The 43,460-nt window shown below is 70.5% G+C and carries 40 protein-coding genes; 22 read left to right on the forward strand and 18 right to left on the reverse strand.

Annotated features, from left to right (window positions below):
- Window positions 1–357 precede the first annotated feature (357 nt).
- Both O3X23_RS21820 and O3X23_RS21825 read right to left on the reverse strand, forming a co-directional pair.
- Window positions 358–1,761, reverse strand: a complete 1,404-nt coding sequence (locus tag O3X23_RS21820) for an SWIM zinc finger family protein (protein WP_269273160.1) — start codon at window positions 1,759–1,761, stop codon at window positions 358–360.
- Window positions 1,758–4,679 carry a DEAD/DEAH box helicase gene (locus O3X23_RS21825; protein ID WP_443047928.1) on the reverse strand — a complete coding sequence of 974 codons (2,922 nt, stop codon included), beginning with the start codon at window positions 4,677–4,679 and terminating at the stop codon, window positions 1,758–1,760. The genes O3X23_RS21820 and O3X23_RS21825 overlap by 4 nt, the downstream gene beginning before the upstream one ends.
- A 576-nt stretch (window positions 4,680–5,255) precedes the next feature.
- On the opposite strand from O3X23_RS21825, the gene O3X23_RS21830 reads away from it, so the two are divergent.
- On the forward strand, window positions 5,256–5,516 hold the full coding sequence (locus tag O3X23_RS21830) for a type II toxin-antitoxin system Phd/YefM family antitoxin (protein ID WP_164295354.1): 261 nt from the start codon (window positions 5,256–5,258) through the stop codon (window positions 5,514–5,516).
- Window positions 5,513–5,782 carry a Txe/YoeB family addiction module toxin gene (locus O3X23_RS21835; protein ID WP_269273162.1) on the forward strand — a complete coding sequence of 90 codons (270 nt, stop codon included), beginning with the start codon at window positions 5,513–5,515 and terminating at the stop codon, window positions 5,780–5,782. The genes O3X23_RS21830 and O3X23_RS21835 overlap by 4 nt, the downstream gene beginning before the upstream one ends.
- A gap of 377 nt (window positions 5,783–6,159) precedes the next feature.
- On the opposite strand, the gene ychF is transcribed toward O3X23_RS21835, so the two are convergent.
- Window positions 6,160–7,248 (reverse strand): redox-regulated ATPase YchF, encoded by a 1,089-nt coding sequence (gene ychF, locus O3X23_RS21840; protein ID WP_269273163.1) that lies wholly within the window; start codon window positions 7,246–7,248, stop codon window positions 6,160–6,162.
- Window positions 7,249–7,423: 175 nt separating this feature from the next.
- Between ychF and O3X23_RS21845 the strand changes: the two genes are divergently transcribed.
- On the forward strand, window positions 7,424–8,065 hold the full coding sequence (locus tag O3X23_RS21845) for a DUF6542 domain-containing protein (protein WP_269273164.1): 642 nt from the start codon (window positions 7,424–7,426) through the stop codon (window positions 8,063–8,065).
- Here the strand turns inward: O3X23_RS21845 and ppgK are convergent.
- Both ppgK and O3X23_RS21855 read right to left on the reverse strand, forming a co-directional pair.
- Entirely contained in the window at window positions 7,986–8,723 is a 738-nt protein-coding gene (gene ppgK / locus O3X23_RS21850) for a polyphosphate--glucose phosphotransferase (protein ID WP_269273165.1), read from the reverse strand. The two genes, O3X23_RS21845 and ppgK, sit on opposite strands and share 80 nt — an antisense overlap.
- A 30-nt stretch (window positions 8,724–8,753) precedes the next feature.
- Window positions 8,754–9,749 carry a 4-hydroxy-3-methylbut-2-enyl diphosphate reductase gene (locus O3X23_RS21855; protein WP_269273166.1) on the reverse strand — a complete coding sequence of 332 codons (996 nt, stop codon included), beginning with the start codon at window positions 9,747–9,749 and terminating at the stop codon, window positions 8,754–8,756.
- A gap of 137 nt (window positions 9,750–9,886) precedes the next feature.
- Between O3X23_RS21855 and O3X23_RS21860 the strand changes: the two genes are divergently transcribed.
- The 4 genes from O3X23_RS21860 (at window position 9,887) to O3X23_RS21875 (ending at window position 13,626) form a co-directional block, all read left to right on the forward strand.
- On the forward strand, window positions 9,887–11,269 hold the full coding sequence (locus tag O3X23_RS21860) for an APC family permease (protein ID WP_269273167.1): 1,383 nt from the start codon (window positions 9,887–9,889) through the stop codon (window positions 11,267–11,269).
- Window positions 11,270–11,388: 119 nt separating this feature from the next.
- On the forward strand, window positions 11,389–12,615 hold the full coding sequence (gene xseA, locus O3X23_RS21865; protein WP_269273168.1) for an exodeoxyribonuclease VII large subunit: 1,227 nt from the start codon (window positions 11,389–11,391) through the stop codon (window positions 12,613–12,615).
- 9 nt (window positions 12,616–12,624) lie between these two features.
- The gene (locus O3X23_RS21870; RefSeq protein WP_269273169.1) at window positions 12,625–12,846 is read left to right on the forward strand and encodes an exodeoxyribonuclease VII small subunit; all 222 of its coding nucleotides are present in this window, start codon (window positions 12,625–12,627) and stop codon (window positions 12,844–12,846) included.
- A 183-nt stretch (window positions 12,847–13,029) separates the two neighbouring features.
- The gene (locus tag O3X23_RS21875) at window positions 13,030–13,626 is read left to right on the forward strand and encodes a malonic semialdehyde reductase (RefSeq protein WP_269273170.1); all 597 of its coding nucleotides are present in this window, start codon (window positions 13,030–13,032) and stop codon (window positions 13,624–13,626) included.
- Window positions 13,627–13,773: 147 nt separating this feature from the next.
- On the opposite strand, the gene O3X23_RS21880 is transcribed toward O3X23_RS21875, so the two are convergent.
- Window positions 13,774–14,301, reverse strand: coding sequence for a DUF4245 domain-containing protein (locus O3X23_RS21880; RefSeq protein WP_269273171.1), 528 nt, complete (start codon window positions 14,299–14,301; stop codon window positions 13,774–13,776).
- Between the two features lie 220 nt (window positions 14,302–14,521).
- Here O3X23_RS21880 and glpX point away from each other — a divergent pair, with 220 nt between their 5' ends.
- A complete protein-coding gene (glpX, locus tag O3X23_RS21885) occupies window positions 14,522–15,553 on the forward strand; it encodes a class II fructose-bisphosphatase (RefSeq protein ID WP_269273172.1) in 1,032 nt (343 codons plus the stop codon).
- 117 nt (window positions 15,554–15,670) lie between these two features.
- On the opposite strand, the gene O3X23_RS21890 is transcribed toward glpX, so the two are convergent.
- Both O3X23_RS21890 and O3X23_RS21895 read right to left on the reverse strand, forming a co-directional pair.
- A complete protein-coding gene (locus O3X23_RS21890) occupies window positions 15,671–16,021 on the reverse strand; it encodes a WhiB family transcriptional regulator (RefSeq protein ID WP_138358599.1) in 351 nt (116 codons plus the stop codon).
- Between the two features lie 351 nt (window positions 16,022–16,372).
- A complete protein-coding gene (locus O3X23_RS21895) occupies window positions 16,373–16,996 on the reverse strand; it encodes a DUF1707 SHOCT-like domain-containing protein (RefSeq protein WP_269273279.1) in 624 nt (207 codons plus the stop codon).
- Between the two features lie 169 nt (window positions 16,997–17,165).
- On the opposite strand from O3X23_RS21895, the gene O3X23_RS21900 reads away from it, so the two are divergent.
- On the forward strand, window positions 17,166–18,824 hold the full coding sequence (locus O3X23_RS21900; RefSeq protein ID WP_269273173.1) for a fumarate hydratase: 1,659 nt from the start codon (window positions 17,166–17,168) through the stop codon (window positions 18,822–18,824).
- Window positions 18,825–18,902: 78 nt separating this feature from the next.
- Here the strand turns inward: O3X23_RS21900 and O3X23_RS21905 are convergent, their stop codons facing one another.
- From O3X23_RS21905 to O3X23_RS21915, 3 genes are all read right to left on the reverse strand, one after another.
- Window positions 18,903–19,631, reverse strand: coding sequence for a zinc ribbon domain-containing protein (locus tag O3X23_RS21905; RefSeq protein ID WP_269273174.1), 729 nt, complete (start codon window positions 19,629–19,631; stop codon window positions 18,903–18,905).
- A 163-nt stretch (window positions 19,632–19,794) separates the two neighbouring features.
- Entirely contained in the window at window positions 19,795–20,388 is a 594-nt protein-coding gene (locus tag O3X23_RS21910; RefSeq protein WP_269273175.1) for a recombinase family protein, read from the reverse strand.
- A gap of 226 nt (window positions 20,389–20,614) precedes the next feature.
- Window positions 20,615–22,135, reverse strand: coding sequence for a ricin-type beta-trefoil lectin domain protein (locus O3X23_RS21915; RefSeq protein WP_269273176.1), 1,521 nt, complete (start codon window positions 22,133–22,135; stop codon window positions 20,615–20,617).
- Between the two features lie 120 nt (window positions 22,136–22,255).
- On the opposite strand from O3X23_RS21915, the gene O3X23_RS21920 reads away from it, so the two are divergent.
- The 9 genes from O3X23_RS21920 (at window position 22,256) to O3X23_RS21960 (ending at window position 32,753) form a co-directional block, all read left to right on the forward strand.
- Window positions 22,256–23,722, forward strand: coding sequence for a class II fumarate hydratase (locus O3X23_RS21920; protein WP_269273177.1), 1,467 nt, complete (start codon window positions 22,256–22,258; stop codon window positions 23,720–23,722).
- A 23-nt stretch (window positions 23,723–23,745) separates the two neighbouring features.
- On the forward strand, window positions 23,746–24,423 hold the full coding sequence (fomD, locus tag O3X23_RS21925; protein WP_269273178.1) for a cytidylyl-2-hydroxypropylphosphonate hydrolase: 678 nt from the start codon (window positions 23,746–23,748) through the stop codon (window positions 24,421–24,423).
- Window positions 24,424–24,555: 132 nt separating this feature from the next.
- Window positions 24,556–25,224 carry a class I SAM-dependent DNA methyltransferase gene (locus tag O3X23_RS21930; RefSeq protein ID WP_269273179.1) on the forward strand — a complete coding sequence of 223 codons (669 nt, stop codon included), beginning with the start codon at window positions 24,556–24,558 and terminating at the stop codon, window positions 25,222–25,224.
- Window positions 25,225–25,284: 60 nt separating this feature from the next.
- The gene (locus tag O3X23_RS21935; RefSeq protein WP_443047929.1) at window positions 25,285–27,519 is read left to right on the forward strand and encodes a SpoIIE family protein phosphatase; all 2,235 of its coding nucleotides are present in this window, start codon (window positions 25,285–25,287) and stop codon (window positions 27,517–27,519) included.
- 327 nt (window positions 27,520–27,846) lie between these two features.
- On the forward strand, window positions 27,847–28,794 hold the full coding sequence (locus O3X23_RS21940; RefSeq protein WP_269273180.1) for an SPFH domain-containing protein: 948 nt from the start codon (window positions 27,847–27,849) through the stop codon (window positions 28,792–28,794).
- Window positions 28,740–29,033, forward strand: a complete 294-nt coding sequence (locus tag O3X23_RS21945) for a hypothetical protein (RefSeq protein WP_443047930.1) — start codon at window positions 28,740–28,742, stop codon at window positions 29,031–29,033. Before O3X23_RS21940 ends, O3X23_RS21945 begins: the two co-directional genes overlap by 55 nt.
- Before the next feature lie 80 nt (window positions 29,034–29,113).
- Complete coding sequence (locus O3X23_RS21950; RefSeq protein WP_269273182.1) at window positions 29,114–29,638, forward strand: PadR family transcriptional regulator; 525 nt, start codon at window positions 29,114–29,116, stop codon at window positions 29,636–29,638.
- Window positions 29,635–30,336 (forward strand): ABC transporter ATP-binding protein, encoded by a 702-nt coding sequence (locus O3X23_RS21955; protein ID WP_269273183.1) that lies wholly within the window; start codon window positions 29,635–29,637, stop codon window positions 30,334–30,336. Before O3X23_RS21950 ends, O3X23_RS21955 begins: the two co-directional genes overlap by 4 nt.
- Window positions 30,333–32,753: an FtsX-like permease family protein gene (locus O3X23_RS21960; RefSeq protein WP_269273184.1), complete on the forward strand. Its 2,421-nt coding sequence runs from the start codon at window positions 30,333–30,335 to the stop codon at window positions 32,751–32,753. The genes O3X23_RS21955 and O3X23_RS21960 overlap by 4 nt, the downstream gene beginning before the upstream one ends.
- Before the next feature lie 33 nt (window positions 32,754–32,786).
- Here the strand turns inward: O3X23_RS21960 and O3X23_RS21965 are convergent, their stop codons facing one another.
- Entirely contained in the window at window positions 32,787–33,749 is a 963-nt protein-coding gene (locus tag O3X23_RS21965; RefSeq protein WP_269273185.1) for a hydrogen peroxide-inducible genes activator, read from the reverse strand.
- Between the two features lie 147 nt (window positions 33,750–33,896).
- Between O3X23_RS21965 and O3X23_RS21970 the strand changes: the two genes are divergently transcribed.
- Window positions 33,897–34,451: a peroxiredoxin gene (locus tag O3X23_RS21970; protein ID WP_269273186.1), complete on the forward strand. Its 555-nt coding sequence runs from the start codon at window positions 33,897–33,899 to the stop codon at window positions 34,449–34,451.
- A 6-nt stretch (window positions 34,452–34,457) separates the two neighbouring features.
- Window positions 34,458–34,991, forward strand: a complete 534-nt coding sequence (locus tag O3X23_RS21975) for an alkyl hydroperoxide reductase (RefSeq protein WP_269273187.1) — start codon at window positions 34,458–34,460, stop codon at window positions 34,989–34,991.
- Window positions 34,992–35,062: 71 nt separating this feature from the next.
- Here the strand turns inward: O3X23_RS21975 and O3X23_RS21980 are convergent, their stop codons facing one another.
- From O3X23_RS21980 to O3X23_RS21995, 4 genes are all read right to left on the reverse strand, one after another.
- The gene (locus O3X23_RS21980) at window positions 35,063–36,460 is read right to left on the reverse strand and encodes an AI-2E family transporter (protein WP_443047931.1); all 1,398 of its coding nucleotides are present in this window, start codon (window positions 36,458–36,460) and stop codon (window positions 35,063–35,065) included.
- Window positions 36,461–36,649: 189 nt separating this feature from the next.
- Complete coding sequence (locus O3X23_RS21985) at window positions 36,650–37,339, reverse strand: transglycosylase SLT domain-containing protein (RefSeq protein WP_269273189.1); 690 nt, start codon at window positions 37,337–37,339, stop codon at window positions 36,650–36,652.
- A 426-nt stretch (window positions 37,340–37,765) separates the two neighbouring features.
- A complete protein-coding gene (locus O3X23_RS21990) occupies window positions 37,766–39,085 on the reverse strand; it encodes a PhoH family protein (protein ID WP_269273190.1) in 1,320 nt (439 codons plus the stop codon).
- A 433-nt stretch (window positions 39,086–39,518) separates the two neighbouring features.
- Window positions 39,519–40,280, reverse strand: a complete 762-nt coding sequence (locus tag O3X23_RS21995; RefSeq protein ID WP_269273191.1) for an isoprenyl transferase — start codon at window positions 40,278–40,280, stop codon at window positions 39,519–39,521.
- 126 nt (window positions 40,281–40,406) lie between these two features.
- Between O3X23_RS21995 and mgrA the strand changes: the two genes are divergently transcribed.
- Window positions 40,407–41,450, forward strand: coding sequence for an L-glyceraldehyde 3-phosphate reductase (gene mgrA / locus O3X23_RS22000; RefSeq protein WP_269273192.1), 1,044 nt, complete (start codon window positions 40,407–40,409; stop codon window positions 41,448–41,450).
- Window positions 41,451–41,511: 61 nt separating this feature from the next.
- On the opposite strand, the gene O3X23_RS22005 is transcribed toward mgrA, so the two are convergent.
- Window positions 41,512–42,219, reverse strand: a complete 708-nt coding sequence (locus tag O3X23_RS22005; RefSeq protein ID WP_269273193.1) for a prepilin peptidase — start codon at window positions 42,217–42,219, stop codon at window positions 41,512–41,514.
- 104 nt (window positions 42,220–42,323) lie between these two features.
- Between O3X23_RS22005 and O3X23_RS22010 the strand changes: the two genes are divergently transcribed.
- Window positions 42,324–42,767: a DUF192 domain-containing protein gene (locus O3X23_RS22010; protein WP_443047934.1), complete on the forward strand. Its 444-nt coding sequence runs from the start codon at window positions 42,324–42,326 to the stop codon at window positions 42,765–42,767.
- Between the two features lie 18 nt (window positions 42,768–42,785).
- Here the strand turns inward: O3X23_RS22010 and O3X23_RS22015 are convergent, their stop codons facing one another.
- Entirely contained in the window at window positions 42,786–43,277 is a 492-nt protein-coding gene (locus O3X23_RS22015) for a hypothetical protein (RefSeq protein ID WP_269273195.1), read from the reverse strand.
- Window positions 43,278–43,460 lie beyond the last annotated feature (183 nt).

Raw genomic sequence — 43,460 nt, forward strand, 5'->3', positions numbered from 1 at the left:
CCCCACCACATCGGCCCCGCCCCCCGAGCCCCCGGCGTCCTGAGGGCGGGACCAGGTCCCGTGGACGAAACGGCGGCGGGGCCGGCTCCGAAGGAGCCGGCCCCGCTTGACCTGCCTGTTCCGCCACGCCGCTCACGCGGCGTCGGTGCGGTCGCTCACACGTTGAAGCGGAACTACCCCACAACGCTCTGACCTGCGGGTATACGGGCGCATTCCAGCACCATCCCAGTACGGGACTCGTGACAACCTACAAGAAGACCCAAGGTCGAAAACGCTACACAACAGCGTCGGCAACGTCTCGTCCTGCCGCTCACTCTCGACAGCGCACCGTCCATTCGCCGCACCCGTCCATTCACCTCAAGGTGACTCTGCGCCGAGGGCTCCGTACAGCGCCTCGTCAGCGTCGGTGGCGGGCGGGCCCGCCGCCCACCACTGGCCGCGCTCCTTCTGGTACGGGTACCAGCACCCGTCCGAGCCCCAGCGCAGCTCGACGTCCTCGCCGACCAGCTGCAGGCGGCCACGGGTCCGGCGCGGCCTGGGCGGTCCTGACCGGCCTGGACTCCGTAACTGCAGCAGCCGCTCGCGTGCCGCGGCCTCAGTCTCGGGCGGCGGTACGAGTGTGCCGTCCAGGGCGCTCAGCGCCGCCGGGCCGCCGTAGCGCCAGGCGACGCTCGCCCGGGCGAGCCGGGTGCGGGCCCGGTCCGAGCTGTTCAGGAGGCGGGAGACCACCGGCAGGTCGCCGTCGGCGGCAGCAGCCCGGCGCACGGTGTCGTGCCAGGGGTCGCCGTCCAGCATCAGAAGATCGGCCGCCTGCGTCTGCGCGGCCCCGGCAGCCGCCGTTGTATCGGTGACATCCCGCTGGTCAACCGCCCACACATAGACCGCCGAAGCACGCCGGGCGGCATCGACGGCCAGCAGGTGCAGCGCTTCCGGGGCGACGGACTCGCCTACGAGCAGCACCGGCGTCATCGCCGCGGCCCTCTCCTGGCCCACGACAGGAGCCGGGACGGGAACAAGGAGGGGCGCGGGCAGCACCGGCAGTACGGCAGGACCGTCCGCCGCGCGGGCCCGGGCCCGCGCGAACACCTCACCCGCCGGGACCCCACTGGGCCGCGCCGCCCGTACGGCCTCCTCGTCCGCCGCGGACTGCTCCCGCGCTCTGTGGCGTACCGAGATCTCGGTGGCTGCCTCGACAAGATCGCGTCCGCGCAGTACGAGCAGCGCCTCGGCGCGGGTGTCCAGGGCCCGCGCGAACGCGTACGACAGCGCGGCGGCGTGCTTGCACGGGTGGCCCCAGTCGGGACAGGAGCAGTGGTAGACGAACGCGTCCGGCGGTGGGACCAGATCCGTCTCCGCCCGCACCGCGGCATCGACCGCGTGTACGCCGAGCCGACCCTGGGCGAGTTCGAGCAGCAGCTCCCGCCCGGCGGCGGTCCACTCCTCGAAGAGCTTGTCCCACTGCGCCTCGGACAGTTCGGGTACGTGGATCTCGCAGCGGTAGGGGGTACGGCGGCTGCCCTTGACGCGGGCGGCCACCGACCCCGGCCGCACCGTGATCTCGCCGACCGCCCCCTTGCGTGCGTAGGTGCGGGCGCGGGCCAGGCGGCTGTCGTGGCCCGCGGAGAATCCGTACCCGAACGACGAGGAAGGCGTCTGAAGGGAGTCGATCCACTCCTCGCCCCACCAGCTGCTCGCCATCTCCCGCTGCCCGCGCGCCAGTTGCGGCGCCGGGAGGGCGAGGGTACCGGTGCGGCGCCTCATCGGCGGCTCCTGTCGCCGTGGGCGGAATGCAGGGAGACCAGATCGGCGAGTTCATCGTCGCTCAGGTCGGTGAGGGCGGCCTCGCCCTGCCCGCCGAGCACGGAGTCCGCCAAGTCACGCTTACTGCTGAGGAGTTGGGCGATCCGGTCCTCCACCGTACCCTCGGAGATCAGGCGGTGGACCTGGACGGGCTGGGTCTGGCCGATGCGGTACGCGCGGTCGGTGGCCTGATCTTCCACGGCCGGGTTCCACCACCGGTCGTAGTGGATGACGTGCCCGGCGCGGGTGAGATTGAGGCCGGTGCCCGCGGCCTTCAGGGAGAGCAGGAAGACCGGGGCCTCGCCGCGCTGAAAAGCGTCGACCATCTCCTCGCGCCGCTTCACCGGCGTACCGCCGTGCAGATAAAGGGAGTTGATGCCGCGCGCGGTCAGATGGTGTTCGAGGAGGCGGGCCATCTGCGTGTACTGGGTGAACAGCAGCACGGACGCGTCCTCGGCGACGATCACATCGAGGAGTTCGTCGAGGAGTTCCAGTTTGCCACTGCGGCCGGTCAGCCGGGTCGCGTCGGGCTCCTTCAGATACTGGGCGGGGTGGTTGCAGATCTGCTTGAGCGCGGTGAGGAGTTTGAGGACGAGGCCGTGCCGGGCGATGCCCTTCGCCTCCCGGATCGCGGCGAGCGACTCGCGTACCTGCGCCTCGTAGAGCACGGTCTGCTCCCTGCTCAGCAGCACCCGCTCATCGGTCTCTGTCTTCGGTGGCAGCTCGGGCGCGATGCCCGGGTCGGCCTTGCGGCGGCGCAGCACGAAGGGGCGGATGAGCCGGCCGAGGCGCTCGGCCGCCGCACTGTCCTCCTCGCCGGCCGCACCGCCGCGCGCGGCACGCTCGGCGGCCCGCCCGTACCGCTGCCTGAAGGTCTTCAGGGAGCCGAGCAGCCCGGGGGTGCCCCAGTCCAGGAGCGCCCACAGTTCACTGAGGTTGTTCTCCACCGGCGTGCCCGACAGGGCTACGCGCGCCGAACTCGGCAGGGTGCGCAGCGCTTTCGCGGTGGCCCCTGCCGGGTTCTTCACGTGCTGTGCCTCGTCCGCGACGAGGAGCCCCCACGGCCCGGCTTCGGCGAGCGCCTGGGCGTCGCGGCGCATGGTTCCGTATGTGGTGAGGACGATCTCGCCCGGCTTGAGGCCGCCCAGATCGCGCCCCGGTCCATGGTGGCGGCGCCAGGGGGTGCCGGGCGCGAACCTGTCGATCTCCCGGCCCCAGTTGCCGAGCAGGGATGCCGGACAGACCACCAGAGCCGGCCTGCCCGCGGTCGCCGGATCCTCCTGGCGGCGCAGATGCAGGGCGATCGTGGTGATCGTCTTGCCCAGGCCCATGTCGTCGGCGAGGCAGGCGCCGAGCCCCAGCCGGGTCATCCGGTCCAGCCAGGCAAGTCCGCGCAGCTGATAGCCGCGCAGGGTGGCGTCCAGGGCGGCTGGCGCGGCCAACTCGGCCGCACTGGCCCGCTCGGGAGCGGCGAGCCTGTCGCGCAGCGCGGCCAGCCACCCTCCTGCCCGTACGGGAACGAGAACACCGTCGGGGTCCTCCACGCTGCCGGTGAGCGCGGCGGCCAGCGCATCGAGGGCGCCCAGTTCCTTGCGGGCCCTGCGCGCCTTGCGCAGCAGCTCCGCGTCCACCACGACCCACTGGTCACGCAGCCGCACCAGGGGGCGGCGGGCCTGCGCGAGCCGGTCCAGCTCGCCTTGCGTCAGCGTACGGTCGCCGACCGCGAACTCCCAGCGAAAGGAGAGGAGTTGCTCGGGCGAGAAGAACGCGGGGGTCTCGGCATCCTTCTCGCGCTCGGCCTCCCTGTCGGGCTCGATCACCGCGCGGGCCGTCATCTCCCGCGCCAGCTCCTTGGGGAGGTGGACGGCCACCCCGGCGGCCGACAGCGAGGCCGCCCCGCCTGCCAGGAGTCCAATGAACTCCTGGTCGTCCAGGGCGAGTTCATCTGGAACCGGCAGCGAGAGGATCCGGTGCAGCGGCGGCCACGCAGTGGCGGCCCGGCGCAGAACGTCCTCCACCTGGACGCGGGTACGCGGACCAAAACCGCCGCTCTCGCCACTGAAGACGCCGGCCGCGTCCGCGAGGAGCAGCGGATCGGCGAGCGAGTGCACCTGCACAACGGCCCGCACTGATGCACCGGCCACCTCCAGAGCAGCGTCGTACGCGTCCTCGTCGTACGCGTCGCCCTCGTCGTCCGCATATTCACGCATCGCGCCGCCGGGCAGTTCGAGCCGCAGCGAGACGCGTACACCGGCATCCCGGCCGTCGGCCACCCGCGCGGCCCACGCCCGCAGCCCCGGCAGGTGCTGCGCATCCCGCGAGGCGAACGGCCGCATCCCCGCGGCCGCCGATGCGGCAGGGGTACGCGGCAGCAGATCCGCCACCGCGTCCATGAACTCCCTCAACCGGGCGTAAGGATCTGGGAGTTGCAGCGGCGTACGCGCACTCCCCTCCCCCGCGGACTCCAGCGGTACGGCGTACGCGGCGGGCGGCATGACCTCGGCCAGCGCTCGCACCCAGGTCGCGTCCGCCTCCGCATAAGGGCCAAGCCGCCAGGCATCATGGTCACCGGCGCTGAGCCCCGGCAGCAGCAGCCCGCGCCCCGCCAGGTGCAGGGCGTACAGAGCAGCATGCCGCCAGACTGCCGCCGTCTCACCGCACGGCGCATCCGCCTCCACGTCCACGGACAAGACCCAGGGCAGCACCTCGGCCAACGGCCGCACCACCGCCGACACCGTACGCCGACGCGCACCACGCCCATGCGCGGTAACGATCTCCACGTCCTCGGCCGGCAAACCCGCGGGAAGCCGACCGCTCCCCGCGACATGAAACGCGACGCGCCCACTGCGCGGTGGATCCGCCGGCAGAAACACCGCCACACACCCGGACAACTCCGCCCACTGCTCCCCGGCGAACGCCGGGGACGAAACCCTTTCCCGACCCCCCGCGGGCTCAACAGCCGCATGAGCTACGGCAACAGGGGGTACAGCAACACGGGATACGGCGCCACGGGCCGACCCGCGCACGACAGACAGCCGAGGGGCAGGGATCTCACTCCCCGCCTCGTCGTAGTACTGCGTCCGAACCTCATGGCCGTCATCGTCATCCACGGTCACCACCCGAAATACGGTGGCCATGCGCCGATCCCTTCGCCTGTCGGCAGACGGTGGCCCACCCCGGATCCACCCCGCCATCCCGGACGGGTAAGCCTACCGGGCCCGGTCGCTCCCCTTGACAATCGCCCAGAGGTGGCCCTGGAACACGACGATGTCGGGCTCGGCGCCCAGCACCGCCTCCCTGCGCGCCCCAACGAGACATCTGATCGAACCGGGTGCCCGGTCGCGTGATCTTGGCGGGGATGGGCAGCTTCCGGGCTTCTGGTACCGAAATCCGTACCGATGATGTACCTTTTTCAGTACCATACGAGGATGGCCGGAACCAAAGGGGCAACAGCTATGACGATCACCGGAACCGAGGCGCGGAGGGACTTCTTCCCCCTGCTGAAGAAGGTCAACGACGATCACGCGCCGGTGCGGATCGCCTCCAAGCAGGGAAACGCCGTCCTCATGGCGGAGTCCGACTACGAAGCGTGGACGGAGACCATGTACCTGCTCAGCAACGCGCGCACCGCCGCTGAGCTGATGGAGTCCGTTGCCGAACTGAACGCCGGACGCGGCACTGTGCGCGACCTGATCGACCCGGAGGCGGCGGAGTGAAGGTCATGTTCTCCACTCGTGCGTGGGAGCAGTACGCACAATGGGCCATGACCGACCGGCGCGCCCTCAAACGCATCAACGTCCTGATCGCGGACATCCAGCGCAACCCGGATGACGGCAACGGCCTCGGGAAGCCCGAGATGCTGAAGGGCGCGCTCAAGGGCTGGTGCTCACGGCGCATCACCGAGGAACACCGCCTCGTGTACCGGGTGAGCGGTGACGTACTGGAGATCGCCCGCGTCTACGGCCACTACACCGACCGCTAGCCAGCGGGTCAGCCCCGGATCGCCTCACCGAGACCGCCTCAGCGCCGAAGCTCCCCGCGCCGCCGACCTTGAGCCCTTCCTCCACGGCTGGAGTCCGTTACGGACCCGCTCGTACTGGACCCCACCGCCGCTCACGCCCACGCACTCTCACCGAGGCAGGGCAAAGCCGGACCTACCCCCCGTACCCTCACCCAGCACGGGGGGCCTTCTCCCATCCCAGCACGGTAGAGGTGAGCAGGGGTGATGACGGGTGACGAGGGGTCAGCCAACCCAGCACCATCCCAGCACGGGAAAGAATTAGGGGTCCGACTCCAAAGAGTCGGACCCCTTCCGACCTGCACGTTTGCCAGATCAGTGACGTGGTGGTATGTCACCCATTACACATTGAAGCGGAACTCGACCACGTCGCCGTCCTGCATCACGTAGTCCTTGCCCTCCATGCGGGCCTTGCCCTTGGCGCGGGCTTCGGGGATGGAGCCGCAGGCGACGAGGTCGTCGTAGGAGACGATCTCGGCCTTGATGAAGCCGCGCTGGAAGTCGGTGTGGATCACGCCGGCCGCCTCGGGAGCCGTGGCGCCCTTCTTGATGGTCCAGGCGCGGGTTTCCTTGGGGCCTGCCGTGAGGTAGGTCTGCAGGCCGAGGGTGGCGAAGCCGACGCGGCCGAGGACGGCCATGCCGGGCTCCTCCTGGCCCATGGACTGCAGGAGCTCGAGGGCTTCCTCGTCGTCGAGCTCGATCAGCTCGGCCTCGATCTTGGCGTTCAGGAAGATCGCCTCGGCGGGGGCGACGAGAGCGCGCTGCTCGTTCTTGAAGTCCTCGTCGACCAGTTCGTCCTCGTCCACGTTGAAGACGTAGAGGAACGGCTTGACGGTGAGCAGGTGCAGCTCGTGCAGGAGCCGGCCCTGCTCGGTGCCCGCGTGGATGCCGGCGGCGTAGAGGGTGCGGCCCTCTTCGAGGATCTTCTGGGCGTCCAGGACCGCGGCCAGGACGGCGGCCTTCTCCTTCTGGAGGCGGGCCTCCTTGGTGAGGCGCGGGACGGCCTTCTCGACGGACTGCATGTCCGCGAGGATCAGCTCGGTGTTGATGGTCTCGATGTCGTCCTTCGGCGAGACCTTACCGTCCACATGGACGACGTTCTCGTCCTTGAAGGCCCGGATGACCTGGCAGATCGCATCCGACTCACGGATGTTCGCCAGGAACTTGTTGCCCAGGCCCTCACCCTCGCTCGCGCCGCGCACGATGCCCGCGATGTCGACGAAGTCGACCGTGGCGGGGAGCAGCTTCTGCGAGCCGAAGATCTTGGCGAGCTGGGCGAGGCGCGGGTCGGGGACGCCGACGACGCCCACGTTCGGCTCGATGGTGGCGAACGGGTAGTTGGCCGCCAGCACGTCGTTCTTGGTCAGGGCGTTGAAAAGGGTCGACTTGCCGACATTCGGCAGACCGACGATTCCGATCGTGAGCGACACGTGGCGACTTCCCGTAACGAGAGGAGCAAGGGGGTGGAGCGGTCCAGGCAGACCGATCCACCAGTCTACGGGGCTCGCGCGGGCCCGACCCGTCGCCGTCGAACAGAAGGCCAAGGACGGTGCAAAGGCGTGTCCTGGCAGGGTATGACCGGGGTCGTCCGCCTACTTTGAGTGGGTGGAGCAACACAGCGCGCGCACAGGCACCAGGAACGGCATCAGGAACGACTCCGGGAACAATGGCGAGAACGCCGAAAAGGGCGGACCCCGGCTGCCCAGGCCCGCCCGCACCGCCACCAGCACGGTGGGGGGCTCGGTGGTCTACCGCTCGGCACAGCGCGGTGCGCTCGGCGCGCTGGGGCCCACCATCGCGGCGCTCGCCCGGGTCGTCCGGGTACCCCAGGTCCAGCCCAAGCTCACCGGCCTGGGGACGGGGCTGCTGATCGTCGTCGTCACGGTGTCGGGCGGCGGGCTGGACGCCCTGCTCTTCGACGGTCCCGGTGTTCTGTTCGGACTGCTGTTCGTCGCGGTCTGCGTCACGGCGGCCCTGTACGTGCGGCCGTACGACCTGGTGGCGGCGCCGATCGCCGCCCCCATCGCGTTCGCCACCGCCATCGCGCTGACCGGCGACGACAACGGCGGTGGCTTCGTCGGCCACCTGCTCGGCATGTTCACCGGGCTGGCCCTGCTGACCGGCTGGCTCTACACCGGAACGCTGCTGGCCGCCGTGATCGTCGGCGTCAGAGCTTTGCGGCGCTCATGGCGGCGCCGACGATCCCCGCGTTGTTCTGCAGAGCTGCGGGGACGATCTCGGCGCTGATCCCCTCGATCAGCGGCAGGAACTTCTCCGCCTTGCGGCTCACCCCGCCACCGATCACGAACAGCTCGGGCGAGAACAGCATCTCGACGTGGGCGAGGTACTTCGTCAGGCGGTGCGCCCAGTGCTCCCAGCTGAGGTCGTCGTCCTCGCGGGCCTTGACCGACGCGCGCTTCTCCGCGTCGTGGCCGTGCAGCTCCAGATGGCCCAGCTCGGTGTTGGGCAGCAGGTGCCCGTCGACGAAGACCGCGCTGCCGATGCCGGTGCCCAGCGTCAGCATGATCACCGTCCCGCCGCGGCCCCGGCCGGCGCCGAAGGTCATCTCGGCGACTCCGGCCGCGTCCGCGTCGTTCAGGACGGCCACCGGCATGCCCAGCCGGTCCGAGATCAGGGCGCGGGCGTCCGTGCCGATCCAGTTCGAGTCGACGTTGGCCGCCGTCCGGGTCACCCCGTCCACCACGACCCCGGGGAAGGTCACCCCCACCGGCCCCGACCAGCCGAAATGCTCCACGACCTGCTGGACGCCCTCCAGCACGGCGTCAGGGGTGGCCGGGTGCGGGGTGGACACCTTGCAGCGCACTTCCGCCAGATCGCCACGCTCCAGGTCGACCGGAGCGCCCTTGATGCCTGTCCCGCCGATGTCAACGCCGAACACGTCCATGACCTCCACGCTAAGCGTGAACCGTTCGGTTCACCCCCTGGCAGATGCCCCGGGGGCGGTCTCCGCACGCAGGTCGCGGCGCAATTCCTTCGGCAGCGAGAACACGATGCTCTCCTCCGCCGACCGCAGGATTTCCACATCGGCGAAGCCGCGCTCGGCCAGCCACTCCAGCACGCCCTCGACGAGGATCTCCGGGACGGAGGCGCCCGAGGTGACGCCGACCGTGGTCACGCCCTCCAGCCACGCCTCGTCGCACTCGTCGGCGAAGTCCACCAGGTACGAGGCCCGGGAGCCGGCCTGCAGGGCGACCTCGACCAGCCGGACGGAGTTCGACGAGTTCTTGGAGCCGACGACGATGACCAGTTCCGCCTCCGCGCCGATCTGCTTCACCGCGACCTGACGGTTCTGCGTGGCGTAACAGATGTCGTCGCTCGGGGGGCTGATCAGGTTGGGGAAGCGCTCCTTGAGGGCGTCGACGGTCTCCATCGTCTCGTCGACGGAGAGCGTGGTCTGGGAGAGCCAGACGACCTTGCTCTCGTCGCGCACCTCCACGTTCGCCACGTCGGCCGGGCCGTCGACGAGCGTCATGCGCTCCGGGGCCTCGCCCATGGTGCCGACGACCTCTTCATGGCCCTCATGGCCGATCAGCAGGATGTCGTAGTCCTCGTTCGCGAACCGGACGGCTTCCTTGTGCACCTTGGTGACCAGCGGGCACGTCGCGTCGATCGAGGCCAGGCTGCGCTGCGCGGCCTCCTCGTGGACGACCGGGGCGACGCCGTGCGCCGAGAAGATCACGATGGCGTTCTCGGGCACCTCCTCCGTCTCGTCGACAAAGATCGCGCCCTTCTTCTGCAGGGTCTGCACGACGTATTTGTTGTGGACGATCTCCTTGCGGACGTAGATCGGCGCTCCGTACTGCTCCAGTGCCTTCTCGACGGTGATCACAGCGCGGTCCACGCCTGCGCAGTATCCGCGGGGGGCTGCGAGCAGGACGCGTCGGGCAGTCGTAGCAGTCATGTCAGCCATGGTACGGGGCGGCCGAGTGCTCCGAAGAAGGCTGTCCGGGGGTGACCGGGGGCTGTCCGGGGCTGTCCGGGCGTTACCCGGGCTTGTCCGGCCGCGCTCCGCTCGTGGGCGCGACGCGCGTCGCGCAAGCTGGGCGCATGAGCGCACCGACCCCCGCTCCCCCGCCCGGCACGGCCCACGCCGAAGACGGCACCCTCAGACGCAGCCTCGGCCTGCGCGACCTCGTGGTCTACGGGCTGCTGTTCATCGCCCCCATGGCGCCCGTCGGGGTGTTCGGCGCGCTGGACGCCAGATCGCACGGGGCGGTCGCGCTCGTCTACGTGTTCGCGACGGCCGCGATGGCGTTCACCGCGTTCAGCTACGCGCAGATGGTGCGGGTCGTCCCGCAGGCCGGCTCGGTCTTCGCCTACGCGCGGGCCGGGCTCGGCGAGGGGCCCGGCTTCATCGCCGGCTGGATGGCGATGCTCGACTACCTGCTCATCCCCGCCGTGGCCTACCTCTTCTCCGGGATCGCGCTGCACGCGCTGGTCCCGTCGGTGTCCCAGTGGGTGTGGACGACGATCGCGGTCGTGGTGACGACCGGCCTCAACCTGTGGGGCGTGCGGGCCGCGGCGAAGGTCGGCTTCCTCGTGCTGGCGCTGGAGATCGTGGTGCTGCTGGTCTTCGTGGTGTCCGCGGTCGTGGTGCTCGGCACGGACGGCGCGCAGCGCGGCTGGGCCTCGCCCTTCACCGGGCAGGGCGCGTTCTCGCTGGGGGCGGTGCTGGGCGCGGTGTCCGTGGCGGTGCTGTCGTATCTGGGGTTCGACGCCATCGCCTCCTTCGCCGAGGAGGTGGTGGGCGGCTCGGCGAAGGTGGCGCGGGCCGTCCTGTTCTGCCTCCTCATGGCGGGTGTGCTGTTCATCGCGCAGACGTACCTGGCGGCGCTGCTCGCCCCGATGTCCGCGGCCGAGCTGGCCGCGAAGCCGGCCGGGCAGGGTTCCGCCTTCTACGACACGGTGGACTCGGCCGTCGGGGGGTGGCTGCACGACCTCGTCGCCGCCAGCAAGGCCATCGGCGCCGCCTTCGCCGCCCTCGCCGGGCAGGCCGCGGCGGGCAGGCTGCTCTTCGCGATGGCCCGCGACCGGCGGCTGCCGGGGCCGCTGGCCCGGGTCGACGCACGCAGCGGGGTGCCCCGGCGGGCGCTGCTGCTCGCGGCGGTCGTCACGCTGGTCGCCGCGGTCTGGGCGGCCCGCCGCGACGACGGCCTGGACCGGCTGGTCTCGGTCGTCGACATCGGCGCGCTCACGGCGTTCTCGCTGCTGCACCTGTCGGTCGTCGGCTGGTTCGCCGTGCGCCGCCGGGAGGGACCGCCCGACGTGCTGCGCCACATCGTCGCGCCGCTGCTGGGCCTCGCGATCACCGTCGCCGTGATCGTCGAGGCCGCGGGCTCCGCCCAGGTGGTCGGGGCGGTCTGGCTGGCCGCGGGGCTGATCGTGCTGGCTGCCCAGCTCTCCCGGCGGCGGACGGCGACCGGCCTGTAGCCCGGAGCCCCGTAGCGCGGAGCCCGGGACGCGCACGGCCGGCAGCACGGGCGGAAGCGCGGCTGGAAGCATGGGCGGAAGCCGATCCCGCTGTCGGCGGTGGCCGATACGCTCGGGACATGGCTCTGAGTACGTCGGCGGATACGCCGATCCCCGTCGGCGAGGTGTCACGGCTGATCGGCGGGTGGGTGGACCGGCTCGGCGCCGTCTGGGTGGAGGGGCAGATCACCCAGCTGTCGCGGCGGCCGGGCGCGGGCGTGGTGTTCCTGACGCTGCGCGACCCGTCGCACGATGTGTCGATCTCGGTGACGTGCTTCCGGGCGGTCTTCGACCAGATCGCCGACGTGGTCGGGGAGGGCGCCCGCGTCGTGCTGTTCGCCAAACCCGAGTGGTATGGGCCGCGCGGGCAGCTGTCGCTGCGCGCGACGGAGATCCGGCCGGTCGGCGTCGGTGAGCTGCTGGCGAGGCTGGAGCAGTTGAAGAGGTCGCTGGCGGCGGAGGGGCTGTTCGCGCTGGACCGCAAGCGCCCGCTGCCCTTCCTGCCGCAGTGCATCGGGCTGGTGACTGGCCGCGCCTCGGCGGCCGAGCGCGACGTGCTGGAGAACGCGCGGCTGCGCTGGCCCGCCGTCCGCTTCGCGGTGCGCAACGTGCCGGTGCAGGGCGCGCAGGCGGTGCCCCGGGTGGTGGAGGCGGTGCGCGAGCTGGACGCGCGCCCCGAGGTCGACGTGATCATCATCGCTCGCGGCGGCGGCAGCGTGGAGGACCTGCTGCCGTTCTCCGACGAGCAGCTGGTGCGGGCGGTGGCCGCGTGCGTCACCCCGGTCGTGTCGGCGATCGGGCACGAGCCCGACTCGCCGCTGCTGGACCTGGTGGCGGACCTGCGCGCCTCGACCCCGACGGATGCGGCGAAGCGCGTGGTGCCGGACGTGGGCGAGGAGCTGACGCGGGTGGAGCATGTGGGGCAGCGGGCGCTGCGGGTGGTGACCGGCCTGCTCGACCGTGAGCAGCGCGGTCTCGACGCGGCGCTCAGCCGACCGTCGATGGCCCGGCCGCACACGATGGTCGAGCAGCGCGAGGAACAGGTCGACGCGCTGCTGGAACGCAGCCGCCGGACGCTGCGGCATCTGCTGGACCGGGCGGAGGGCGAGCTGGAGCACACCCGGGCGCGGGTGGTGGCCCTCTCCCCCGCCGCGACCCTGCAGCGCGGCTACGCGGTGCTGCAGCGTGAGGACGGTTCCGTGGTGCGCGGCCCCGACGACGTGGCGGCGGACGAGGAGTTGCGGGCCCGGGTCGCCGACGGTGCGTTCCTGGTGAAGGTCACCGGCCCTGTCGTACCTCCCGCCTAGGCTGGGGCCATGGCAGAACAGGACACGCTGGGATACGAGCAGGCCCGGGACGAGCTCGTCGACGTCGTGCGGCGGCTGGAGGCCGGCGGCTCGACGCTGGAGGAGTCGCTGGCGCTCTGGGAGCGCGGCGAGGAGCTCGCGCGGGTGTGCCGGCGCTGGCTGGAAGGGGCGCGGGCGCGGCTGGACGCGGCGCTGGCCGAGGAGCCCGACGAGGAGACCGCCGCCGAGTGACGGGGCGGGGCGGCTGGGCACGGGCCGGGGCCGTCAGGTGACCGGTCGAGGATCGGTGGAACACACCTCGATGTGACGAGCGTCACTCCTGCCTCAGGAATTGTTGAACTTTCACACAGGTTGATGGGAGTGTTCGCGACGTGCCCGACCGGCGCAAATGCCACGATTCCCTAAGAGGTTCCTATGACTCTCGTACTCGACGCTGCCGCCCAGGACCTGCTCTTCCGTGAGGCCCGCACGGCCAACACCTTCACCGACGAGCCGGTGACCGACGAGCAGATCCAGGCGATCTACGACCTCGTCAAGTACGCGCCGACCGCGTTCAACCAGCAGCCGCTGCGTATCGTCCTGGTGCGTTCCGCCGAGGGCCGCGAGCGCCTCGTGAAGCACATGGCCGAGGGCAACCAGCCGAAGACCTCCGGCGCCCCGCTGGTCGCGATCCTCGCCGCGGACAACGAGTTCCACGAGGAGCTGCCGACGCAGTTCCCGCACTTCCCGCAGGCGAAGGACCTCTTCTTCTCCGAGCGCGCCGTGCGCGAGCAGGCCGCCACCCTCAACGGGTCGCTGCAGGCCGGCTACTTCATCCTCGGCATCCGCGCCGCCGGCCTGGCCGCCGGCCCGATGACCGGCTTCGACGCCGCGGGCATCGACAAGGAGTTCTTCCCGGAGGGTGACCACTCGGTCCTCGCCGTCGTGAACATCGGCAAGCCCGGCACCGACTCCTGGTTCCCGACCCGCAGCCCCCGCCTGGCCTACGACGAGGTCGTCACGACCGTCTGATCCGCCCCGCACACTCCCGAACGCCGGGCGCCCCTCACGGGCGGCCCGGCGTTCGTGCGTCCGGAGACCTCGTACGTCCGGAAGCCTCGCGCGCCGGGACGCCGCTCGGAAGCCGGCCGCTCGGAAGGGCGCCGTTCGGAAGGTTCCTCAGGACGCCTTGAGCGCGGCCGCCAGTTCGGCGAGCTGCTCGTCGGGCGCGGTCCCGGTGATCATCGTGGTGACGCCCTTCTCCACCCGCACCAGCGCGTTGTACTTCGGGCCCTTGTACCGGTCCCACGGCACCCCGGCGACGGTGACCGTGACGTTCCCGTCCCGCACCGCCCGCTTGCTCTTCGCCGCGATGAACTTCGCCGACGGGCCGTTGCCCTGCTCGACGGCCGCGTACTCGTCCTGCGGGTCGACGAAGCCCAGGTGCCATTCGATGGCCGTGGCGTCCTTGGCGTCGTACGTGACCGTCGTCGCGCGCCAGTCCTTGCCGAGCCCCTCGGGCGCGGCCACCGGGAAGGGCGCGTCGCGCCGTGCCTGGCTCAGCTCGGCCTGGAAGCCGATGGGCTTGACCGGGTCCGCGTCGGAGTCGTGCGGGATGAACACGTAGATGACCGCGACGACGACGCCGAGCACCGCCATCGAGAGCAGCAGGTCCCACAGGGTCTGATTGCCACGCTTGTTTGCCACGCTCCTATGGTCCCCCATGCCGGCGGTCGCTCCGGCCCGGGGGTCGGGGGTCGGGGGTCGGTCGGGCCGGGGGTCGTCGGCGGGCCCCTGTCCGGTGACCGACCGCTCCGGCCCGGGGCACGCCGCTCATGTGACGGGCGCCCTGCTCATCCTCGCGACGAACCGATAAGGTCACAGCACCCTCTTTTCCGGCCGTCCTCGTACAGAAAGGTGCGCTGTGATGACCGAACAGCATTTGCCGCCCCAGCTCGAAGTGAGTCCCGAGGCCCCTGATCGCAACCTTGCCCTGGAACTCGTCCGGGTGACCGAGGCCGCCGCCATGGCCGCCGGTCGCTGGGTCGGCCGCGGTGACAAGAACGGCGCGGACGGCGCCGCGGTGAAGGCGATGCGCACGCTCGTCTCCACCGTCTCGATGAACGGCGTCGTCGTCATCGGTGAGGGCGAGAAGGACGACGCCCCCATGCTCTACAACGGCGAACGGATCGGCGACGGCACCGGCGCGGAGTGCGACGTCGCCGTGGACCCCGTCGACGGGACGACACTCACCGCCAAGGGCATGTCCAACGCGGTGGCCGTGCTCGCCGTGGCGGACCGCGGCACGATGTACGACCCGTCGGCCGTGTTCTACATGGACAAGCTGGTCACCGGCCCCGAGGCCGCCGACTACGTCGACATCATGGCGCCCGCGTCGGTGAACATCCGCCGGGTCGCCAAGGCCAAGCACAGCGCGCCCGAGGACGTCACCGTCATGATCCTCGACCGGCCGCGCCACGACGGGCTGGTCAAGGAGATCCGGGAGACCGGCGCACGGATCAAGTTCATCGCCGACGGCGATGTCGCGGGCGCCATCATGGCCGTGCGCGACGGCACCGGCGTGGACATGCTCATGGGCATCGGCGGAACGCCGGAAGGCATCATCGCCGCCTGCGCGATCAAGTGTCTCGGCGGCACGATCCAGGGGCGGCTGTGGCCGAAGGACGACGCCGAGCGCCAGCGGGCGATCGACGCGGGCCACGACCTGGACCGCGTGCTGCACACCAACGACCTGGTCAGCGGGGAGAACGTGTTCTTCGTGGCGACCGGCATCACGGACGGCGAGCTGCTCCAGGGCGTCCGCTACCGCGCCGAGACCGCCACCACCGAATCACTGGTGGTGCGCTCCAAGTCCGGCACGATCCGGCAGATCTCCTCGACGCACCGGCTGTCGAAGCTGCGCGCGTACAGTGCGATCGACTTCGACCGCGCGCGCTGACACCCCTGACACACCCCTGATTCGCCACTGAGCGCCCTGGGCAGGCGCGAAGACGGCTGAGCATGCCAACGGGCCGGGCCCGCCGACTGACGCGGCGGACCCGGCCCGTTGGCATGCTCAGCCGGCAGCGGCGATCCGGTCCGTCCGCGGCAGTTCCGCCTCACGGCGGCGCCTGCGGGCGAGTACGACCCGGCGTTCGGCAGCGGTCAGACCGCCCCACACGCCGTACGGTTCGGGCTGCCGCAGGGCGTGCTCCCGGCATTCCAGCATCACCGGGCAGCGGGCGCACACCCGCTTCGCGTTCTCCTCGCGGGACAGCCGCGCCGCTGTCGGCTCTTTGGACGGGGCGAAGAACAATCCCGCCTCATCACTGCGGCACGCCGCCTCCGAGTGCCATGGGCCTGCCAGATCCCGTGGGTGACTCGGCGGGAGGGCAGTGTCCTTGACGGGCTCGATCGGTTGAAGCACGGGATACTCCTGACGACGGCTCGGCGTTTGTCACCCTTGCCCGTCACCGCGGGTGAGCTCCACGCGTGCTGTTCCAGGGGGTCGCAACGGGGAGGAACCAGGCGGGTGACGTGGTCGAAGCCCTACCCGCTGTGCGCGTGTTCATGCGGACCGTGTTCGCCACCAGGCCCTTTTAGTCGAACACTCGTACGACTCAAGCGCGCATTACCGATCGTCCGATCCGGACCACCGAACAACAGCCCTGATGAACACTGGGCGGTGGCCAAAACCAGTCGGCGCGCGCCGGGCGTAAACCCGCACCATGCATGGCGTGAACGCGCGGCATGAAGCGGGAGTGGGACGTCCCCCTACCTACCCGTCGACGCGCTTGTTGATCCATTCCTTGAGGCGCTTGCCGCGCTTCGCCTTCGCTTCGACGCCGCCGAAGATGGCGGTCCCGGTGACGATGACGACCGGCGCGTTCGGATCCGGCGCCTCATACGTCCTGACCTCGAAACCGCCGAAAATTCCCGTACCACTGCCACGCAGAGTGACGTTCTCCGGGACGCGCACTTCGATACCTCCGAAGATCGCGGTGGCGTGGATGACGATCTGCTGGTGCTGGAAAACGGCCTCCGTCAGATCGATCTCCACGCCGCCGAAGCAGGCGAAGGCGTTCGTGCGCCGGCCGACGAGCCAGCGGCCCTTTCGGGCTGAGCCGCCGAAAACCGCTACGAGATTCTCGGCCACGACGGGCAGCGAGGGGTCGGCCAGCGGCGCGAGCGGCCGCGGCCCGCTCTCCCGGGTGGCTGGCAGGTCCCGCACCAGCGGTTCCAGCTCGCCCAGCGTCTTGGCGGCATAGACCTGGTCGAGGCGCTCCGAGTGCTCCTCCGCGCTCAACCGGCCCTCGGCCAGCGCGTCCCGGAGGATGTCGGAAATGCGGTCACGGTCGGCATCGGACGCGCGCAGCTCCGCTTCGGTGGTCAGCTTGTGCATCGGCACCGGCTGCTGCGACTTCTTCTGGAGCTGCGATTCATCCACCCGCCTACCGTACACAAACGCGATAGATCGCGACTAGTGCCGGTGAGCCGCACCTCACAACATTCCGGCCTCCGCCGGGCTCTAGGCTGGACACGTCGCCAACGCAGCCGAGTGAGGAACCCCCATGCCCGAGTTCTCCTATACGGATCTCCTCCCCCTCGGCGAGGACACGACGCCGTACCGGCTGATCACCTCCGAGGGCGTGAGCACCTTCGAGGCGGACGGGCGCACCTTCCTCAGGGTCGAGCCGGAGGCGCTGCGCACCCTCGCCGCCGAGGCGATGCACGACATCTCGCACTACCTGCGGCCGGCCCACCTCGCCCAGCTGCGGCGGATCCTCGACGACCCCGAGGCGTCGCCGAACGACCGCTTCGTCGCCCTGGACCTGCTGAAGAACGCGAACATCGCGGCGGCCGGCGTGCTGCCGATGTGCCAGGACACCGGCACCGCGATCGTCATGGGCAAGCGCGGCCAGAACGTGCTGACCTCCGGCGGTGACGAGGCGGCGCTGTCGCACGGCATCTACGACGCCTACACCAAGCTCAACCTGCGGTACTCGCAGATGGCCCCGCTGACGATGTGGGACGAGAAGAACACCGGCTCCAACCTCCCGGCCCAGATCGAGCTGTACGCGACCGACGGCGGCGCGTACAAGTTCCTGTTCATGGCCAAGGGCGGCGGCAGCGCCAACAAGTCGTTCCTCTACCAGGAGACGAAGGCGGTCCTCAACGAGACCTCCATGATGAAGTTCCTGGAGGAGAAGATCCGCGCCCTGGGCACCGCGGCCTGCCCGCCGTACCACCTGGCGATCGTGGTCGGCGGCACCAGCGCGGAGTTCGCGCTGAAGACCGCCAAGTACGCCTCGGCGCACTACCTGGACGAGCTGCCGGGCGAGGGTTCGCCGGACGGGCACGGCTTCCGCGACCAGGGCCTGGAGGAGAAGGTCTTCGAGCTCACGCAGAAGATCGGCATCGGCGCGCAGTTCGGCGGCAAGTACTTCTGCCACGACGTGCGCGTGGTGCGGCTGCCCCGGCACGGCGCGTCGCTGCCCGTCGCCATCGCGGTGTCCTGCTCGGCCGACCGGCAGGCCGTCGCGAAGATCACCGCCGAGGGCGTCTTCCTGGAGCAGCTGGAGACCGACCCGGCGCGCTTCCTGCCGGAGACCACCGACGACCACCTGGACGACGACGTGGTGCGCGTCGATCTCAACCGGCCGATGGCGGACATCCGCGCCGAGCTGTCGAAGTACCCGGTCAAGACCCGGCTGTCGCTGTCCGGCACGCTCGTCGTGGCCCGTGACATCGCGCACGCCAAGATCAAGGAGCGGCTGGACGCGGGCGAGTCCATGCCGCAGTACCTGCACGACCACCCCGTCTACTACGCGGGCCCGGCCAAGACCCCCGAGGGCTTCGCCTCCGGCTCGTTCGGCCCCACCACGGCGGGCCGGATGGACGCGTACGTCGAGCAGTTCCAGGCGGCCGGCGGTTCGTTCGTCATGCTCGCCAAGGGCAACCGCTCGAAGCAGGTGACCGACGCGTGCAAGGCGCACGGCGGTTTCTACCTCGGCTCGATCGGCGGCCCGGCCGCCCGGCTCGCCCAGGACTGCATCAAGAAGGTCGACGTCCTGGAGTACGCGGAGCTGGGCATGGAAGCGGTCTGGAAGATCGAGGTCGAGGACTTCCCCGCGTTCATCGTCGTCGACGACAAGGGCAACGACTTCTTCAGTTCTCTGGAGTCCTCGCAGACCTTCATCACGAGCATCCCGATGCGTTCGCCCAAGTAGCACCGAGCCGGCACGAGCCCGCAGCGACAGAGCCCCCGGCGATTGCCGGGGGCTCTGTGAGCTTGTTCTGCTGATGGGCTAAATGTTCTGCGAAGTTACCCTTTCTGCGGACCCAGCCTGTTCATCAGGGCCACTATTCCTCCGCCGCCGAGCTGGAATCTTGTAATCCATCGTGGCGATCTCCGCCCAGTCCTTTCCGTCCCGCGCGCGAAGACCAGTCACTGCGGCAATCTTCCGCAGGTCCGGAATTTTCACGTTGACGCTACGCGGCTCGCCCGAACTCGCCGTTCCGGAGACCTTGATCTCCACGCCGTGCCTTTGAAGGAATATACGCTTCTGCTCATCATCCTTCGCCATCCACTCGTCCCGATAGATGTGGCCCGTGTCGATGAACTCAGGTGCGTGTTCCGCCTGCGCGATCTCAGTGCGCAACTTGGCCACCTTGCCGGTCAGCGGCTTGTGCATCCTCCAATACGACTCTTCTTGGCCCTCTTCGTCGTATCGCCCCATCAGGAAGTCAGTCTCCAGGCGCTCCAGCCGTTGGCGCGCAAGCTGCAGCTCTACCTTCGATTCCGAAATCGACTTGGTAACTTTCTCAATGACTGGCAAATCTCCAATCGCACTTTCGATAAAGTCATTCACCATCCGATCGGGATCACTCTTTCGCATCCGCGCGGGATTCCTGCACGCACCGGTCTGGACGGAATTGCACGTGTAGTAGTTGTACGTCTTGCCACCGGGTTTCGTCTTCTTGGCGGAGGACATACGGCCGTTGCATTCCCCGCAGATCGCCACACCTCCGAGCATGGATCGCGAAGGGATCGCCCGCGGTCGGGTTCTTGACGACCACGAGCACCGTGGTCGTCGTCCACTTGATACCCCGAGGCTCTTGCCCTTGCATGACCCTCAAGCGGTCACGCCAGGTGAGCGCCCCACGCTCATTCAGATCCAACGCGATCTTGTAGCTGGATCACTCGCTATTGAGCTTGCCGACGATCTCCCGCAGAAGATCCGAGTACTCAGGGTCCTGTACGAGCTTCTTGCCACCGCCTTCCTGACGCTGGAACTGATAGCCGAAGGGCAGCACTCCACCTACCCACACCCCCTTCTTGAGCCGGGCCAGGGAGCCGGAGAGAGCCCGAGCCTTGATCGTGTCCAACTCTCCTTCCGCGAAGGCCGCGATGATCTGAGCGAACATCTTGCCCATGGGTGTGGACATGTCGATGCCGTCGGTCACCGACACGATGGCCTTGCCGCGCTTCTGGCACCACTCGTAGATCTCGGAGAAGTGGGCCGACCGGCGCGTGAGCCGGTCCAGCTTCCAGACCGCGATCACGTCAAACTCGTCGAACCTCTCGGCGAGCCATGGCCCCAGTGCCGGCCGTTTGAACGGGTGCAGGCTGCCTGAGACGTCCAGGTCCTCGGCATAGCCCACCACGCGACCATTAACGGCCGGACCACAAGTCCAGTGCTCGATGCCCTCTCTCTGCTTCTCCGCCGACGTGCTGTCGTCCCTGTTCACGCTGAGGCGTATGACCGCAAGAACGCGGGGCTGTTCCAACATGCAGACATGACTACTTAATTGCCGTGAGTCAAGGAATGGAATGAATTTCTTCGCCGAACCATTGGGCCGGTGCTCTCGATCGGCCGCCGGAACTGACGCTCCGCCCCTGACACCACGGACGGGCCCCGCCGCTCCATCGGCGGGGCCCGTCCGTCACAGGGCGAGCGGTTGCGCGCGGCACTCGACCGGCGGGCGCCCTACCCAGGGGCGCCGTCCTCGGGAGGTGTTACGCGAAGCGCTGGCTCGCCGAGCCGTCGCAGGCCGCCAGTTTCAGCGGCGCGCTCGCGGCGCTCTGGGTCACGCACAGCCCGGTGGCCGCCACCGGCCGGATCGTGCCCCCGCTCATGGCGAACCGCTGGTTGGTGCCGCCGTGGCAGTCCCACAGGACGAGGCCGGTCCCGGCGCTGTACTTCGAGCCCGGCACGTCCACGCACCGGTCCTGGCTGAGCGCGATGTGCAGCGACTGGTACGAGGTGTCGTAGGCGAAGGACTGGTTGCGTCCGCCGTGGCAGCTCCAGCCGAGCAGCGCGGTGCTGTTCCGCGACGAGCCGGCGCTGGCGTCCACGCACTGGCCGGTGGCCGTGTTGGTGAGTGGCGCGAACGCGTCGTCCCAGGCGCCCTGGCGGAGCACCGGAGTGCCGGTGCTCGCCGGGTCGGTGCAGCCGGCCTCCTGGTAGCCGGAGTTGTAGAGCTGGGTCAGGCAGGACGCGAAGGCGGCGTGGCCGCGGGCGTTGGGGTGGAAGGACTGGCGCAGGGAGTTGGAGTCGGGCGGGAACGGGTTGCTGATGTTCACCACCAGGCCGCGCGCCCACGTGTTGTCCGTGCACGCCTCGTGCCCGTGGAAGAGCCGGGAGTTGTCGAGGTACGTCGCCCCGGTCGCCGCCGCGGCCTGGCGCATGCCGCGTTCGAAGGTGGGCACGGCGGAGTTGCGGCCCCAGGCGAGGTCCGCGTCGTATCCGGTGCAACCGCCCGGGATCTTGCCGGGGAAGCTCGGGTTGTCGTAGATGTCGGGGCTCATCGGGCTGGGGTAGCCCATCACCACGAGCCGGTAGTCGGCGTCCGCGTAGCCGGCGTCGCGCATGACCGTCCGCAGGTCCTGGACCGTCCCCTCGACCTTGGGCACCAGCGCGTCGACGCGGGCCTGCCAGCCGGGCGCGTACTTGGAGTCGCAGCTGCCCTGCAGCAGGAACCAGCGCTCCACGCAGTCGGTGATGACCGGTCCGAACTGCAGGTCGTCGTTGGCTCCCGCGACCAGCACCACCATCTTGATCTTCGTGTTGCGGGCCTTGATGGCGAGGCTGTCGCTCTGCACCAGCTCGTCCGCGTACTGCTTGCCGCCGCCGATCCTGATGTTGCCGGTGTAGGCGCCCGAACAGGCGACGTTGTACGTCTCGTCGGCCGGGATGCCGGTGCGGTGGATCGCGGCGTCCGGGGAGCGGTGGCACCAGTTCACCGGGCCGTCCGTGCCCGCTTCGTAGGTGCCGACGCCCTCGCCGGATATCTCGCTGTCCCCCAGCGAGATCAGCCCGGTCCTCCGGTCGGCCACCGGCCGGATCGCCGGATCCCCGTAGAGGGCCGTGGCCTCCGCGGCACGGATCTGCTCCAGGTCGGCGGGGAGCGGCTTGACAGTGCTCTGCGCGGCGGCGGACGCCGTGGTGGTCAGACCGGCACCGCCCGCGAGGACGGTCGCGAGAACGGCCAGCACCGTCCCGGCCGCACGACATCGTCTCTTTTTCGACATGCGCATACGTCGCTCCTCCCACAGGAATGAAACGGGCTACGGCACTGTCCTACTGATGGGTAGTACTTGGAAGTAGTAGGACCATGGGAATGTCGTCGAGGCGTTGCCGAGGAAAGGAATCCAGCCATGTCCGAGGCCAAGTCCGAGGCCAGGTCCGGGACCGGGTCCACGAACGGGTCCGAAGCCGGATCCGGGGCACCGTCGAACGACCGGCCCTTCCGGATCGAGCACGATTCGATGGGCGAGGTACGGGTGCCGGCGGACGCGAAGTGGCGGGCCCAGACCCAGCGGGCGGTGGAGAACTTCCCGATCTCCGGCCGGCCGATCGAGCGCGCGCACATCGAGGCGCTGGCCCGGATCAAGGCGGCCGCCGCCAAGGTGAACGCCGGCCTCGGCGTCCTGGACCAGGACATCGCCGACGCCGTTCAGGAGGCCGCCGCCGAGGTCGTGGACGGCCGCTGGGACGACCACTTCCCCGTCGACGTCTTCCAGACCGGCTCCGGCACGTCCTCCAACATGAACGCCAACGAGGTCATCGCGACCCTGGCCACCGAGCGGCTGGGCCGCGACGTGCACCCGAACGACCACGTCAACGCGTCCCAGTCGTCCAACGACGTGTTCCCGTCGTCCATCCACATCGCGGCCACCGCCGCCGTCACCCGCGACCTCGTCCCCGCCCTGGAGCACCTGGCGGGGTCCCTGGAGCGCAAGGCGGCCGAGTTCTCGGACGTCGTGAAGTCCGGCCGCACGCATCTGATGGACGCCACGCCCGTCACCCTGGGCCAGGAGTTCGGCGGCTACGCGGCCCAGGTCCGGTACGGGGTCGAGCGGCTGCGGGGCGCGCTGCCCCGGCTGGCCGAGCTGCCGCTCGGCGGCACCGCGGTCGGCACCGGCATCAACACCCCGCCCGGCTTCTCGGCCGCGGTGATCGCCGAGGTCGCGCGGACCACCGGGCTGCCGCTGACCGAGGCGCGCGACCACTTCGAGGCGCAGGGTGCCCGGGACGGCATCGTCGAGCTGTCCGGGCAGCTCAAGACGGTCGCGGTCGGGCTGACCAAGATCTCCAACGATCTGCGCTGGATGGCGTCGGGACCGCGGACCGGACTGGCCGAGATCAACCTGCCGGATCTCCAGCCCGGCTCGTCGATCATGCCGGGCAAGGTCAATCCGGTGATCCCGGAGGCCGTGCTGATGGTCGCGGCCCAGGTCACGGGGAACGACCTGACGATCACCATGGCCGGCGCCGCCGGGAACTTCGAGCTCAACGTGATGCTGCCGGTCATCGCCAGGAACGTGCTGGAGTCCGTCCGGCTGCTCGCCAACGTCTCCCGGCTGCTCGCCGACCGCACGATCGACGGCATCACCGCCAATGTGGAGCGGGCCCGCGAGTACGCGGAGTCCTCGCCCTCGGTGGTCACTCCGCTGAACAAGTACATCGGCTACGAGGAGGCGGCCAAGGTCGCCAAGAAGGCCGTCGCGGAGCGCAGGCGGATTCGGGACGTGGTCATCGAACTGGGCTACGTCGAGCAGGGAAAACTGACCGAGGAGCAGTTGGACGCGGCACTGGATGTGCTGCGCATGACCCATCCTTAAGGGCTGATCCGTAAGATCTGTTCATGACAGCCGACACTCTTCTTGACGGAAACGGGCCGAGTACCAGCGGCTACTGGTCGCCGGGTGAGCAAGTGTTGTGGCGTTATCGGGGCAACGGCACCGACGAGCTGCACATCTGCCGCCCGGTGACCGTCGTGCGCGATGACGCCGAGCTGCTCGCGGTCTGGATGGCGCCCGGCACGTCCTGTGTGAAGCCGGTGCTCGCCGATGGCTCGCCCATCCACCGCGAGCCGCTCGCCACCCGCTATCTGAAACCGCGCACTACGCGCGTCGAGCAGTGGTGGGGCACGGGTGTGCTGAAGATCGCACACCCCGGCGAGCCCTGGTCGGTCTGGCTCTTCTGGGACAAACGCTGGCATTTCAAGAACTGGTACGTGAACCTGGAGGAGCCGCGCAGGCGCTGGTCCGGCGGCCTGGACTCGGAGGACCACTTCCTGGACATCGCGGTCCGCCCGGACCGCAGCTGGCACTGGCTGGACGAGGACGAATTCGCCCAGGCGCAGCTCGCGGGCCTTATGCCCACCGAACGTGCCGAGCGGGTACGGTCGGCCGGACTGGCGGCCGCCGAGGTCATCAGGGCCTGGGGCCGGCCCTACCGGGATGGCTGGGAGGACTGGCGGCCGGATCCCGGCTGGCCGGTACCGTCACTCCCTGACGACTGGAACCGTCCGGCAAAGTGACCTTGTGAGCCCCTTGATACGCCCCGGGTCGTCAAACGTAGGATCGGGCTCCGCAACATTGAGCAATTCCGAACCAGCACCCATAGCCTGACGCCAAGTCATCAGCCACGCGCACCAAGGAGGACCGAGGCAGTGGGAACCGGCGGCTACGAGGACACACAGCGGGACCGCGACGGCCAGGCCGAAGCGTTCGACGCGATCGGCGACCGGTACGACGAGGCGTTTCCGCACAAGGACGGCCAGCTCACCGCGGGCAAGTGGCTCGCCGAGTCGCTGGCCCCCGGATCACGGGTGCTCGACCTGGGCTGTGGCACCGGCCTGCCCAGCACCCGGCAGCTCGCCGGCGCCGGACACCGGGTCGTCGGCGTCGACCTGTCCGCCGGTATGCTCGCGCTGGCCGCGCAGTACGTGCCGGAGGCCACGTTCCACCAGGGCGACATCGCCGACGTCCACCCCGGTGGCCCACTCGACCTCGGCCGGTTCGACGGAGTTGCGGCCTTCTTCTCGCTGCTGATGCTGCCGCGCGCGGAGATTCCCTACGCATTGCGGGCCATCCATGATCTGCTGGAGCCCGAGGGTCTCTTCATCCTTTCGATGGTCGAAGCGGATGTGGACGATTTCGCAATCCCGTTCCTTGGTAACACCATCCGGGTATCCGGTTATCTACGGGATGATTTGCACCAGGTAGTGGCGGACGCGGGCTTCGAGGTGATCGAGGAGGAGTCGTACGCCTATGCACCGGCGAGCACGGACGTGCCTCCGGAGGAGCAGCTCTTCCTCTACTGCCGACGACGCGCCTGACACGGCCCAATCCTTCGCCGCGGCCAGCGCGTGGCGCATCAACCGGATGGAACGACTCGCGTGACCACGGATCGCACGCCCCCGCCCCCGGCGCGGCAACCGGGACCGGACGCCGCCCTGCCGCCGGCACCGCTGCCGGACCCGCGCGGCGGCTTCCGCCTGCCCCCGGGCTCCGACCAGGGGGACCAGCCCTCCCCGGCGTCCCAGGCACTGCCCGACAACCGTTCAGCACGGGACCGGCAGGCGGCCGAGGCCGCGGCCGCGGCCCGGCGCGACCCGGCGGCCGACGCGTCGTTCTCGAGCACCCCGCCCCGCGGGACCCAGGGGTCCGCGGGCTCCACGCGCGCCGCCATGGAGCCCGCCGGCCATCCCCGCCACGAGGAACCGGCCGAACCCGCGCCGGCGGCGACCGAACCCGCGAGGCCCGCGGCCGGCCCGGACGCCACCCCGCCCGGCTCCGGCACCCTGGGCAGCCGACCCGGGCAGTCGGGTGCGGAGGCCGAGCGGCTGCGCTACGTCGGCGCGGCCACCCGGCGTATCGCCCGCGGCCTGGACCTCGACGAGATCCTGCTGGGCCTGTGCCGCTCCGCGGTCCCCGCGTTCGCCGACGCGATCCTGGTCTACCTCCGCGACCCGCTGCCGGTCGGCGACGAACGGCCCTCAGGGCCGCTCGTGCTGCGGCTGCGGCGCGCCGACGGCGGCCTGGACGAGCAGCCCAGCGGGCAGTCCTACGTCGGCACCGTGCTGCCCCCGGTGCCCGCCGAGCCCGCCGCGTACGGCGGCGCCGCCGAGAGCACCCTCGTCCGGCTGGACGGACCGCTCGCGGAGGTACTGCGCGGCGTACGCCCGGTCTTCGCCGAGCACCCGCAGTCCGCCGCGGCGCTGGAGGAACTGCTGCGCTTCGGCGAGGGCCCCGGGGCCTCCGCCGGCGCGTCCCGGCAGGGTGAACGGCCCGGATTACACCCCGAGCCGGGAGCCGCCAGGACCGACAGGAACGACGGGCAGCAGCACACGCCCGCCCTGCCGACCGGACGCCGCGCGATACTCGCCCCGCTGCGCGGCCGCCGCCGGGTCATCGGCGCCGCCGTGCTGCTGCGCCGTCCCGACCGTCCGCCGTTCGAGTCCGACGACCTGCTGGTCGCCGCCCAGCTCGCCACCCACACGGCGCTCGGCGTCGACAAGGCGGTGCTGTACGGGCGCGAGGCGTACATCGCGGACGCCCTCCAGCGCGAGATGCTGCCCGACTCCCTGCCGCAGCCCACCGGGGTCCGGCTCGCCAGCCGCTACCTGCCCGCCGCCGAGTCGGCGCGGGTCGGCGGCGACTGGTACGACGCGATCCCGCTGCCCGGCAGCCGGGTCGCGCTCGTCGTCGGCGACGTCATGGGCCACTCCATGACCTCGGCGGCGATCATGGGCCAGCTGCGCACCACCGTGCAGACCCTCGCGGGGCTCGACCTGGCGCCGCAGGAGGTGCTGTACCACCTGGACGAGCAGGCCCAGCGGCTCGGCAGCGACCGCATGGCGACCTGCGTGTACGCGGTCTACGACCCGATCGCCCACCGGCTGGTCGTCGCCAACGCGGGACATCCGCCGCCCATCCTGCTGCACGCCAACGGCCTGGCCGAGGTGCTGCGGGTGCCGCCGGGCGCGCCGATCGGCGTCGGCGGGGTGCCGTTCGAGGCGGTCGAGCTGCCGGCGCCCGCCGGGGCGACCCTCGTGCTGTACACCGACGGCCTCGTCGAGTCCCGGACCCGTGACGTCTGGGGCGGCATCGAGCTGCTGCGCGAGCGGCTGCACGACGCCGCGACCGTGCTGTCGCCGCCGCCGCTGGAACCGCTCTGCGACGAGATCCTGGAGATCCTCGGCCCCGGCGACCGCGACGACGACATCGCGCTGCTCGCCGCCCGCTTCGACGGGATCTCGCCGAGCGACGTCGCCTACTGGTACCTGGAGCCGCAGCCGCAGACCGCGGGACGGGCCAGGCGGCTCGCCCGCCAGGCGCTGCGCCGCTGGGACCTGGAACACCTCATCGAGCCGACCGAACTACTGGTCAGCGAGATCGTCACCAACGCCGTCCGGTACGCGGAACGGCCCATCACGCTGCGGCTGCTCCGCACCGACGTGCTGCGCTGCGAGGTCGGCGACGACGCGCCGCTGCTGCCGCAGATGCGGCACGCCCAGCCGCAGGACGAGGGCGGCCGGGGTCTGTATCTCGTCAGCCGGATGGCCCAGCGGTGGGGAGCCACGCGGCTGAGCGCCGGCAAGGTCGTCTGGTTCGAGCTGGCGATTCCGTAGTTCGGTCCGGCACGAGCTGGTCCGGCACGTTCCGCGCGCCCTGGTCCGGCGCGCCCGTCAGCACGGTGCCACGGCCGGCGTGCTGTGGCGGCGCATCGGTGCGAGGGTGGGTCGCGGCGGCCCCGCGCACGGTCGGCGCGCGGCCGGCGACCAGCCTTTCCGGCCCCGATGACGCAGCCCCGGCGCACGTGGACACCCCCTCCGTGCCCCGGGGCTGCATCGCGTTCTCATCCCCCGTGTCCCCGACAGGCCCCCCGTCCCGATTAATGTGTTATCACTAAGCTAGCTGCGCGAACGAGCGCGGCGAGCATCGTGAACGGGGGACCCATGTCCGAGAACCACACCGGCGATCTCCAGCCCGAGATCCCTGAAATGCCCGCCCCGAAGGTCACCGAGCGGGTGGCCGCCGGCATGCCGGGGCTGCCCTTCCTGCTGATCGCCTTCCCGGTGCTCTTCGGCGGCATCGCGCTCTTCGCCTTCGGCATCGTCCAGGCCAAGGAGAGCGGCGGAGCGCTCGCGGGCGCCCTGATCGGCGCCGGCGTGGTGATCGCCCTCGCGGCCTTCATCACCATGTTCGGCCTCACCCAGGTCGCCCCCGGCGAGGCCCGCGTCTGCCAGCTCTTCGGCCGCTACCAGGGCACCATCCGCCAGGACGGGCTGCGTTGGGTGAACCCGTTCACCAGCCGCCGCAAGATCTCCACCCGGATCCGCAACCACGAGACCGCGGTCCTGAAGGTCAACGACTCGTACGGCAACCCGATCGAACTGGCCGCCGTCGTCGTCTGGCAGGTCAGGGACTCCGCACAGGCGGTCTTCGAGGTCGACGACTTCGTGGAGTTCATCGCGATCCAGACCGACACCGCCGTCCGGCACATCGCCACCAACTACCCGTACGACGCGCACGACGTGGAGGGCCTGTCGCTGCGCGGCAACGCCGAGGAAATCACCGAGAAGCTCTCCGTCGAGATCGCCGCCCGGGTCGGCGCGGCCGGCGTGAAGATCATCGAATCCCGCTTCACGCACCTCGCGTACGCCCCCGAGATCGCCTCCGCGATGCTCCAGCGCCAGCAGGCCGGCGCGATCGTGGCCGCCCGCCAGACCATCGTCGAGGGAGCGGTCGGCATGGTCGAGTCCGCTCTCCTCCGGATCTCCGAGCAGGGCATCGTGGAGCTCGACGAGGAGCGCAAGGCCGCCATGGTCAGCAACCTGCTCGTGGTCCTGTGCGGCGACCGCGCCGCACAGCCCGTACTCAACACCGGGACCCTCTACCAGTGACGGAACCCACCGGCCGCACCGCCCGCAAACAGGTGCTGCTGCGGCTCGACCCCGCCGTCCACGACGCCATCGCGACGTGGGCGGCGAACGAGCTCCGCAGCACCAACGCGCAGATCGAGTTCCTGCTGCGCCGCGCGCTCGCCGAGGCCGGGCGCCTCCCCGGCGCCGCCAAGCCGATCGCCCGCCGGGGCCGGCCGCCCCGGACGGCAGAGCCGCAGGAGGACCCGAACGAGAGCTAGGAGAACCTGACCGACCTGCGAGAACGCACTACACACCACGTCTATACACAGCACGTATACACGTCATGTAGAGTGCTCGCATGTCAATCGGCCACACCCTGCTCGGGCTTCTTGAGTCCGGCCCACGCCATGGTTACGACCTCAAGCGCGCCTTCGACGAACGCTTCGGCCACGACCGCCCGCTGCACTACGGGCAGGTCTATTCGACGATGGCCCGGCTGCTGAAGAACGGGCTCGTGGAGGTCGAGGGCATAGAGCCCGGCGCCGGCCCCGAGCGCAAGCGCTACGCGATCACCGACGCCGGACTGACCGACGTCGAAACGTGGCTCGCCCAGCCCGAGAAGGCCGAACCGTACCTGCAGACGACCCTCTACACGAAGGTCGTCCTCGCACTGCTGACCGGCCGCAGCGCCGTCGACCTGCTGGACACCCAGCGCGCCGAACACCTGCGCCTCATGCGCGAGCTGACCCGCCGCAAGTCCAGCGGCGACCTCGCCGACCAGCTCATCTGCGACCACGCCCTCTTCCACCTCGAAGCGGACCTGCGGTGGCTGGAACTCACCGCCGCCCGGCTCGACCAGCTCGCGACGGAGGTACGCAAGTGACCAGCTCGACCCCCCAGGCCGGCGCGCCACTCCTCTCCGCCGACGCCCTGCACAAGACCTACGGCCCCACCCCCGCCCTGGACGGCGCCGACTTCACCATCCGCTCCGGCGAGGTCGTGGCCGTCATGGGCCCCTCCGGCTCCGGAAAGTCGACACTCCTGCACTGCCTTGCCGGCATCGTGCGGCCCGACGCCGGCAAGGTCCTCTACCGCGGGGAGGAGCTGTCCGCCATGTCCGACGCCCAGCGCAGCGCCCTGCGCCGCGGCGACTTCGGATTCGTCTTCCAGTTCGGCCAGCTCGTCCCCGAACTGACCTGCGTCGAGAACGTCGCGCTGCCGCTCCGGCTCAACGGCACCAAGCGCAAGGAGGCCGAGCGCCTCGCCACCGAGTGGATGCACCGGCTCGAGGTCGACGACCTCGGCCACAAGCGCCCCGGCGAGGTCTCCGGCGGCCAGGGCCAGCGCGTCGCGGTGGCCCGCGCACTCGTCGGCGGACCCCGCGTGATCTTCGCGGACGAACCCACCGGCGCCCTGGACTCCCTCAACGGCGAACGCGTCATGCGGCTGCTCACCGACGCCGCCCGCGACACCGGCGCGGCCGTCGTCCTGGTCACCCACGAAGCACGGGTCGCCGCGTACTCCGACCGCGAGATCATCGTGCGCGACGGCAAGTCCCGCGACATGGAGCGCGTCGCGTGAGCCCCGACCGTACGACGCCCACCGACGCTCCCACGCCGACCGCCCCCCGCACCGACGCCCGCACATGGGCCCGTGACCTCGCCCTCGGCGCCCGCTTCACGCTCGCCGGCGGCAGGGAAGGCTGGATCCGCAACCTGCTGACCGCCGTCGGCGTCGGCCTCGGCGTGGCCGTCCTGCTGCTCGCCGCCGCCGTCCCGGCGATGCTGGACGCCCGCTCGCACCGCAGCAACGCCCGCGACGACCTGTACTTCGGCGAGAAACTGCGACCGACCGCCTCGACGATGCTGGTCGACAACACCGACACCACGTACCACGACGACGACGTCCACGGCCGGGCCCTGCGCCCCGACGGCGACAAGCCGCCGGTACCGCCCGGCCTGACGAAGATCCCGGCCCCCGGCGAGATGGTGGTCTCCCCCGCGCTCGGGAAACTCCTGGACTCCCCCGACGGCAAGCTGCTCAAGGAGCGGCTCGACTACCGCGTCACCGGCACCATCGCCAAGAGCGGCCTGCTCGGCCCCAAGGAACTCGTCTACTACGCGGGCGACGACACCCTCACCGACGCCCACGCCACCCGCATCGACAAGATCGGCGGCACGCAGCAGAACTCCGAGGGCCTCGGGGCGATCCTGACCCTGCTCGTCATCATCGGCCTCGTCGTGCTGCTGATGCCGGTGGCCATCCTGATCGCCACCGCCGTCCGCTTCGGCGGCGAACGCCGCGACCGGCGGCTCGCCGCACTGCGCCTGGTCGGCGCCGACTCCCGCATGACCCGCCGCATCGCGGCCGGCGAAGCACTGGTCGGCGCCCTCGCCGGACTCGTCTTCGGCCTCGGGTTCTTCCTCCTGGGACGGCACTTCACCGGACAGATCGAGCTCTACCGGATGAGCGTCTTCCCCTCCGACGTCCGGCCCGGCACCGGCCTCGCCCTGCTCATCGTGCTCGGCGTCCCCGCCGCGGCCGTCGCCGTCACCGTCCTCGCGCTGCGCGGCATCGCCATCGAACCCCTCGGCGTCGTCCGCAACGCGGCGCTGCGCAAGCGCCGCCTGTGGTGGCGGCTGCTCATCCCCGTCGCCGGCCTGGCGCTGCTGGCCCCCCTGTTCGGCGCCATCCAGGGCACCGCGGACGTCAACCCCTACCAGGTCTCGGCCGGCGCGATCCTGCTGCTCGTCGGCGTCACCGCCGTCCTGCCCTGGTTCGTCGAACTGATCGTCAACCGCTTCGGCGGCGGCCGGGTCCCCTGGCAGCTCGCCACCCGCCGCCTGCAGCTCAACAGCGGTGCGTCCGCCCGGATGGTCAACGGCATCACCGTCGCGGTCGCCGGGGCCATCGCCCTGCAGATGCTGTTCAGCGGCATCGAGAACGACTTCACCTCCAGCACCGGCAAGGACCCGGACCGGGCCCAGATGCAGGCGAGCGTCGAGGTCGCGAACGGCCCGCAGGCGAACGCCGCGATCAGCGCGTACCGGACCACCCCCGGAGTGCGCTCGGCGCTCGGACTCGTCCAGACGTTCGCCATCCCCGACGGCGCCGCGGCCAAGGCGAAAGCCACCGGCGGCCCCGACGCGATCAACGAGATCTCCTCCTTCCCGGTGACCGTCGGCGACTGCGCCGCGCTCGCGGAGATCGCCGCCGTCGGCGACTGCGCCGACGGCAGCGTCTACCGCGTCCTGCCGGACGCCTCGTACCTGTCCGACGCGCCCGCCCTCCCCGCGCCCGGCGGACGGATCGACCTCAACAGCCCGGAGGACGGCGTCTTCACCGGACCCCCGCACCCGTGGGCCGCCCCGGCGCACACCCGCACGGTCAAGGCCCGCAAGAGCCCCAACGGCGACGTGGAGTGGGGCATCCTCGCCACCCCCGCCGCCCTGGACGTGGCCGGCACACAGGAACCGCGCGCCAAGGTGCTCATCAAACTCGACCCGCAACGGCCCGACGCCGAAGAATACGTCCGCAACACCACGGCCCGGCTCGGCGCCGGCGCGGAGACCTACACCCTCGAAAGCACCCGAACGGCGCGCAAGTACACCAGCATCAAGCGCGGCCTGCTCATCGGCGCGGTCACCACCCTGCTGCTGATCGGCGTCAGCCTGCTGGTCTCGATGCTGGAGCAGCTGCGCGAACGCAAGAAGCTGCTCGCGGTACTGATCGCCTTCGGCACCCGGCGCTCCACCCTCGGGCTGTCCGTGCTGTGGCAGACCGCCCTACCGGTAGCCCTCGGCCTGTCCCTGGCCGTCGTCGGGGGCCTCGGACTCGGCTCCGTGCTGCTGAAGATGGTCGGCGCACCCATCCGCCTGGACTGGGCGAGCGCCGCGACCATGTCGGGTGTCGGGGCGGGCGTCGTCCTGCTCGTCACCCTGTTCAGCCTGCCGCCGCTGTGGCGCATGATGCGCCCGGACGGCCTGCGGACCGAGTAGTCCACCGGCACGCGTCGGCCGGGCCTGCTTCCCTCAGGCCCGGCCGGCGTCCTCCGCCGCGTCATCCTCATCCAGGACGCGGACCGGCAGCGGCCGCAGCGCCTCGCGCAGCGCGGCCGCGAAGGCCGTGAACTCCTCCGCACGGGCGGTCCCGCTCCGCATCGCGAGCGCGATCCGCCGCGACGGCGCCGGATCCGCGAAGTACCCCGTCGACAACTGGTCGTTGCGCCCCGTCTCCACCAGCAGCGCGGTCCGCGGCAGCAACGTCACCCCGAGCCCGCCGGCGACCAACTGCACGAGCGTGGACAACCCGGCCGCGGTCGTCGTCACCGGCACCCCGCCCGGCCGCCCCGCCTCCCGGCAGATGTCGAGCGCCTGATCCCGCAGGCAGTGCCCCTCGTCGAGCAGCAGCAGGTCCATCTCCCGCAGCGCCTCCCGCGGGATGGCCTGCCGCCCGGCCAGCCAGTGCCCCTGCGGCGCCACCACGGCAAAGTCCTCGTCGAACAGCGGCAGTTCGGTCACCCCCGGCATCCCGAGCGGCACCGCGAGCAGCAGCAGGTCCAGCCGCCCGCCGGTCAGCCCCTCCAGGAGCGACGACGTCTGCTCCTCGTGCACCTGCAGATCCAGCGCCGGGTACCGGAGGTGCACCAGCCGCAGCACCGTCGGCAGCAGATACGGCGCGACGGTCGGGATCACCCCGAGCCGCAGCACCCCGGTGAACGGCGCCCGCGCCGCCTCCGCCTCCTCCATCAGCTCCCCCACGGCGTCGAGCACGCTCCGTGTCCGCGCGGCGATCCGCTCCCCGGCGGCGGTGAGCAGCACCTTCCGCGTCGTCCGCTCGACCAGCTGCACCCCCAACGTCTCCTCCAACGCGGCAACCGCCCCGGACAGCGCCGGCTGACTCGTCCCGATGGACGCCGCCGCATCCCGAAAGTGCAGGTACTCGGCCACAGCGGCGAAGGCCCGCAACTGGGGGAGGCTGGGCTGCTTGCTCATGGCCGCTCCGGGGCTACTGATAGGTCACTCCGATCAACGTGGTCGAGTCTAGCTATTTCTGCGATCAATGATCTCCATGGGAAGCTCTTATACGTCCAACCCTCTGGAAAGCCCCAAAAAGGATTTCCTACGTTACAAGGAGAGCGCGTGCTCACTGTCGGTGACAAGTTCCCCACCTACGACCTGACCGCCTGCGTCGACCTCGACGCGGACAAGGCCTTCGCCCAGATCGACCACAAGTCGTACGAGGGCAAGTGGCGTGTGGTGTTCTTCTGGCCGAAGGACTTCACCTTCGTCTGCCCGACCGAGATCGCCGCGTTCGGCAAGCTGAACGACGAGTTCGCCGACCGCGACGCGCAGATCCTCGGTGTTTCCGGGGACTCCGAGTTCGTGCACCACGCCTGGCGCAAGGACCACGCCGATCTGCGTGACCTGCCGTTCCCGATGCTCGCGGACTCCAAGCACGAGCTCATGCGCGACTGCGGCGTCGAGGGCGAGGACGGCTTCGCGCAGCGTGCCGTGTTCATCGTCGACCCCAACAACGAGATCCAGTTCACGATGGTGACCGCCGGCTCCGTGGGGCGTAACCCCAAGGAGGTGCTGCGGGTGCTGGACGCGCTGCAGACCGACGAGCTGTGCCCGTGCAACTGGAGCAAGGGCGAGACGACTCTCGACCCGGTCGCGCTCCTCTCGGGCGAGTGATCCGGTATGTCACTGGACAACCTCAAGTCGGCGCTGCCCGACTACGCCAAGGACCTGAAGCTGAACCTCGGCTCGGTCATCGGTAACTCCGAGCTCCCGCAGCAGCAGCTGTGGGGCACGGTGCTCGCCGTCGCCATCGCGTCGCGTTCGCCGCGGGTGCTGCGCGAGCTGGAGCCGGAGGCGAAGGCCAACCTCTCGCCCGAGGCGTACACCGCCGCCAAGTCCGCTGCCGCGATCATGGCGATGAACAACGTCTTCTACCGGACCCGGCACCTGCTGTCGGACCCGGAGTACGGCACGCTGCGCGCGGGGCTGCGGATGAACGTCATCGGCAACCCGGGTGTGGAGAAGGTCGACTTCGAGCTGTGGTCGCTGGCGGTCTCCGCCGTCAACGGCTGCGGCCAGTGCCTGGACTCGCACGAGGCCGTGCTGCGCAAGGCGGACGTCTCCCGCGAGACGATTCAGGAGGCGGTCAAGATCGCCGCCGTCGTGCAGGCGGTCGGCACGACGCTGGACGCCGAGGCCGTCATCACCGGCTGAGCAGCCCTGACGCGGTACGCGAAGGGCCCCCGACCTGATGGTCGGGGGCCCTTCTGTGCGTGCGGGGGAAGCTAGTCCGCTTCCGCCACGGCGGCGACCGGTGCCGGGGCGCCCGCGACCGCGACGTCGCGCGGGGCCGCCTCGGTGGCCACGGCGGCTTCCCGGGCGTGGGTGCGGAGGTAGCCGACGACGGTGTTCGTCACGGCGACGAGCGGGACCGCGACGACGGCGCCGCCGATGCCGGCGATGAGCGAGCCGGCGGCGACGGAGAGGACCACGGCCAGCGGGTGGACGCGGACAGCGCGGCCGAGGATGAAGGGCTGCAGGATGTGCCCCTCGATCTGCTGGACCGCGAGCACCACGATGAGCACCATCAGGGCCGTGAACGGCCCCTCGGTCACGAGTGCGACGACCATCGCCAGCGCGCCGGAGGCGACGGCGCCGACCAGCGGGACGAAGGCGGCGACGAAGATGACGACGGCCAGCGGCACGGCCATCGGCACGTTCAGGAACCAGATGCCGACGCCGATGAAGACGGCGTCGATGAGAGCCACGATCACCGTGCCGCGCACGTAGAGCGTCAGCGTCCGCCAGGCGCGCGGCCCGGCGCCCGCCAGTCCGTCGCGGGCGGCGGCGGGGAAGAGCTTGAGGGTCCAGTTCCAGATGTTGCGGCCGTCGTAGAGCAGGAAGAGCGTGCTGAACATCGCCAGCAGCACGCCGGTGAGCAGTTCGACGATGACGGTGACGCCCTGGAGCCCGGCGTCGGTGATCGCCTTGGTGTTGGTGCTGATGGTGTCGGTGAGGTTCGTGGCGATCTGGTTGATCTGGTCCTCGGTGACGTGGAACGGGCTGTTGAGGAGCCAGCGCTTCATCTCGGCGACGCCGTCGGTGAGCTTGGTGGACAGGTCGTCGACGTTGTCCATCACCTGCCAAACCACGAACCAGCCGACGAGGCCCATCAGCACGAAGCCGCCGACGAAGGTGATGCCGGTGGCGAGGCCGCGCGGGACTCCGGCGCGCTTGAGGCGGCCGACGACGGGTTGCAGCAGGGCGGTGATGAGGAGGGCGGCGACGAAGGAGAGGACGACCAGCTGAATGGCGCCGATGATCCGCATCAGCACCCAGACGGTGCCGGCCAGCACGAGCAGCCGCCAGGCGACCTCGGCGCCGACGCGCATGCTCCACGGCACGACGGCGAGCGGGTCGGGCAACTGGACGGCCGGTGCCTGCGGTGGGTGGACGGGGCCCGCCACGGCCTGGGGCGCGGGCCGCGGCTCCGAGGCGGAATCCGACCCGCGTTCGGTCTCCTGCGGGACGTCCTGCCCTGGCCCGGGTCTCGGCTTCGGCGGCGGGGCGTCGGGCTGTTCGTCCTGCTCGGCCGTCACCTCGGCGCGTCGCTCGTCGAGGCGGTCGGCGAGCTTGGCCAGCTTGGAGGCAGCCATCGCACTCCAGTGGCGCTTTTCCGACATCGCGTTCCCCTACCCCTGTGTTCCGGCACCAGCACCGGCTCCGGCACCGGTGAGGAGGACGACGTTACCCGTGTCCGGGGTTGCCTCTCCGGGCGCCTGCCCCGTGTACGCGTGCGGTAACGCGCATGCCCCCCGACCCTGTGGGGTCGGGGGGCATGCGCACAAGCCGGGCAGGTGCCGCGCTGCGGCTCAGTACGAGTGGTGCTGCTGCCAGTAGGACCAGGCGCCGCACGGACTGTCGTAGCGGCTGTTCATGTAGTTGAGGCCCCACTTGATCTGCGTGGCCGGGTTGGTCCGCCAGTCGGCGCCGACGGACGCCATCTTGTTGCCCGGGTACGACTGCACGAGGCCGTACGCGCCCGAGGACGGGTTGGTCGCCGTGTAGTCCCAGCCGCTCTCGTGCTCCACGATGTTGGAGAAGCACTGGAACTGGCTGGAGCCGACGATCTGCAGGGCCATGGCCTTGACTTCGGCGGTCGAGTACGAGCTCTTGACCGCGAACGTCGCGCGCTCGGCGGAACGGCTCGCTGCTGCCTTCGCTTCCGTCTCGCGGGCTTCCTTCGCCTTGGCGGCCGCTTCGTCAGCGGCCTTTTTCTTGGCGGAGGCGTCCTTGGCGGCCTGCTGGCGTGCGCTGTCCTCGGCTGCCTTCTTCGCTGTCGCTCGGGCGGCGTCGGACTGTGCCTGCGCCTGCTGCGTCAGAGAAGCCTGCTGAACCTGCTGGCCAGCGGGTATGTCCGCGAGTACGGTCGTCGCGCCTGCGGCCTCGACAGGCTGGTTGGAGCCCTGGTCAGCGCCTGCTGCGACGCCGACTACGGCGCCCACGGTGGTGACTGCGGTGGCCGAGGCCACTGCGAATCCCCGGACCGAGATCCGGCTCACACGGTTGTCCTTCCAGCACCGTCCGCGTGGTGACCTCGCGGACGAAATCGTGCCCCTGAACGCTGGCCTCCCCTTGTTCCGGACCGCGAGCGGTCCGACTGGTCACGGGGGCACGGGCCCGGTGCGGGTCCCTTGCGGGATTCCGCGTGGTGCTCGGGCGGCTTACGGCGGCAACGCTGTTGAGTTCTTGGGGTTCCACACCGCTGGGGGTGTGGGTGTGCCGTAAGCGGGGCCTGACAGCGTCACACCCTAGCGGGAAGGGAACGCCGTCAAGCAATTTTCCGCTGCGTGGCAAACGTCACACGGCCTCTTGTCCGGAAACCATCGGCGCGGCGCCCCCCATAACGCTAGGCTGCTGCGCCCCTTGGGGACGCAGCAGCCTCAACTCACGCACGGTTACCGGGATATGGCCCGGATATGCCCCACTTATGTCCCGTTGTCCTCCAGCAACTCCGTCACCAATGCGGCGATCGGGGAGCGTTCGGACCGGTTCAGTGTGATGTGCGCGAAGAGCGGATGTCCCTTGAGCTTCTCGACGACGGCCACCACACCGTCGTACCGCCCGACCCTCAGGTTGTCCCGCTGTGCCACGTCATGGGTCAGAATGACCCGCGATCCGGCACCGATACGCGACAGAACGGTCAGCAGGACGTTCCGTTCGAGCGACTGGGCCTCGTCCACGATCACGAACGCGTCGTGGAGCGATCGGCCGCGGATGTGGGTGAGCGGCAGCACTTCGAGCATGCCCCGCGCCACGACCTCCTCGATGACCTCCTTCGATGTCACCGCGGACAGGGTGTCGAAGACGGCCTGAGCCCAGGGGCTCATCTTCTCCGACTCACTGCCCGGCAGGTAGCCCAGCTCCTGTCCGCCGACCGCGTACAGCGGCCGGAAGACCATCACCTTGCGGTGCTGCTGACGCTCCAGCACGGCCTCCAGGCCCGCGCACAGCGCCAGTGCCGACTTGCCGGTGCCGGCCCGTCCGCCCAGCGACACGATCCCCACGTCGGGGTCGAGCAGCAGGTCGAGCGCGACCCGCTGTTCGGCGCTGCGGCCGTGCAGGCCGAAGGCCTCCCGGTCGCCGCGCACCAGTCGCACCCGGCCGTCCTCGGTCACCCGGCCGAGCGCCTTGCCGCGCTCGGACTGGAGGACCAGTCCGGTGTGCACGGGCAGGTCGCCCGCCTCGGGCAGGACGATGACCTCCTCCGCGTAGAGCCTGTCCACCTCCTCCGCGTCGACCAGCAGCTCCTCCATACCGGTCCAGCCCGACGTGATCGCCAGTTCGGCCCGGTACTCCTCGGCCAGCAGGCCGACGGAGGAGGCTTTCACCCGCAGCGGCAGGTCCTTGGAGACGACCGTGACGTCGTACCCCTCGGCCTGGAGGTTGCGGGCGACTGCCAGAATGCGCGAGTCGTTGTCACCCAGCCGGAACCCGACGGGGAGCACCCCGGGGTCCGAGTGATTCAGTTCGACGCGGAGCGTGCCACCCAGCTCGCCGATCGGGATCGGGGCGTCGAGGCGCCCGTATTTGATCCGGAAGTCGTCGAGCAGCCGCAACGCCTGGCGGGCGAAGTAGCCGAGCTCTGGATGGGCCCGCTTGGCCTCCAATTCCGTGACCACCACCACGGGGAGCACAACCTCGTGCTCTTCGAAGCGGGTGAGGGCGTTGGGGTCGGCGAGCAGGACGCTGGTGTCGAGGACGTAAGTGCGCCGGTCGTGCTCCCGGCGATTCTTGCTTTTCACCACGTGTGGACGAACCCCCTCGGGCAGAGGTCGGGGTGCGACGACGTCGCGCTGTACTGGGCCGGGACCGGGCGCGTGGGCCGGTCCCGGCCCTCCGTATACGGCACGTCCGTGGGCAATGGGCCTCCCGGGCGGACGAACCTGGGTGCCGTCCGCTGTTGACCGGTGTATGCCCTCGAAAGAGGGTGCCTATGCGAATGCATATGACAGCTGTGCCATCAATCCTGGCGCGGGCCCGAAAAAACTGCGGCAGATGAACGGAAGGTACTGCGGCAGATGGCCGAAGGAGGCTACGGAGAAGCCGTTCGGGGCCGGCGCGGGGCGGCGGCCGGGGTCAGCCGGAGGGGTGGCCGAGGCGGCCGCGGTTGCGCGGCCCGTCGGACGTGGTGGGGCGGCGCCGCCCGCGGTGACTACGGGCGGCGGCGTCCCCGGGTGGCTACGAACCGTAGCGGCGGTGGCGCGCCGCGTAGTCACGCAGCGCGCGCAGGAAGTCGACCTTGCGGAAGGCCGGCCAGAAGACTTCGCAGAAGTAGTACTCGGAGTGGGCGCTCTGCCAGAGCATGAAGCCCGAGAGCCGCTGCTCACCGCTGGTGCGGATGACGAGGTCCGGGTCGGGCTGGCCGCGCGTGTAGAGGTGCTCCGCGATGTGCTCGACGTCCAGCAGCTCGGCGAGGTCCTCGATGGACGTGCCGCGGCCCGCGTGCTCGTGCAGCAGCGAGCGCACCGCGTCGGCGATCTCCTGGCGGCCGCCGTAGCCGACCGCGACGTTCACGAGGATGCCCTCGACGCCGTGGGTGGCCTGCTCGGCCTCCTTCAGCACCGACTGGGTGCGCGCGGGCAGCATGTCCATCGTGCCGACGTGGTGGACGCGCCAGCGGCCGGTCTCGGCCAGCCCGCTCACCGCGCCCTCGATGATGCCCAGCAGCGGGACGAGCTCCTCGGCGGGGCGGTCCAGGTTGTCGGTCGACAGCAGCCAGAGCGTGACGACCTTGACCCCGGTCTCCTCGCACCAGCCCAGCATCTCGGCGATCTTGTCGGCGCCGGCCCGGTGGCCCTGCTCCGTCGTGCCGCCCGCAGCCTTGGCCCAGCGCCGGTTACCGTCCAGGATCACGCCAATGTGCTTGGGGCCCTGAGTCAGATCGAGGCGGTGCTCCACTCGGCGGGCATACAGCCCATACACCAGGTCGCGCAGATTCATCGCGTACCAGCCCCTCCAGCGCTCGTCACCCGATCGCCACAGTACTGCGCGCGACGGCGAGCGCACGAACCGGGTGCCCGGCTTCCGGTTCTGATCAGGGGCCCTGGGGCGTGATAGGCAGAGCCCATGAATAACCGTTCCCTCTACCGCGCCGCCGACGAGCGCTACGACTCCATGGAGTACCGCCGCACCGGCCGCAGCGGATTGAAGCTGCCCGCGATCTCGCTGGGCCTGTGGCACAACTTCGGTGACGACCGCACCCTCGACTCGCAGCGCGCGATCCTGCGCCGCGCCTTCGACCTGGGCGTCACCCACTTCGACCTGGCCAACAACTACGGCCCGCCCTACGGCGCCGCCGAGTCCAACTTCGGGACGATCCTGGCGCAGGACTTCCGCCCGTACCGCGACGAGCTGGTCATCTCCAGCAAGGCCGGCTGGGACATGTGGCCGGGCCCGTACGGCGACGCCGGCTCCCGCAAGTACCTGCTCTCCTCGCTGGACCAGTCGCTGTCCCGCATGGGCCTCGACTACGTCGACATCTTCTACTCGCACCGCTTCGACCCGGAGACCCCGCTCGAGGAGACGATGGGCGCCCTGGCCTCCGCCGTCCAGCAGGGCAAGGCGCTCTACGTCGGTATCTCGTCGTACAGCCCCGACCGCACTCGCGAGGCGGCCCGCATCCTGCGGGAACTGGGCGTTCCTGCGCTCATCCACCAGCCCTCGTACTCGATGATCAACCGCTGGATCGAGGACGACGGGCTCCTCGACGTCCTCGACGAGGAGGGCATGGGCTGCATCGGCTTCGTGCCGCTCGCGCAGGGCCTGCTGACCGACAAGTACCTCGGCGGCATCCCCGAGGACTCCCGCGCGGCCCAGGGCAAGTCCCTCGACCCGGGCCTGGTCAACGACGAGACGGTCGCGCGGCTGCGCGCCCTCAACGACATCGCGCAGAGCCGCGGCCAGTCCCTCGCCCAGCTCGCGCTGAGCTGGGTGCTGCGCGACGAGCGCGTGACGTCCGCGCTCATCGGCGCCTCGTCGGTCAAGCAGCTGGAGGCGAACGTGGCGGCGGTCGGCGCGCCGAAGCTCACGACGGAGGAGCTGGCGGAGATCGACAAGCACGCGGTGGAGCCGGAGGGCGTGAACCTCTGGTCGGTGAGCAGCGAGGCGTAGCGCTCGTCCCGGGGCGGGGTGTCGTCCGTGCCGTCTGTGTTATCCGTGTTGTCCGCGGGTTTCAGACGGTGGCCAGCAGCACTCCGCCCAGGGCGCCGATCAGCATGAACGGCCCGAAGGGCATGGGCGTCTTACGGTTCGCCCGGCGGGTGGCCAGCAGGACGAGCCCGGCGACGGCGCCGAGCACGAAGCCCGCGAAGGTGCCCGCGAAGAGCATCGGCCAGCCGTACCAGCCGAGGGCCAGGCCGAGTGTCGGCGCGAGCTTCACGTCGCCGAAGCCCATGCCGGCCGGGTTGATGAGGAACAGCAGGAAGTAGACGGCCCCCAGGACCACCCCGCCGAGCAACGCCCGCGGCCAGGAACCCTCGTGCCCCGGGAGCAGAGCCGCGGCGCCCAGCAGGGCGGCCGTGGCGGCCAGCGCGGGGAGGGTCAGCACGTCGGGGAGGCGGAAGACGGCCAGGTCGATGCGGGCCAGCAGCACGCCGAGCGGCACGAGCAGCAGCCACACGACCAGTTCGGGACGCGCCCCGACGAGCGCGGCGAGCGCTGCGCAGGCGGTGACGCAGAGCAGCACGGTGCCGTAGGGCTTCCGCCCCGCGCTCTTCCCGCCGATCCAGCCGCGCGGGCCGCTCGGGTAGGGCCGGCCGTCCTCGTCGTCCGCGCGCACCGGCTCCCCGGACGCGACGGCGAGCCGGTGCGCGGCACGCGGCAGCGCGAGGCCCGCCGCGATTCCCCAGACGGCGGCGACGGCGGTGAGGTAGACAGACATCCGGTGTCCTCCCGTGCGGGACGGATTCGGCACGGCGCGGGAGGCGCGGGCCCTGCGGGTTTCGGGGGCCGAGGCTACACGGAGGTGCTGGTCGGGTGGGTCGGATGAATGCGGTGCGCCGGTGGCGGGACGGCGGGGGCACCTTGCGGATCGCCGCGTCAGGCACGCACGGGTCGAGCACCTACGGATCGAGCACGAATGGGTCGACCACGTACGGATCGAGCACGCCCGGGGAGCCGCCTCCGTCCATCCCCCTGGAGATCGCCGCGTCGTACCGGGCCAGGACCCGCGGACTGCTCGGGCGCGACGGCCTGGACGGAGCGCTGCTGCTCACCCCCGCGACGAGCGTGCACACCGTCCGGATGCGCTTCGCGATCGACGTCGCCTACCTGGACCGCCGGCTCCGCGTCCTGGCGGTGCGCACCATGCCCCCCGGCCGCCTGGGACGACCCCGACTGCGCGCGCGGCACGTCCTGGAGGCCGAGGCGGGCGCGATGGAGCGCTGGGGGGTGCGGCGGGGAGTGCGGCTGGAGATCGGGATGGAGTGACGGGCCCGCCTCCGGACTTCAGCTGACGTCGATGCTGTTGATGATCTTCCGCAGTTCGGTGGGCCAGCCGTCGACGTCGGGCCCGGTCACGCGGACGAGGACGGGACGGCCGCGGCTGTCGGTCGTGGCGATCTCGACGGCGCGGTTCCTGCTGCCGTCCGCCACGCGCTCCACATACCCGACCTCCGTCGCGGGACGGCCGTCGATCGTCAGGGGCCGTGGGCGGACGCCGCGCCGGGTGGCGCCGCCCGGCCGCACCGTGATCTCGCCGACCTGACGGCCACCCGCGCCACGGAGCACGGCGGAGGCCTGCGCGCCGGCGTCGGCGCTCCCTTCGGAGGGCCGCAGTTCCTCCCACACCTTCGGATGCGCGAGGGCCACCGAGCCGCCGCGCATCACCTTCCATCCCTCGGGCGCCCCCTCGCCGACGGAGCACCCGGCCGCTCCTACGACAGCGCCGGCAAGGCCGGCAGCGCCCACCACTGCCCGATACATACCTTTTGTCCGCATGACGCCAATCTAGGGTCAGCGTGCGGTGCGCAGCCGGTCAGCACGCCGCGCGACGGTCGTCCCACCGCAACAGCGCTCACCCCCGACAAGGAGAGACCCGCCATGGGAGATCCGACCGGCAGGACGGCACTGGTGACCGGGGCCTCGCGCGGCATCGGGCGCGGCAACGCGCGGCGCCGCGGC

Source organism: Streptomyces sp. H39-S7 (assembly GCF_027158205.1).
GTDB lineage: Bacteria > Actinomycetota > Actinomycetes > Streptomycetales > Streptomycetaceae > Actinacidiphila.

Excerpts from the sequence above, each read along its gene's own strand:
- O3X23_RS21820 (WP_269273160.1), bottom strand. The coding sequence starts at position 1,761 with ATGAGGCGCCGCACCGGTACCCTCGCCCTCCCGGCGCCGCAACTGGCG.
- O3X23_RS21830 (WP_164295354.1), top strand. The coding sequence starts at position 5,256 with ATGACGATCACCGGAACCGAGGCGCGGAGGGACTTCTTCCCCCTGCTG.
- ppgK (WP_269273165.1), bottom strand. The coding sequence starts at position 8,723 with ATGGACGTGTTCGGCGTTGACATCGGCGGGACAGGCATCAAGGGCGCT.
- O3X23_RS21855 (WP_269273166.1), bottom strand. The coding sequence starts at position 9,749 with ATGGCTGACATGACTGCTACGACTGCCCGACGCGTCCTGCTCGCAGCC.
- O3X23_RS21860 (WP_269273167.1), top strand. The coding sequence starts at position 9,887 with ATGAGCGCACCGACCCCCGCTCCCCCGCCCGGCACGGCCCACGCCGAA.
- xseA (WP_269273168.1), top strand. The coding sequence starts at position 11,389 with ATGGCTCTGAGTACGTCGGCGGATACGCCGATCCCCGTCGGCGAGGTG.
- O3X23_RS21870 (WP_269273169.1), top strand. The coding sequence starts at position 12,625 with ATGGCAGAACAGGACACGCTGGGATACGAGCAGGCCCGGGACGAGCTC.
- O3X23_RS21875 (WP_269273170.1), top strand. The coding sequence starts at position 13,030 with ATGACTCTCGTACTCGACGCTGCCGCCCAGGACCTGCTCTTCCGTGAG.
- glpX (WP_269273172.1), top strand. The coding sequence starts at position 14,522 with ATGACCGAACAGCATTTGCCGCCCCAGCTCGAAGTGAGTCCCGAGGCC.
- O3X23_RS21895 (WP_269273279.1), bottom strand. The coding sequence starts at position 16,996 with ATGCACAAGCTGACCACCGAAGCGGAGCTGCGCGCGTCCGATGCCGAC.
- O3X23_RS21900 (WP_269273173.1), top strand. The coding sequence starts at position 17,166 with ATGCCCGAGTTCTCCTATACGGATCTCCTCCCCCTCGGCGAGGACACG.
- O3X23_RS21905 (WP_269273174.1), bottom strand. The coding sequence starts at position 19,631 with ATGCTCGGAGGTGTGGCGATCTGCGGGGAATGCAACGGCCGTATGTCC.
- O3X23_RS21910 (WP_269273175.1), bottom strand. The coding sequence starts at position 20,388 with ATGTTGGAACAGCCCCGCGTTCTTGCGGTCATACGCCTCAGCGTGAAC.
- O3X23_RS21915 (WP_269273176.1), bottom strand. The coding sequence starts at position 22,135 with ATGCGCATGTCGAAAAAGAGACGATGTCGTGCGGCCGGGACGGTGCTG.
- O3X23_RS21920 (WP_269273177.1), top strand. The coding sequence starts at position 22,256 with ATGTCCGAGGCCAAGTCCGAGGCCAGGTCCGGGACCGGGTCCACGAAC.
- fomD (WP_269273178.1), top strand. The coding sequence starts at position 23,746 with ATGACAGCCGACACTCTTCTTGACGGAAACGGGCCGAGTACCAGCGGC.
- O3X23_RS21940 (WP_269273180.1), top strand. The coding sequence starts at position 27,847 with ATGTCCGAGAACCACACCGGCGATCTCCAGCCCGAGATCCCTGAAATG.
- O3X23_RS21950 (WP_269273182.1), top strand. The coding sequence starts at position 29,114 with ATGTCAATCGGCCACACCCTGCTCGGGCTTCTTGAGTCCGGCCCACGC.
- O3X23_RS21965 (WP_269273185.1), bottom strand. The coding sequence starts at position 33,749 with ATGAGCAAGCAGCCCAGCCTCCCCCAGTTGCGGGCCTTCGCCGCTGTG.
- O3X23_RS21975 (WP_269273187.1), top strand. The coding sequence starts at position 34,458 with ATGTCACTGGACAACCTCAAGTCGGCGCTGCCCGACTACGCCAAGGAC.
- O3X23_RS21980 (WP_443047931.1), bottom strand. The coding sequence starts at position 36,460 with ATGTCGGAAAAGCGCCACTGGAGTGCGATGGCTGCCTCCAAGCTGGCC.
- O3X23_RS21995 (WP_269273191.1), bottom strand. The coding sequence starts at position 40,280 with ATGAATCTGCGCGACCTGGTGTATGGGCTGTATGCCCGCCGAGTGGAG.
- mgrA (WP_269273192.1), top strand. The coding sequence starts at position 40,407 with ATGAATAACCGTTCCCTCTACCGCGCCGCCGACGAGCGCTACGACTCC.
- O3X23_RS22005 (WP_269273193.1), bottom strand. The coding sequence starts at position 42,219 with ATGTCTGTCTACCTCACCGCCGTCGCCGCCGTCTGGGGAATCGCGGCG.
- O3X23_RS22010 (WP_443047934.1), top strand. The coding sequence starts at position 42,324 with ATGAATGCGGTGCGCCGGTGGCGGGACGGCGGGGGCACCTTGCGGATC.
- O3X23_RS22015 (WP_269273195.1), bottom strand. The coding sequence starts at position 43,277 with ATGCGGACAAAAGGTATGTATCGGGCAGTGGTGGGCGCTGCCGGCCTT.